The sequence below is a fragment of the Intrasporangium oryzae NRRL B-24470 genome (genome assembly GCF_000576595.1).
In the GTDB taxonomy this organism is placed as follows: Bacteria; Actinomycetota; Actinomycetes; order Actinomycetales; family Dermatophilaceae; genus Intrasporangium_C; species Intrasporangium_C oryzae.
The window spans coordinates 114,060-171,730 of sequence record NZ_AWSA01000001.1; the positions used below are offsets into that span (position 1 = coordinate 114,060).

General features: G+C 71.8%; 49 protein-coding genes and 1 pseudogene (2 of these 50 cut by a window edge). 30 read left to right on the forward strand and 20 right to left on the reverse strand.

Features of this window, described 5'->3' with window-relative positions; genetic code table 11:
• From N865_RS23380 to N865_RS21430, 5 genes are all read left to right on the forward strand, one after another.
• A protein-coding gene (locus tag N865_RS23380; RefSeq protein WP_245603613.1) for a TspO/MBR family protein crosses the window boundary here: on the forward strand, positions 1 to 709 show its end. The gene continues 827 nt to the left of window position 1, outside the view; only the last 709 of its 1,536 coding nucleotides appear in the window; its start codon lies beyond the left edge, outside the window; its stop codon occupies positions 707 to 709.
• Positions 710 to 1,138: 429 nt separating this feature from the next.
• Positions 1,139 to 1,942 carry a DUF4397 domain-containing protein gene (locus tag N865_RS00535; protein WP_034800355.1) on the forward strand — a complete coding sequence of 268 codons (804 nt, stop codon included), beginning with the start codon at positions 1,139 to 1,141 and terminating at the stop codon, positions 1,940 to 1,942.
• 145 nt (positions 1,943 to 2,087) lie between these two features.
• Positions 2,088 to 2,657 carry a class F sortase gene (locus N865_RS22930; protein ID WP_281173456.1) on the forward strand — a complete coding sequence of 190 codons (570 nt, stop codon included), beginning with the start codon at positions 2,088 to 2,090 and terminating at the stop codon, positions 2,655 to 2,657.
• Between the two features lie 23 nt (positions 2,658 to 2,680).
• On the forward strand, positions 2,681 to 3,250 hold the full coding sequence (locus tag N865_RS00545; protein WP_034800361.1) for an RNA polymerase sigma factor: 570 nt from the start codon (positions 2,681 to 2,683) through the stop codon (positions 3,248 to 3,250).
• Positions 3,237 to 4,043 (forward strand): anti-sigma factor, encoded by an 807-nt coding sequence (locus tag N865_RS21430; RefSeq protein WP_051509728.1) that lies wholly within the window; start codon positions 3,237 to 3,239, stop codon positions 4,041 to 4,043. The genes N865_RS00545 and N865_RS21430 overlap by 14 nt, the downstream gene beginning before the upstream one ends.
• A gap of 91 nt (positions 4,044 to 4,134) precedes the next feature.
• Here the strand turns inward: N865_RS21430 and N865_RS00555 are convergent, their stop codons facing one another.
• Positions 4,135 to 4,554: a MarR family winged helix-turn-helix transcriptional regulator gene (locus N865_RS00555; protein ID WP_034800363.1), complete on the reverse strand. Its 420-nt coding sequence runs from the start codon at positions 4,552 to 4,554 to the stop codon at positions 4,135 to 4,137.
• Positions 4,555 to 4,816: 262 nt separating this feature from the next.
• Here N865_RS00555 and N865_RS00560 point away from each other — a divergent pair, with 262 nt between their 5' ends.
• On the forward strand, positions 4,817 to 6,877 hold the full coding sequence (locus N865_RS00560; protein ID WP_034800364.1) for an MMPL family transporter: 2,061 nt from the start codon (positions 4,817 to 4,819) through the stop codon (positions 6,875 to 6,877).
• An 82-nt stretch (positions 6,878 to 6,959) separates the two neighbouring features.
• Positions 6,960 to 7,283 (forward strand): hypothetical protein, encoded by a 324-nt coding sequence (locus tag N865_RS00565; protein ID WP_034800366.1) that lies wholly within the window; start codon positions 6,960 to 6,962, stop codon positions 7,281 to 7,283.
• Positions 7,284 to 7,414: 131 nt separating this feature from the next.
• Here the strand turns inward: N865_RS00565 and N865_RS00570 are convergent, their stop codons facing one another.
• The gene (locus N865_RS00570) at positions 7,415 to 8,953 is read right to left on the reverse strand and encodes an MFS transporter (protein ID WP_034800368.1); all 1,539 of its coding nucleotides are present in this window, start codon (positions 8,951 to 8,953) and stop codon (positions 7,415 to 7,417) included.
• Positions 8,954 to 9,056: 103 nt separating this feature from the next.
• Between N865_RS00570 and N865_RS00575 the strand changes: the two genes are divergently transcribed.
• Positions 9,057 to 9,785 carry a TetR/AcrR family transcriptional regulator gene (locus N865_RS00575; protein ID WP_051509733.1) on the forward strand — a complete coding sequence of 243 codons (729 nt, stop codon included), beginning with the start codon at positions 9,057 to 9,059 and terminating at the stop codon, positions 9,783 to 9,785.
• A gap of 153 nt (positions 9,786 to 9,938) precedes the next feature.
• Here the strand turns inward: N865_RS00575 and N865_RS00580 are convergent, their stop codons facing one another.
• Together N865_RS00580 and N865_RS00585 are read right to left on the reverse strand one after the other, a co-directional pair.
• Positions 9,939 to 10,541 carry a GNAT family N-acetyltransferase gene (locus N865_RS00580; protein WP_051509735.1) on the reverse strand — a complete coding sequence of 201 codons (603 nt, stop codon included), beginning with the start codon at positions 10,539 to 10,541 and terminating at the stop codon, positions 9,939 to 9,941.
• Complete coding sequence (locus N865_RS00585) at positions 10,541 to 11,890, reverse strand: serine hydrolase domain-containing protein (RefSeq protein WP_211244821.1); 1,350 nt, start codon at positions 11,888 to 11,890, stop codon at positions 10,541 to 10,543. Before N865_RS00585 ends, N865_RS00580 begins: the two co-directional genes overlap by 1 nt.
• Before the next feature lie 280 nt (positions 11,891 to 12,170).
• On the opposite strand from N865_RS00585, the gene N865_RS00590 reads away from it, so the two are divergent.
• On the forward strand, positions 12,171 to 14,393 hold the full coding sequence (locus tag N865_RS00590; protein ID WP_034800370.1) for an NADP-dependent isocitrate dehydrogenase: 2,223 nt from the start codon (positions 12,171 to 12,173) through the stop codon (positions 14,391 to 14,393).
• A 64-nt stretch (positions 14,394 to 14,457) separates the two neighbouring features.
• Here the strand turns inward: N865_RS00590 and N865_RS00595 are convergent, their stop codons facing one another.
• The 5 genes from N865_RS00595 to N865_RS00615 all read right to left on the reverse strand — a co-directional run bounded on the left by N865_RS00595 (position 14,458) and on the right by N865_RS00615 (position 20,124).
• Positions 14,458 to 14,907: a hypothetical protein gene (locus N865_RS00595; RefSeq protein WP_034800372.1), complete on the reverse strand. Its 450-nt coding sequence runs from the start codon at positions 14,905 to 14,907 to the stop codon at positions 14,458 to 14,460.
• A 134-nt stretch (positions 14,908 to 15,041) separates the two neighbouring features.
• The gene (locus N865_RS00600) at positions 15,042 to 15,509 is read right to left on the reverse strand and encodes an SCP2 sterol-binding domain-containing protein (protein WP_034800374.1); all 468 of its coding nucleotides are present in this window, start codon (positions 15,507 to 15,509) and stop codon (positions 15,042 to 15,044) included.
• A gap of 80 nt (positions 15,510 to 15,589) precedes the next feature.
• On the reverse strand, positions 15,590 to 16,381 hold the full coding sequence (locus tag N865_RS00605) for a PIG-L deacetylase family protein (RefSeq protein ID WP_034800377.1): 792 nt from the start codon (positions 16,379 to 16,381) through the stop codon (positions 15,590 to 15,592).
• Between the two features lie 114 nt (positions 16,382 to 16,495).
• Entirely contained in the window at positions 16,496 to 19,306 is a 2,811-nt protein-coding gene (topA, locus tag N865_RS00610) for a type I DNA topoisomerase (protein WP_034800380.1), read from the reverse strand.
• A 359-nt stretch (positions 19,307 to 19,665) separates the two neighbouring features.
• Positions 19,666 to 20,124: a GyrI-like domain-containing protein gene (locus N865_RS00615; RefSeq protein ID WP_034800383.1), complete on the reverse strand. Its 459-nt coding sequence runs from the start codon at positions 20,122 to 20,124 to the stop codon at positions 19,666 to 19,668.
• Between the two features lie 325 nt (positions 20,125 to 20,449).
• Here N865_RS00615 and N865_RS00620 point away from each other — a divergent pair, with 325 nt between their 5' ends.
• The 14 genes from N865_RS00620 (at position 20,450) to N865_RS00685 (ending at position 38,904) form a co-directional block, all read left to right on the forward strand.
• Positions 20,450 to 21,241, forward strand: coding sequence for a dioxygenase family protein (locus N865_RS00620; protein ID WP_034800384.1), 792 nt, complete (start codon positions 20,450 to 20,452; stop codon positions 21,239 to 21,241).
• Between the two features lie 173 nt (positions 21,242 to 21,414).
• Positions 21,415 to 22,692 carry a toxic anion resistance protein gene (locus tag N865_RS00625; RefSeq protein ID WP_084327812.1) on the forward strand — a complete coding sequence of 426 codons (1,278 nt, stop codon included), beginning with the start codon at positions 21,415 to 21,417 and terminating at the stop codon, positions 22,690 to 22,692.
• A gap of 53 nt (positions 22,693 to 22,745) precedes the next feature.
• Positions 22,746 to 23,573, forward strand: a complete 828-nt coding sequence (locus tag N865_RS23385) for a hypothetical protein (RefSeq protein WP_245603614.1) — start codon at positions 22,746 to 22,748, stop codon at positions 23,571 to 23,573.
• 2 nt (positions 23,574 to 23,575) lie between these two features.
• Complete coding sequence (locus N865_RS00635) at positions 23,576 to 25,174, forward strand: AAA family ATPase (RefSeq protein ID WP_084327813.1); 1,599 nt, start codon at positions 23,576 to 23,578, stop codon at positions 25,172 to 25,174.
• The gene (locus tag N865_RS00640; protein ID WP_034800386.1) at positions 25,171 to 26,493 is read left to right on the forward strand and encodes an MCP four helix bundle domain-containing protein; all 1,323 of its coding nucleotides are present in this window, start codon (positions 25,171 to 25,173) and stop codon (positions 26,491 to 26,493) included. The genes N865_RS00635 and N865_RS00640 overlap by 4 nt, the downstream gene beginning before the upstream one ends.
• On the forward strand, positions 26,490 to 27,500 hold the full coding sequence (locus tag N865_RS00645) for a glutamate ABC transporter substrate-binding protein (protein ID WP_034800387.1): 1,011 nt from the start codon (positions 26,490 to 26,492) through the stop codon (positions 27,498 to 27,500). Before N865_RS00640 ends, N865_RS00645 begins: the two co-directional genes overlap by 4 nt.
• A gap of 11 nt (positions 27,501 to 27,511) precedes the next feature.
• A complete protein-coding gene (locus N865_RS00650) occupies positions 27,512 to 28,720 on the forward strand; it encodes a hypothetical protein (RefSeq protein WP_034800504.1) in 1,209 nt (402 codons plus the stop codon).
• Positions 28,717 to 31,212, forward strand: a complete 2,496-nt coding sequence (locus tag N865_RS00655; RefSeq protein WP_034800388.1) for a serine/threonine-protein kinase — start codon at positions 28,717 to 28,719, stop codon at positions 31,210 to 31,212. The genes N865_RS00650 and N865_RS00655 overlap by 4 nt, the downstream gene beginning before the upstream one ends.
• Positions 31,213 to 31,517: 305 nt before the next feature.
• Complete coding sequence (locus N865_RS00660; protein WP_245603615.1) at positions 31,518 to 32,621, forward strand: PP2C family protein-serine/threonine phosphatase; 1,104 nt, start codon at positions 31,518 to 31,520, stop codon at positions 32,619 to 32,621.
• A complete protein-coding gene (locus N865_RS00665; protein ID WP_034800389.1) occupies positions 32,614 to 33,909 on the forward strand; it encodes a VWA domain-containing protein in 1,296 nt (431 codons plus the stop codon). The genes N865_RS00660 and N865_RS00665 overlap by 8 nt, the downstream gene beginning before the upstream one ends.
• Positions 33,906 to 34,790, forward strand: a complete 885-nt coding sequence (locus tag N865_RS00670) for an FHA domain-containing protein (protein ID WP_034800392.1) — start codon at positions 33,906 to 33,908, stop codon at positions 34,788 to 34,790. Before N865_RS00665 ends, N865_RS00670 begins: the two co-directional genes overlap by 4 nt.
• A 154-nt stretch (positions 34,791 to 34,944) precedes the next feature.
• Positions 34,945 to 35,511 carry an AAA family ATPase gene (locus N865_RS00675; protein WP_084327815.1) on the forward strand — a complete coding sequence of 189 codons (567 nt, stop codon included), beginning with the start codon at positions 34,945 to 34,947 and terminating at the stop codon, positions 35,509 to 35,511.
• A 1-nt stretch (position 35,512) separates the two neighbouring features.
• Positions 35,513 to 35,947: a redox-sensitive transcriptional activator SoxR gene (gene soxR / locus N865_RS00680; protein ID WP_034800394.1), complete on the forward strand. Its 435-nt coding sequence runs from the start codon at positions 35,513 to 35,515 to the stop codon at positions 35,945 to 35,947.
• 215 nt (positions 35,948 to 36,162) lie between these two features.
• On the forward strand, positions 36,163 to 38,904 hold the full coding sequence (locus N865_RS00685) for a hypothetical protein (protein ID WP_034800397.1): 2,742 nt from the start codon (positions 36,163 to 36,165) through the stop codon (positions 38,902 to 38,904).
• Positions 38,905 to 38,984: 80 nt separating this feature from the next.
• On the opposite strand, the gene N865_RS00690 is transcribed toward N865_RS00685, so the two are convergent.
• From N865_RS00690 to N865_RS00710, 5 genes are all read right to left on the reverse strand, one after another.
• On the reverse strand, positions 38,985 to 41,114 hold the full coding sequence (locus tag N865_RS00690) for an ABC transporter ATP-binding protein (protein ID WP_034800400.1): 2,130 nt from the start codon (positions 41,112 to 41,114) through the stop codon (positions 38,985 to 38,987).
• Positions 41,114 to 42,847 carry an ABC transporter ATP-binding protein gene (locus N865_RS00695; RefSeq protein ID WP_034800403.1) on the reverse strand — a complete coding sequence of 578 codons (1,734 nt, stop codon included), beginning with the start codon at positions 42,845 to 42,847 and terminating at the stop codon, positions 41,114 to 41,116. Before N865_RS00695 ends, N865_RS00690 begins: the two co-directional genes overlap by 1 nt.
• Positions 42,848 to 42,906: 59 nt before the next feature.
• Complete coding sequence (locus N865_RS00700) at positions 42,907 to 43,668, reverse strand: TetR/AcrR family transcriptional regulator (RefSeq protein ID WP_084327816.1); 762 nt, start codon at positions 43,666 to 43,668, stop codon at positions 42,907 to 42,909.
• A 383-nt stretch (positions 43,669 to 44,051) separates the two neighbouring features.
• Positions 44,052 to 45,581 carry a DUF7059 domain-containing protein gene (locus N865_RS00705; RefSeq protein WP_034800405.1) on the reverse strand — a complete coding sequence of 510 codons (1,530 nt, stop codon included), beginning with the start codon at positions 45,579 to 45,581 and terminating at the stop codon, positions 44,052 to 44,054.
• Positions 45,578 to 45,967: an STAS domain-containing protein gene (locus N865_RS00710; protein WP_034800407.1), complete on the reverse strand. Its 390-nt coding sequence runs from the start codon at positions 45,965 to 45,967 to the stop codon at positions 45,578 to 45,580. The genes N865_RS00705 and N865_RS00710 overlap by 4 nt, the downstream gene beginning before the upstream one ends.
• Positions 45,968 to 46,100: 133 nt before the next feature.
• Here N865_RS00710 and N865_RS00720 point away from each other — a divergent pair, with 133 nt between their 5' ends.
• The 7 genes and pseudogenes from N865_RS00720 (at position 46,101) to N865_RS00745 (ending at position 53,406) form a co-directional block, all read left to right on the forward strand.
• On the forward strand, positions 46,101 to 48,476 hold the full coding sequence (locus N865_RS00720; RefSeq protein WP_084327817.1) for a DEAD/DEAH box helicase: 2,376 nt from the start codon (positions 46,101 to 46,103) through the stop codon (positions 48,474 to 48,476).
• A gap of 329 nt (positions 48,477 to 48,805) precedes the next feature.
• The gene (locus tag N865_RS00725; protein WP_034800411.1) at positions 48,806 to 49,840 is read left to right on the forward strand and encodes a sulfate ABC transporter substrate-binding protein; all 1,035 of its coding nucleotides are present in this window, start codon (positions 48,806 to 48,808) and stop codon (positions 49,838 to 49,840) included.
• Positions 49,837 to 50,790 (forward strand): sulfate ABC transporter permease subunit CysT, encoded by a 954-nt coding sequence (gene cysT, locus N865_RS00730; RefSeq protein ID WP_245603616.1) that lies wholly within the window; start codon positions 49,837 to 49,839, stop codon positions 50,788 to 50,790. The genes N865_RS00725 and cysT overlap by 4 nt, the downstream gene beginning before the upstream one ends.
• Complete coding sequence (gene cysW, locus N865_RS00735; RefSeq protein WP_034800413.1) at positions 50,787 to 51,593, forward strand: sulfate ABC transporter permease subunit CysW; 807 nt, start codon at positions 50,787 to 50,789, stop codon at positions 51,591 to 51,593. The genes cysT and cysW overlap by 4 nt, the downstream gene beginning before the upstream one ends.
• Positions 51,590 to 52,243 (forward strand): annotated as a pseudogene (locus N865_RS23860) (sulfate/molybdate ABC transporter ATP-binding protein); the annotation flags it as partial. The gene cysW and the pseudogene N865_RS23860, both read left to right, overlap by 4 nt.
• Before the next feature lie 30 nt (positions 52,244 to 52,273).
• Positions 52,274 to 52,600 (forward strand): TOBE-like domain-containing protein, encoded by a 327-nt coding sequence (locus N865_RS23865; protein ID WP_407636733.1) that lies wholly within the window; start codon positions 52,274 to 52,276, stop codon positions 52,598 to 52,600.
• 341 nt (positions 52,601 to 52,941) lie between these two features.
• Positions 52,942 to 53,406 carry an RrF2 family transcriptional regulator gene (locus tag N865_RS00745; RefSeq protein ID WP_034800417.1) on the forward strand — a complete coding sequence of 155 codons (465 nt, stop codon included), beginning with the start codon at positions 52,942 to 52,944 and terminating at the stop codon, positions 53,404 to 53,406.
• Positions 53,407 to 53,586: 180 nt separating this feature from the next.
• Here N865_RS00745 and N865_RS23675 read toward each other — a convergent pair whose 3' ends face one another.
• From N865_RS23675 to N865_RS00775, 6 genes are all read right to left on the reverse strand, one after another.
• Positions 53,587 to 54,135 carry an Rv3654c family TadE-like protein gene (locus N865_RS23675; RefSeq protein ID WP_084327818.1) on the reverse strand — a complete coding sequence of 183 codons (549 nt, stop codon included), beginning with the start codon at positions 54,133 to 54,135 and terminating at the stop codon, positions 53,587 to 53,589.
• Positions 54,132 to 54,461: a TadE family type IV pilus minor pilin gene (locus N865_RS00755; protein WP_034800419.1), complete on the reverse strand. Its 330-nt coding sequence runs from the start codon at positions 54,459 to 54,461 to the stop codon at positions 54,132 to 54,134. The genes N865_RS23675 and N865_RS00755 overlap by 4 nt, the downstream gene beginning before the upstream one ends.
• 209 nt (positions 54,462 to 54,670) lie before the next feature.
• Positions 54,671 to 54,859, reverse strand: coding sequence for a DUF4244 domain-containing protein (locus N865_RS00760; protein ID WP_034800421.1), 189 nt, complete (start codon positions 54,857 to 54,859; stop codon positions 54,671 to 54,673).
• A gap of 177 nt (positions 54,860 to 55,036) precedes the next feature.
• Positions 55,037 to 55,468: a type II secretion system F family protein gene (locus tag N865_RS22935; RefSeq protein WP_051509745.1), complete on the reverse strand. Its 432-nt coding sequence runs from the start codon at positions 55,466 to 55,468 to the stop codon at positions 55,037 to 55,039.
• Between the two features lie 173 nt (positions 55,469 to 55,641).
• Positions 55,642 to 56,745 (reverse strand): type II secretion system F family protein, encoded by a 1,104-nt coding sequence (locus N865_RS21435; protein ID WP_051509746.1) that lies wholly within the window; start codon positions 56,743 to 56,745, stop codon positions 55,642 to 55,644.
• Positions 56,742 to 57,671, reverse strand: the 3' portion of a protein-coding gene (locus tag N865_RS00775) for a TadA family conjugal transfer-associated ATPase (RefSeq protein ID WP_084327820.1). It continues 489 nt past the right edge of the window; the window shows 930 of its 1,419 coding nt (coding positions 490–1,419); its start codon lies beyond the right edge, outside the window; its stop codon occupies positions 56,742 to 56,744. Before N865_RS00775 ends, N865_RS21435 begins: the two co-directional genes overlap by 4 nt.

Consider the following 57,671-nt stretch of genomic DNA (forward strand, 5'->3'; position numbering starts at 1 on the left):
CGTCCTCGGGACCCGGGTCGAGGAGTCGTCCGGCGGCGCGCTCGCCGCCGACGCGACTCTCATCGCCCCCGCGGGACCGGCCTTCTCGATCTGGACCCCGATCTACCTCGGCCTGCTCGGCTACACGATCTGGCAGGCCCTCCCGTCCAACGCGACCCGCGAGCGGACTCGGGCGACGGGCTGGCTCGCGGCCGCCTCGATGGTCCTCAACGCCGTCTGGCTCCTCGTGACCCAACAGGGCTGGATCTGGCTCAGCGTCGTCGTCATCGCCCTGCTCGCAGCGGTCCTCGGCACTCTCGTCTCGCGTCTCACGCGCGAGCGGGCCTCGGGCGCGTGGGAGCGCGTTCTCGTGGACGTCACCTTCGGCACCTACCTCGGCTGGGTCAGCGTCGCGACGGCTGCCAACGTCACCGCGGCTCTCGTCCAGTCGGGCGTCGACCTCGGCTCGGTCCTCAACCAGGTGGCCGCGGTCCTCGTCGTCGCGGTCGCCGCCCTCATCGGGGTCTTCCTCGCCAGCGGGCTCGGTGGGCGCTGGTCCGTCGCCGGGGCGATGGCGTGGGGACTGGGCTGGATCGCGGTGGGCCGGTTCACGGACGAGCCTCGATCGGTCGTGACCGGTATCGCGGCGGCAGCGGCCGCCGTGGCGGTGCTGGCCGCCGCCGCCCGCTTCCGCAGCAGGGGCGTCGTCTACCACGGTCGCCACTCCTGACACCGAGGCCGCAGGCTCGACGCTGCAGGGGCCCGGATCGCGAGGTCGGGCGGACGCCCGTGTCGACGACGGAGGAGGCAGCGGCCACCCCATCGAGACGTGGCGCGAGGAGCTCACCGAGCTGAGCGGCATACAGCCGAGCCCGGCGACGAGCCCCCTCCTCCTCGGGTGAGCGCAGCGTTCGGTTCCGAACCCAGCGTTCTGACAGCGCGTTCGCGCACGAACGCCGCGTTCGGTCCGGTGTGCCCGGGGGGCGGCGGGGTGGCACGTCGACGCGCGGGAACGGCATCTGCAAAAATTATTCAAGAAAATTGTTCAAGAGTGCATCCCGGGCACCGACTTCGGCGGAAGTAGGGGCAAGGACGGCCTCACGGGACCGTCCAGCACGGCACCAGGCACGACCCCACTCCGTCCCGAAAGGACACTCACATGAAGATTCTCCGCACTTCTGCCGTTCTCGCCCTGGCGCTCGCCCCGGCCGCCTTCGCCCTCCCCGCCCACGCGGCGGGCGAGGCCACGGTCTCCATCCTCCACGGGGTGCCCGGCGCCACGGTCGACGTCTACGCCAACGGCAAGGCGCTGCTCACCAACTTCAAGCCCGGCACCCTGACCGACCCGGTCATGCTCCCCGCCGGCACGTACGACCTCAAGGTCACGGCCGCCGGCGCCGGCGCCGGTGGCGCCGCCGTCATCGAGGCCAAGGGCGTCAAGGTCCCGGCCGATGCCAACATCACCGTGGTCGCCCACCTCGACGCGAACGGCAAGCCCATCCTCACGCCGTACGTCAACGACACCTCCAAGGTCCCGGCCGGCCAGGCACGGGTCACGGTCCGGCACGACGCCGCAGCCCCGGCCGTCGACGTCCGCGCCAACGGCACCCCCGTCTTCAAGAACCTCACCAACCCCAACGAGGCCAAGGGCGTCGTGAAGGCCGGCACGATCAAGGCCGACGTCGTCCTCGCCGGCACCGACACCGTGGCGATCGGCCCGGCCGACCTCACCCTCAAGGAGGGCACCAACACGATCGTCTACGCGTGGGGCAGTGCGGCGGACAAGAACCTCAAGCTCGCCGTCCAGACGATCTCGGGCATGCACTCGGCGCCCGGTGGTGTCCCCGCCGGCGAGGGCACCGGGTCGAACGACGCGGCCCGCTACGTCCTCGTCGCGGGCTCGGCGGCCGTCGCAGGCGGTCTCGTCCTCACCTCGCGTCGCCGGGCGACCGAGCGCGCCTGACATGAGCCCGCACCGCTCTCGAGCGAGGGTGGCGGCCGCGCTGGTCGCCGCCCTCCTCGTGGGCGCGTTCACGGCGTGGGTCACGCGAGCAGAGCCCCCGGCACCAGCCTCCGACACGGTGCCGGCCGGGGCCGTGACCGTACCCATGCCCTCCCCCGACGGCCCGGTTCGGCCATCCCCTTCGTCCGGGCCGTCGGGGGAACCCTCCGGGGTGACGAGCGCCCACGACGCCACGCTCGGGTCCGGCACGGGCCCAGCTGGCGGGGTCGCGAACGCGCCGAGTCGGTTCGAGATCCGTCGGCTGGGGATCGCGATGAGGGTCCTACCGGTCGGGGTCGCCAAGGACGGGCAGATGGCCCTGCCGAGGACGCCCGCCGAGATGGGCTGGTACGAGTACGGGCCGCGTCCGGGCGACAGCAGCGGGGCGACCGTCATGGCGGGCCACCTCGACATGCCCGGCTACGGCACCGGCCCCCTCGGGCGGCTCGACGAGCTGCGCAAGGGCGACGTCATCACGGTCCGCTCGGGCACGACGGTGAGCCGCTACCGGGTCGACGAGGTGCTCGCCCTGAAGAAGGCGACCCTCGACCTCGCGTCCCTCTTCTCGAGGGACGGCCCCGCCCGCCTCCACGTCGTGACGTGCGGTGGCCGCTTCGACCCCGTGGCGCGCAAGTACGACGAGAACATCGTCGTCGTCGCCACTCCGGTCGCTTGAGCACCCATGGATATGGTGTCCTCGTGCACGTGCACGAGGACCCTGACGTGGAGGCGAACGAGCTGGCCGCAGCGCTCGCCGGCGGGTCCGAGGACGCCCTCGCCGAGATCTACCGTCGCTGGTCGGGGCTCGTTCACACGATCGCGCTGCGCTCGCTCGGCGACGCATCCGACGCCGAGGACGTCACGCAGCAGGTCTTCGTCTCGGCCTGGCAGGCCCGTCACACGCTCCGCCCCGACCTCGGGTCGATCCCGGCGTGGCTCGTGGGCATCACCAAGCACCGGGTCGCCGACGTACGGACCCAGCGCTACCGCAACCAGCGCAACCTGCGCGCGGTGGCCCTCGAGACGGCCGCGGCCCCGACGTCGTCCGGCGACGGCGACTGGGCCGAGCGGCTCCTCGTCGTCCACGAGCTCGAACGGATGGGCGACCCGCGCGCCGCCGTGCTCCGGATGGCCTTCATCGAGGACCGGCCGCAGGAGGAGATCGCGGCCGCGCTCGACCTGCCGCTCGGAACGGTCAAGAGCCATGTTCGTCGTGGCCTCATCGAGCTGCGACAGAGACTGAAGGAGGTGGAACGTGTCTCACCCTGACGACGAGGTCCTCGTCGACCTGGCTCTCGGCTCCGACGAGCCGGAGGCGGGGGCGCGTGAGCACCTCGACCACTGCGACGAGTGCCTGCGCGCCGTCGCCGAGCTGCGTCGCGCAGCCTCCCTTGTGGCCACGAGCGACACCGCCCTCGGGCCGTATGCCGGGTGGTCGGCTCCCCCGGCCAACGTCTGGTCCCGCGTCGCGGCCACGGTCTCGGCCGGAGGCGGTGGCGACCCACGGCCGGCGGCGCCTCGGCCCGTCATGGCTGGATCTGGGGCGGCTGAGGCCGGCGGGGCGCATCCCGGGACCGCGCCACAGGTGGTCCGGCTCGAGGACCGCCGCTCTCGCCGACGGGTGTGGCCCTGGGCGGCCGGCATGGCCGCCGCGGGTCTGGTCGTCGGCGTCCTCGCGGGTCGGACGTTCTGGGCATCGCCCGCTTCCACCGATTCATCCACCGGGTCGACCGTCGCCCAGGCCGAGCTCGACACTCTCGACACCAAGCAGCGACTCGGCGAGGCGACTCTCCTGCGCACGGCGGGAGGGGTGGACCTTCGGATCGCGACGTCCAGGCCGCTCGACGCCGGGGACGGCTACCTCGAGGTCTGGCTCATCAACAGCGACGGCAAGCGAATGGTGTCGATCGGCGTGATGGGCGGCGGCGAGATGGGGAGCTTCCCCGTCAGCCAGGCCATGCTCGACCAGGGCTACGTCATCGTCGACATCTCCAAGGAGCACTTCGACAACCGGCCCGAGCACTCCGGTGACAGCCTGGCCCGCGGCAGACTCCCGGCCTGACCTCCGGTGTCGCGAGGCCATGCCGGCGGCTGGACCGCAGCCCGTCCGTGGTTCGTCGCTGGATCGGTCCGTCGGTCCGTCACCGTCGTGGTCAGTCGAGGAGACGCTGCATCGCCTCGATGGCGCCGCGGAGGTAGCGCTCGACGACCTCGCGCTCCTCGTCCGTGAGGGCGAGGTCGATCTCCGCGAGCCCGCGGAACATCGGCATCATGCGGGCGAGGACCTCGGCGCGGCCGGAGTCGGTGATGACGACCTGGGTCCGGCGGCCGTCCCCGGGGTGAGGGCGGCGCTCGGCGTGACCGCGGCTGCAGAGTCGGTCGACGACGCCCGAGGAGGCGGCCGAGGTGACGCCGAGCAGCTTGGCGAGCTCGACCGGACCCATCGGCCCGCGCATGAGGTGTCGGAGCGAGTGCAGCTCGGAGGTGCTGAGGCCGGCCTCGCGCGCGACCGCCGCGGGCACCGACTCGGAGATCTCGACGAGCTCCTGGAGGGCGGCGAGCGACCCGGTCATGCGCCATTCCGGCACGACGGAACGCACCGCGGAGCCAGGGTCCGGCTCGCCGTCGTGAGGGGAGGCCGCGGCCACCCCGTCAGCGCTTCCCACCGAAGCTCGCCGGCGCCGAGCCGAGGCGTTCGTGGGCGGCCGGATCGGTGGGGCGTCCGTCGGTTCTGACGCGGAGCCCTTTGATGCCGTGTGAGAGGTGCTGCTAATGTCACTCACCAACTTAGTAATCCATTGAGTAACTCACTTACCCATCCTATCGGAGGCACGCGTGCGCGCAGTGGCACAGACCATCACCCGGAAATGGATAGCGATCGCGATCGCCCTGTTCGCCGTCTTCGGCGGCATGGGCCTCGCGAGCGCCGTCGGTGAGGCGACCCGGACCCCGGCCGTCACGGACTCCCGCCCGGTGGGGTCCGACAGCGCGGCGGCGCTCGAGCTGCGGGAGAAGCTCCCGCAGGCCGAGGGCTCGACGGCCGTCGTTCTCTTCACGAAGGACGGCGGCCGGCTGTCGGAGGCCGATCTCGGCGCCCTGCAGCAACGTGCAGCGAGCCTCCCGGGCGCGACGCCGATGCCGATCCAGACGTCTCAGGACGGCACGGCCGCCATCGCCGTCGTCCCCGTCAAGGCGAACGACGCGACGACCACGGCACAGCGCGTCGGCGAGATCCGCACCGCCGCCAAGTCGGATCTGCCGGCAGGGGTGACCGCGCAGGTGACCGGCCCGGCCGCCGTCCAGGCCGACCTCGCCGCGGTCTTCCAGGGCGCCAACACCCGCCTGCTCATCGCCACGGCCTCCGTCGTCGCGATCCTGCTCATCCTGACCTACCGCAGCCCGATCCTCTGGGTCATCCCGCTCCTCGTCGTCGGCGCGGCCGACCGCGTCGCCGCCGTCGCGGCCACGCACACGCTCGGGGCCCTCGGAGTCGTCTGGGACGAGTCGACGATCGGCATCCTCTCGGTCCTCGTGTTCGGCGCGGGCACCGACTACGCACTGCTGCTCATCTCGCGCTACCGCGACGAGCTGCGTCGCCACGCGGACCGCCGCGAGGCGATGGTCCTGGCCCTGACCCGGACGGCCGAGGCGGTCCTCTCGAGCGCGGTCACGGTGGTCCTCGGCCTCCTGACGCTCCTGCTCTCCGCCTTCCCCGCGACCCGTGGCCTCGGCCTCGCCTGCGCGGTCGGTGTCGTCGTGGCAGCCTTCTTCGCGCTCATCGTCCTGCCCGCCGCGCTCGTCACCTTCGGACGCTGGGTCTTCTGGCCGCGCATCCCGCGCGAGGGTCAGGCCGCACTCGCCGACAGCCAGTCGCTCTGGCGCAAGGTCGGCGACCGGGTCGCCGCCCACCCGCGCCGCTTCGTCGCCGGGACCCTGGCGATCCTCGCCGTCATGGCGGCCGGCATCCTCGCCATCGACACCGGCCTCTCGCCGTCCGACCAGTTCCTCAAGAAGCCCGAGGCCATCGCCGCGAGCGAGCGCCTCGCCCAGTCCTTCCCGGCAGGCACGGCCGACCCCGCCATCGTGGTGACGACCGCGGACGCCCAGACGGTCCTCGCGAAGGTGCAGGGCGTCGACGGGGTGGCCAGCGCCCGGGTCGCCAACGAGGGCAACGGCGTCGCCGAGGTCAGCGCCGTCCTCAGCGCGTCCCCGGGAAGCTCGGACGCGACCGAGACCGTCAGGGGGATCCGGGAGGCCGTCAGCGCGGTCGGTGGGACCCACGTAGCCGGCACCGAGGCGGAGGCGCTCGACGAGTCCGACGCCTCACGCCGGGACCTGCTCGTCATCGTGCCGCTCGTGCTCGTCCTCGTGCTCCTCTCCCTCATGGTCCTGCTGCGCTCCGTCGTGGCGCCGATCGTCCTTGTGGCAACGGTCCTCGCGACCTACCTCGCCAGCCTCGGCGCCTCGTGGTGGATCTTCTCGAAGGTCTTCGGATTCGAGGCGCTGGCGAGCAACGCGCCGCTCTTCGCCTTCGTCTTCCTCGTCGCCCTGGGCGTCGACTACAACATCTTCCTCGTCAGTCGAGCCGCGGAGGAGTCGCGCACACACGGCACCCACGAGGGAATGCTCCGGGGTCTCGCGGCAACGGGTGGCGTCATCACCAGCGCGGGCATCCTGCTCGCCGCAGTCTTCGCGGTCCTCGGGGTGCTGCCTCTCGTCGTGCTCGCGCAGATCGGCGTCATCATCTGCGTCGGCGTCCTGCTCGACACCCTCGTCGTGCGGACCGTCCTCGTCCCGGCCATCGCGCTCGTGCTGGGCGACCGCTTCTGGTGGCCCCGGACGGTCACCGAGCCGGCTCAGGCCCCGAGGCTTGTCAAAGCCTCGACAAACAGTTGACAAACCGCTCAGTCCGGGGTGCAATTGCTGTGTCGAGATTCGACAAACCCTGGACGCTTGGGAACCTAATGAAGGAGTATCGATGAGGATCTTCCCGATGGTGGCCGCGGCCGCCCTCGCCACCTCCGCAGTTCTGGCCACGGCGGGCTCCGCCTCGGCAGCGCAGGACACGTCCTGCCAGCACGCCGGCATCAAGACGCTCCAGTCCGTCAAGGTCGACAAGGGAGGAAACCTCCTCGCCGCCGTCGCTCGAGACGGTCTCCCGATCTCGACCGCGGTCAGCCTCGGCGTCACGGTGCGCCCCGGCGCCAGCCTGGCCGGCGTCCCGGACCCGCTGCCCCTGTCGCTCATCCTTGCCGACCACCGGGCCGGAGACTCCAGCATCTTCATCTACCCCTGGTGCTGACCGACCCACCGAGAACCCCTGAGGTCAGGACCGGCCTCCCTCTCCTCCCTTGGTCCTGACCGTGCTCGAGCCCCGTGCCGGACCCCCTCCCGGCACGGGGCTCTCGTTGTCGCCCGCGCGGCGGTGTCTCGTCAGACGGCTGCCGCGTCGCGCACCACCTCGTCGGCCGGCGCCGGCGTCCGCGGCAGGAGGATGGCTGCGACGAGGGCGCCGACGACGAGGACCCCCGCGGCGACGAGGTCCGTCACGTGCATGCCCGAGACGTATGCCGCTCGGGCCCCTTCCAGCACCGCCTGCCCGCTTGCGCCACCGAGGTGCTCGGCGACGACCGTGGCCTCTCCGAGCGTCTGGCCGGCGGCCTCCGCCGTGACGGGCGGCAGGCCGACAGGCAGGCGGTCGGCCACGTGAGCGGCATACACCGCGGCGAGGACGCTGCCGAGCACGGCCATGCCGAGGGCACCACCGAGCTCGCTCGCCGTCTCGACGAGGGCCGACACCGAGCCGGCACGTTGTGGCGGCGCCACGCCGAGGGCGTACTCCGTGACGAGCGTCGCCACGGAAACGAGGCCTGCGGCGATCAGGGCCGAGGCGACGAGCGCCGGCAGGATCCCCGAGTCGACGCTCGCCCAACGCATCCCGATGAAGCCCACCGCCGCGACGACGAAGCCCGCCGCCATGACGACCGGCCGCCCGACCCGCTGGGCCGCGACCGCCGACATCGGCGCCGCGGCACCGACGACGACCGAGGGCGCGAGGCTCCACAGGGCTGCGGCGAGTGCGCTGTAGCCGAGGACCGACTGGAGGTACTGGGTCATGAGGATCGCATTGCCCATGACGCCGAACATCGCGATGACCTGGACCGCGACGGAGCCGCCGAAGCCCCGGCGACGAAAGAGCGACAGGTCGACCATCGGTGAGCGCACCCGACCCTGGCGGCGGACGAAGGCCACCCCCGCGCACACCCCGACAGCGGAATACACCGTGACCGAGGTCGACCAGCCGTGCGTCGCGACCTGCTTGAGCGCGTGGACGACCGGCAGGATCGCGAGGAGCGACAGGGCCGAGCTGAGCAGGTCGACCCGCGCCTGCGGTGACCTCGACTCCGGCAGGAGCAGCGGGCCCACGACGAGGAGGGCCACCATGACCGGCACGTTGACGAGGAACACCGATCCCCACCAGAAGTGCTCGAGCAGGATGCCGGAGATGACGGGGCCGATCCCGACGCCGGCGGCGAGCACCGCGGACCAGATTCCGATCGCGCGGGCCCGCTCCTCGGGGTCGGCGAAGAGCTCGCGGATCGTCGCCAGCGTGCTCGGCATGATCGTCGCGCCGCCGACACCGAGCAGCGCCCGGGCGGCGATGAGCGCCTCCGCGCTCGGGGCGTAGGCGGCGAGCACGGACGCTGCGCCGAAGGCCAGGGCGCCGAGCAGGAGCAGCCGCCGGCGGCCGACACGGTCGGCGAGGTTGCCCATCGTGAGGAGCAGGCCGGCCAGGACGAACCCGTAGATGTCGAAGATCCAGAGCAGCTGGGCCGCCGTCGGCTCGAGTGCCTGGGCGATGTGGGGCACGGCGAAGAAGAGCACGGAGACGTCCATGGAGACGATGAGGAGCGGCAGGCAGAGCACGGCGAGCGCCGTCCACTCGCGCCGTCCGGCGGGTGAGGTGGTCATCGAAGGTCCTTCCTGTAACTGCGTATGTCGCATAGTGTGTATGTCGCACACCGAAGGTACGCCGTTACTGCGTAGAGGACAAGCAGTTGAGTAGGCTGAATCCGTGACGGACCTGCCGCGATACCTCCAGCTGCTCTGGGGCCGTGAGCCGGCGGGCCGCCGCGGGCCGCGCCCCGGACGCACGATCCACGAGATCGGCGCCGCAGCCGTCGCCATCGCCGACGAGAACGGGCTCGAGGCCGTGTCGATGAAGAGCGTGGCCACCGCCGTCGGGTTCACGACGATGTCGCTCTACCGCTACGTCGACAGCAAGGACGAGCTGTATGCCGTCATGCTCGACGTCGCCTACGGCCCGCCTGACCTGCGGTTCCGCCCCGAGTCGGCCTGGCGCGAGCGGCTGACCGCGTGGGCACGGCGGATCACCGAGCGGCGACTGGCCCACCCGTGGATCGTCGAGGTTCCCCTGGCGGCCCCGCCGCTCAGCCCGAGCATGATCGCGTGGATGGAGTGCGGCCTCGCCGCCCTCGATGACACCCCTTTGACGAGCCAGCAGCGACTCTCGGCCATGCTGGCCATCGACGGCTGGGGCCAGAACCACGTCCGTCAGACGATCCAGATGGGCCTGTCAGGGGAGATCGACCCCGACAGCCCCCAGGGCGCCTACCTGCAGCTCATCGGCCAGCTCGTCGAGGCGGACCGGTTCCCGCACCTGGCGAGCGCCGGGCCGGAGGCACTCGACGGCGACGAGGCGGCGTTCTTCGAGGAGGAGTTCGCCTACGGCCTGGGGCTGCTCCTCGACGGAATCGCCGCCCTCATCGCCCGCCAGTCCTGACCGGACACCCAGCGCACCCCACCCGTCCTCTCCCCGCTCCCCGCCACGTGAACGCAGCGTTCGTTCACGAACACCGTGTTGCAGCACGGCGTTCGTGAACGAACGCTGCGTTCACGTGGCGGGGGGGAAGCGCTGGGGGGGTGGGCGGGGCGCTCAGGTCTGCAGGGTCCACTCGTCGCGCAGGATCGACCAGTCGTTGAGGTCGAGCCACACGCCGCCCTCCCCGAGGAAGGCCTGCCGTTTCGTCCCCTCAAGGCGCATGCCGATCTTGGCGAGGACCCGGTTGGACGCGACGTTGTCGGCGAACGCGTCCGCCCGGACACGCCGCAGGCCGAGCTCCCGGAACGCCAGCGCGAGCAGCTCGCTCGCGGCCTCGGACGCGAAGCCTCTGCCGTGCACGTCGGGGTGGAAGGCATAACCGATGACGCCCTCCCACTCGTCGGTGGGCAGGCTCGTGATGCTCTGCGACCGCTCCAGGGCCAGCATCACGTCGCCGACGAGCCGGCCGGTGGCGCCGTCCTCGACAGCGATCCCGAGGACCGGCCGGTCCGCCTCGAGCGTGGCCCGGGCGATGCGGTCCCCCACCCTGGCGACGACCTCGTCCCGCGAGAGCGCGTCGCGGCTGAGGAACGTGGACACGTCGGGCCGGCCCCGGTAGGCATGGATCGCGTCGACGTCGTCGAGCGTCGCCGGGCGCAACCGGAGGCGTTCGGTGCGGCGGGGCCACCGCAGGGCGGCCAACACCGGCTCGGGCATCAGCGCCAGCCCGCCTCGTCCACGCCGCCCGGGATGTCCGCCGACGGGTCGTAGGGCGTGCGCGTGAACCGGAACGAGGCGAGGTCGAGGTGCGAGACGGTCCCGTCGGGCCGACGCACGAGACGCAGCGGCTCCCCCGTGTAGTAGCCGTCGAGACCGACCCACTCGTCGCGCCCAGCGACCGCGAACCTCGAGCCACGCCCCTGCCCCGGCTCACCGAGGACGAGGTGCTCGCCGACGACCTTGGCGACGGTGACCGACGGACCCCAGTGCCACATGCCCACGACGTCGAGGACGTCGGCATCGCCCTGGGCGTGCCACGGCTCGACCGGCCGGGGCTCGCGCTCGACGAAGGCCTTGAGCAGCTCGGGCGCGACCAGGCCCATGCCGCTCGTCGCGTTCGCCATGACGACCACCCCGTCGCCGGTGCTCGTGTCGACCCGCAGCCCCGCGAGGAAGCCGGGCATCGAACCGCCGTGACCGGCATACCGCGTGCCGTCGATGTTCCAGACCTGCCAACCGAGCCCGTGCGCAACCGTCCACGGCAGTCCCGGATTGTCGTTGACGACGTGCGGCTCGTACATCTCGGCGAGGGTGTCCTTCGCGAGCACGTCGCCCGTGTCGCCGCCCGCGAACACGGCCCAGCGGGCCAGGTCCTCGATCGTCGTCCAGAGCTGGCCGGCGGGCGCCATCGCGCCGGCGTCATGCTCCGGCTCGGGCAGCAGGACATCGGCGAAAGGGTGGACGGCGAGGCCCTGCCCGGCCTTCCCGGAGGGGCGCGTCGTCGTGCGGAGCATGCCGAGCGGCTCCAGCAGGTCGCGCCGGATCACGTCGAACCAGTCCGCGCCGTGCGCCCGAGCCACGAGCTCGCCGAGCGCGCCGAACCCGACGTTGGAGTAGTGGAACCGGCGCCCGGCCCGGAACCGCTGGACCACCTGCGATGCCGCGAGGGACTCCCAGTCGCCTCCGGGCGTCCGCTCCCACCACGGGCCGTTCGTCTCGGCCTGCACGCCGGCGTCGTGAGAGAGCAGCTGCGCGATCGTCGCGCCGCCGAGCCGTGATCCCGGCACGTGCGCCTCGAAGCGGTCGTTCAGGTCGAGGCGCCCCGCATCGCGCAGCCGCAGGACCGCGACGGCGACGAAGGTCTTGGTGATCGAGCCCATCCGGTACTGCGTGTCCGTGTCGGAGCGGCCCCCGTCCGCGCGCCCGTCGACCGTCCCGATGGCGTCGCTCCAGGCCAGGGCGCCGTCGCGCACGATGCCGGCCGCGACGGACGGCAGGCGCCCACGGCGCTGCTCCGCCGCGAGGAAGTGGGACAGGTGGCGCGCGGTCAGCGGGTCGATGTTCACGCCGGACACCCTAGGACCCGTCCCGTATGCCGCTCTCCGCCCACCCAGCCCTCTCCCCCTGCCTACCGAACACCGCGTTCGGTGCCGAAAGCAGTGGTATACCGGCGCGTTCGAGACCGAACACCGCGTTCGGTGCTGCGGGGTGGGGGTGGGTCCGAGGCCCGGCGTGGGTGGAGGATGGACGACGGGCCCCGCGCCCTCGCCGCATCCGATATCTTGATGTCAAGATTTATCGCTGGGGTCCTCGCACGGAGGACCGGACGACCCGAACGGAGCACACGTGGACTCGACCATCATCTACACCCACACGGACGAGGCACCGGCGCTCGCCACCGCCTCGCTGCTGCCGATCGTGTCGGCCTTCGCGAAGCAGGGCGGCGTCGAGGTGGAGACCCGCGACATCTCCCTCGCGGGCCGCATCCTCGCGAGCTTCCCGGACTCCCTCCGGCCCGAGCAGCGCGTCGACGACGCCCTCGCCGAGCTGGGCCAGCTGGCCAAGACGCCCGAGGCCAACATCATCAAGCTGCCGAACATCTCCGCCTCGATCCCGCAGCTCAAGGCGGCGATCGCCGAGCTCCAGGCCGCCGGCTACGCGCTGCCCGACTACCCCGACAACCCGAGCACCGACGAGGAGAAGGCCGCCCGCGCCGCCTACGACAAGGTCAAGGGCTCGGCCGTCAACCCCGTCCTGCGCGAGGGCAACTCCGACCGCCGCGCCCCGGCCTCGGTCAAGAGCTACGCGCGCAAGCACCCCCACTCGATGGGCGCGTGGAGCCCGGACTGCAAGACGAACGTCGCGACGATGGACGCCGACGACTTCCGCCACAACGAGAAGTCGACCGTCATCGCCTCCGACACGACGCTTCGGGTCGAGCACATCGCACCTGACGGCACGACGACCGTCCTCAAGGAGTCGATCCCCGTCCTCGCCGGCGAGATCGTCGACGCGACGGTCATGCGGGTCGCCGCCCTCCGCGAGTTCCTCGCCACGCAGGTCGCGCGCGCCAAGGACGAGGGCGTCCTGCTCTCCGTCCACCTCAAGGCGACGATGATGAAGGTCTCCGACCCGATCATCTTCGGCCACGCCGTCCGCGCCTTCTTCCCCGACGTCTTCGAGACGTATGCCGCCGAGCTGGCTGCCGCGGGCGCGAGCCCCAACGACGGGCTGGGGGCCGTGCTCGGCGCGATCCAGTCGCTCCCGGCCGACCAGCGCGAGGCGATCGAGGCCGCGATCAGGAAGGGCTTCGAGGAGGGTCCGGCCATCGCCATGGTCGACTCCGCCAAGGGCATCACCAACCTCCACGTCCCGAGCGACGTCATCGTCGACGCGTCGATGCCCGCGATGATCCGCACGTCGGGCCACATGTGGAACGCCGAGGGAAACGAGCAGGACACGCTGGCCGTCCTTCCCGACAGCTCGTACGCCGGGATCTACCAGGTCGTCATCGACGACTGCCGCGCCCACGGCGCCTTCGACCCGGCGACGATGGGGTCGGTCCCCAACGTCGGCCTCATGGCCCAGGCCGCCGAGGAGTACGGCAGCCACGACAAGACCTTCGAGATCCCGGCCGACGGCATCGTGCGCGTCGCCGACGCCGCGGGCACCACGCTCCTCGAGCACGAGGTCGCGGCGGGCGACATCTGGCGCGCCTGCCAGACGAAGGACGTCCCGGTCCGCGACTGGGTCAAGCTGGCCGTCACGCGCGCGCGCGCGACCGGGGCCCCCGCGGTCTTCTGGCTCGACCAGGACCGCGCGCACGACGCCAACATCATCGCCAAGGTCCGCGAGTACCTCACGGAGCACGACACCGACGGCCTGACGATCGAGATCATGAAGCCGACCGACGCGATCGCCTACTCGCTCGGGCGCATCCGCACGGGCGAGGACACGATCTCGGTGACGGGCAACGTCCTGCGCGACTACCTCACCGACCTCTTCCCGATCCTCGAGCTCGGCACCTCGGCGAAGATGCTCTCCGTCGTCCCGCTCATCAACGGCGGTGGCCTCTTCGAGACCGGCGCGGGCGGTTCGGCCCCGAAGCACGTCCAGCAGCTCGTCCAGGAGAACTACCTCCGCTGGGACAGCCTCGGCGAGTTCCTCGCCCTGGCCGTCAGCTTCGAGCACCTCGCGGGGGTCACGGGCAACGCGCGCGCCAAGGTCCTCGGTGAGACTCTCGACCGCGCGACCGGCACGCTCCTCGAGCAGAACAAGGGCCCGGCCCGCAAGGTCGGCCAGATCGACAACCGCGGCAGCCACGTGTGGCTCGCCCTCTACTGGGCGCAGGAGCTCGCGAAGCAGGGCGACGACGCCGAACTCGCGGCGACGTTCGCGCCCGTCGCGAAGGTACTCGCGGACCGCATCGAGACGATCAGCCAGGAGCTGGTCGACGCCCAGGGGCACCCGGTCGACATCGGCGGCTACTACCGCCCCGACGCCGACAAGGTCGCCTCGGTGATGCGTCCGTCGGCGACGTTCAACGACATCATCGCGACGCTGGCCTGAGGGCCACCGCTCGGAAAGAGGGGCCCCGCCGCGCGGCGGGGCCCCTCTTCGCGTCCGCGGCGGCCTAGATCTCGGCGGGCTTGGCGACGGCGAGCCCGACGAGCAGTCCCAGCAGGGCGACCTCGGCCACCGTGATGGCGGCCGCCCACGTCCCCATCGAGAGATCACTCAGGGCCGCGTAGTCGAAGACGCCGGGCCCCAGCAGGCCCACGCCGAAGACGACGAACAGCGCCAGGACGACCACCTGGACGATCGCGCCGATGACCCACACCATGCGCCGACCGACGACGGCGAGCGCCCACGACCCGGCGAGGTAGGCGATGGCGAGGAAGAGGTACGCCCCGTACGTCGTCGTGTCGGTGGCACCCGGGGCCGACTCGGCACTGCGGACGAGGAAGAAGAGGATCCCGTAGAGGACGCCGATGATCCCGGCAAGAACGACCGCGGCGTAGCGCAGGGCCATGAGGTTCTCGGCGTGGTGGATGACGGAGGTCTCGTGGTCGGTCTGCTTCATGGCGCTCTCCCTGGGTCGTCGTCCGACCTCCATCGGAGCAGTACCCGGCGCAGCCGACCAGAGTCGTAGGTCCCGTGCCCCGGGCGAGAGGAGGGTATGCCGCTGGGCCGGCCCAGCGGCATACCGGCGGTCCGTCAGGCCTTGGCGACGTCGAAGAACGAGCCGACGTTGGCCGCGAGTCCGAGGTCGCCCTGGGCCTTGATCTTGCCCGTCAAGAACATCATGACCGGGTTGCCGGTCTTGGTGATCACCTTGGCGAAGTCGACCGGCCCCATGGTCAGGGTGAGCGTCGAGTCGCCGTCATGGCCCCGGTGGACCGTGCAGGCGCCGTCGGCGATCCGGACCGTCCACTGGTCGGAGCCGCCGTCGGGGCGTCCGGTGATGTCCCAGTGCGTCGTCGCGGTGGTCGAACCGGCGCGCTCGGGGCGGAAGAGCTCGGGCATCCGCGTGAAGATCGCGCTGACCACCGCCTCGCGAGCGCCGCTCGCCATGAGTGCCGTGATGTCCTTGTCGGACAGGGCCTTGAGCGCGGCGAGGAACTCCGCCGGCTCGGTCGCGGCGAGCGTCTCGGGGGTGGCGGACATGAGGTCGAGCTGGGTCATCGGACGGTCCTCCGCGTGGCTGGGTCGGGCAGGAAGAGGTTACCGTCAGTAACCTGACGGCTCCCAGACCATAGTGGACCTCACACGTCGAGGAACCAGGCTGTGACCATCCCCTCAGGCCGGCCCGGCTCGATGTAGAACTCCCAGCCGAACGACTCCCTGAACGCGTCCTCGGGGATGGCGAGCATCACGCCGACGTCGGACGTCTGGCTCGCGTGGGCCGAGAGGGCCGCCCGCTTGACGGCGATGTAGTCGCGCAGGTCGCAGGCCCAGTGCAGCTCGGCCTCGGGCGTGCCCATCGGGTTGCCGTCGTCCATCGGCGCGTCGGGGTCCCAGGCGTCCTCGGCCCCGGCAGCCCGGGCGCCCTCCCACATGCGGCGCATCGCGTCGCGGTTCATCGAGCCCTCGAGGTAGCGCGGCGTCCCGGCCAGCTCGGCCGCCCGCTTGGTCACCTCGTGCACCTTGACGTGGTCGGGGTGGCCGTAGCCGCCGTGCCAGTCGTAGCCGACCACGACGTCGGCCGCCTCTTCGCGCAGGATCGCGGCCAGGCGCCGGGCGGCCTCGTCGGCGTCGGCGCGGAAGAAGCTCTGCTCGTGGTCGTTCTGGGCCCAGCCGGTCATCCCGGAGTCGGCGTACCCGAGCCACTCGACCCGGTGAGTGCCGATCGCCGCGTTGGACGCCGCCGCCTCCTTGCGCCGCCGCTCGACGACCGTCTCGCCCTCGGCGAGGTCGGCCGCCGGCTCGCCGTGGTCGCCGTTGGTCGCGATGACGAGGACGACCCGATGTCCCTCACGGACCGCGCGTGCCATCGACCCGGCGGACTGCGAGGCCTCGTCGTCGGGGTGGGCATGGACGAAGACCACGGTTGCCATGGGGACACCCTCTCATCGCGAGCCGACACTCGACCGAGCCGGTCCCCGCGGACGCAGCCCGGCGGCATACCCCTGCAGGAGGCGTATGCCGTCGGGCCGCGCGGGAGCGGCCCGCTAGGCCTTCTTCGTGGCGCGCTTGGCGGTCGTCCGCTTCGCCGCCGTCTTGGCGGCGGTCTTGGTGGTCGCCTTCTTCGCGGTCTTCTTCACGGCGCGCTTGCGCGTCGTCGGGCCCTTGGCACGCTTCTCGGCGAGCAGCTCGAAGCCGCGCTCGGGCGTGATCGAGCCGGGGTCGTCGTCCTTGCGCAGGGTCGCGTTGGTCTCCCCGTCGGTGACGTACGGCCCGAACCGACCGTCCTTGACGACGACCGGCTTGCCGCTGACCGGGTCGGCGCCGAGCTCCTTGAGCGGCGGCGCGGCGGCGGCCCGTCCGCGCTGCTTCGGCTGCGCGTAGATCGCGAGCGCCTCGTCGAGCGTGATGTCGAAGAGCTGCTGCTCGGTCTGGAGGGAACGCGAGTCGGTCCCCTTCTTGAGGTAGGGGCCGTAGCGGCCGTTCTGGGCCGTGATCTCGATGCCCTCGCCGTCGACGCCGACGACGCGGGGCAGGCTGAGCAGCTTGAGGGCCGTCTCGAGGTCGAGGCTCGCGAGGTCCATGTCCTTGAAGAGCGACGCGGTCCGCGGCTTGGCCTTGGCGGCCTTCGCGGTCTTGCGCGCCCTGGGCTTGGCGTCGGTCTCGCTCGTCTCGCCAGCACCCTCGTCCTCGATGACCTCGGTGACGTAGGGGCCGTAGCGGCCGGCCCGCGCGACGATCTCGCGGCCCGTCTCGGGGTCGCGGCCGAGGACGCGGCCGTCGTCGGCGGCGACCTCGAGGAGCTCGCGCGCCTTGGCCGGGGTCATCTCGTCGGGGGCGACGTCGTCGGTGATCGTCGCCCGTCGGGGTGTGCCCGTGGCGCCCTCGGCGACCTCACCGGTCGCGAGGTCGACCCCGGCGGGCACGACCTCCTCGACGTAGGGGCCGTAGCGGCCGACGCGGACGACCATGCCTTCGCCGAGCGGGATCGTCGAGATCTCCTTGGCGTCGATCTCCCCGAGGTCGTCGACGAGGCCGCGCAGGCCCTCGCCCGTCGTCGCCTCGTCGCCGAAGTAGAAGCGCTTGAGCCACGCGACGCGACCTTCCTCGCCGCCGGCGATCCGGTCGAGGTCCTCCTCCATCGACGCGGTGAACTCGTAGTCGACGAGCTCCCCGAAGTGCTCCTCGAGCAGGCGCGTCACCGCGAAGGCGAGCCACGTCGGGACGAGCGCCTGACCCTTGGTGAAGACGTAGCCGCGGTCCTGGATCGTTCCGATCGTCGCGGCATACGTCGACGGACGCCCGATGCCGCGCTCCTCCATCGCCTTGACGAGCGTCGCCTCGGTGTAGCGCGCCGGCGGGGTCGTCTCGTGGCCCTCGGCCTCGGCGCGCGTCACCTCGAGCTCGACGCCCTGCGAGAGCTTGGGCAGGCGGCGCTCCTCCTCGGCCGCCTCGGCGCGCGCGACCGCCTCGTCGTCGCGGCCCTCCTCGTAGGCGGCGAGGAAGCCCTTGAAGGTGATGACGGTGCCGCTCGCGCTGAACTCGACGGACTGCGCGCCCTCGACCGCCGTGTCGACGGCGAGCCGGACCGTGGCCGTCGAGCCGCGGGCGTCAGCCATCTGCGACGCGACGGTCCGCTTCCAGATCAGCTCGTAGAGCGCGAACTCCTCGCCGCGCAGCTGACCCGCGACCTGCGCAGGGCTCCGGAAGCGGTCACCCGCGGGGCGGATCGCCTCGTGGGCCTCCTGGGCGTTCTTGACCTTCTTCTCGTAGCGGCGCGGGCTGTCCGGGACGTACTCGGCGCCGTACATGTCCCGGGCCTGGCTGCGCGCGGCGGTCAGCGCGGCGTCCGACAGCGTCGTGCTGTCGGTACGCATGTAGGTGATGTAGCCGTTCTCGTAGAGCCGCTGCGCCACCCGCATCGCGTTCTTGCTGCTGAGGCGCAGCTTGCGGGAGGCCTCCTGCTGGAGGGTCGAGGTCGTGAAGGGCGCCGACGGGCGACGCGTGTAGGGCTTCTCCTGGACGTCGGTGACGCGGGCGTTCGTCGCTGCCACGGCGTCGGCGATGCGGCGGGCCAGCGCCTCGTCGAGGTGGACGACGCCCTTGCCTGCCGACGTGACGAGGCGTCCGTCGTCGGCGAAGTCGCGGCCACTGGCGACGCGGGAGCCGTCGACGGAGCTGAGGCGGGCGGTGAACTGCTGGGCCGGGCCGCCGGGTGTGAAGTCGCCCTCGACGTCCCAGTAGGACGCCTTGACGAACGCCATCCGCTCGCGCTCCCGCTCGACGACCATGCGGGTCGCGACCGACTGGACGCGGCCGGCCGACAGGCCCTGGCGGACCTTGCGCCACAGGACCGGGCTCACCTCGTAGCCGTAGAGCCGGTCGAGGATGCGACGCGTCTCCTGGGCGTCGACGAGGCGGGTGTCGAGCTCGCGGGTGTCGTTGACGGCGCGCTGGATCGCCTCGCGGGTGATCTCGTGGAAGACCATCCGCTTGACGGGCACGCGCGGCTTGAGCGCCTCGAGGAGGTGCCAGGCGATGGCCTCGCCCTCGCGGTCCTCATCGGTGGCGAGGTAGAGCTCGCTGGCGTCCTTGAGGAGGCGCTTGAGCTCGGCGACCTTCTTCTTCTTGTCCGGGTCGACGACGTAGTAGGGCGCGAAGTCGTTGTCGACGTCGACGGCGAACTTGCCGTACGGGCCCTTCTTCATGTCGGCCGGCAGCTCGGACGGGTTGGGCAGGTCGCGGATGTGTCCGACCGATGCCTCGACCTCGAAGTCACCGCCGAGGTAACCGGCGATCGTCTTCGCCTTGGCGGGCGACTCGACGATGACGAGCTTGCGGCCCTTGCCTGCAGCCATGGAGCACCTTCAACTTCCCGGTCTCACGTGCAGCGGATTCGTCGCTGCCTCGACGTGGACGCGGACCGACCGTAACAGGTGGGTCACGTTCCGTCGCCTTCCGTCCCGGATGCCGCCCTCCCCGCTGCGGGCCCACAGGACCTCCGCCCCGGCGGACTTTGTTGTGGCTCTCGGGCCGGATTTGCCGCAGGACCTTCGCCCCGGCGGACTTTGTTGTGGCTCTCGGGCCGGATTTGCCGCAGGACCTCCGCCCCGGCGGACTTGTTGTGGTTCCCGGGCCGGATTGGCCACAGGACCTTCGCCCCGGCGGACTTGTTGTGGTTCGTGGCCCGTCGAGGTGTGGGTGGTGTCGCGCGGGGTCAGGCGGTCGGGACCATGACCAGGGTGCGCCACGTCGCCGGGTCGGGCTCGCGCTGCGGGTCGCTGAGGTAGCACTCCCACATCTCGTCACCCGGGGTCAGCTCGTGCTCGACCATCCACTGCTCGACCTCGGCATAGGTGTCGGCCAGCTTCTCGTACGGCCCGATATGGACGGCCTCGACCACCGTGCCTCCGGGCAGTGTGCCGGCGGTGACACCCTCAGCGTCGGTGATCGGGGACGAGACCGGGAAGCCGGCCTCGACGTCGACGGTCTCGCCGGGCATGCCGTGGTACAGGCCGAAGGGCGGCCCGACCGGGGCCACCCGCTGGGCGCGCATCACGCCCATCGTCATGCCGTAGGCGCGCGCGAAGAAGTCCTTGAGCTCGTCCATGGGCACCCGCTCGCGCACGACGGCGGTGTGCTGGAGCTTCGCATCGATGATCTGGATGTCGGTCATGCCGTCACGCTCACACGCAGCAGTCACATCGGGGCAGGGCCGAAGGACCCGGAAGCCGCGCGGAGCGGGAGGGCGCGCGGCCAGCAGCCGCGGGCGGGGGACGGCGGGAGCGGCATCGGCGGCGGCACCGTTCCCGCGGACCGCGCGGGCACGGCATACGGCCGCCGACGCTCTCGCCGCGAGCGTTGATCCGCGTTCGCGGCCCGGCATACGGGCTCGAATGCGGCTCGGCGCCGGGACACGGGCGGGGAGTGCGGGAATGGGGCTGGTGAACGCGACGTTGGACCTGATAGTTTAGAGTTCAACAAATTGGAGGATCCTGCCGATGTCGACGCCCGTGATCTACCTCAGCCACGGCGCACCGCCGCTCGCCGACGACGAGCGCTGGACCGCCGAGCTCGCCGACTGGTCGGCCGGCATCGCCAAGCCCAAGGACGTCCTCATCGTCTCGGCGCACTGGGAGGACGCGCCGACGACGCTCGGCACGACGACCGGGGCCCCCCTCGTCTACGACTTCTGGGGGTTCCCCCAGCGGTACTACGAGGTGACCTACGACGCCCCCAACGCGCCCACCCTGGCCGACGACGTGACCAAGCTGCTCACGGCAGCCGGCCAGACCTCGTCGACCCCAGTCCACCGCGACGAGTCGCGCGGGCTCGACCACGGTGCCTACGTCCCGCTCAAGGAGATGTTCCCTGACGCGGACGTCCCGGTCCTCCAGATGTCCATGCCGACGCTCGACCCGCGCGGCCTCTTCGAGATCGGCCGCCGGCTCGCCCCGCTCCGCGACCAGGGCACGATGATCGTCGGCTCGGGCTTCACGACCCACAACCTGCGCTGGTTCAACCCGGCAGCCGGGCCCGACGGCGTCCCGCCCCAGGCGAGCGCTGAGTTCGACCACTGGGCGCAGGAGGCGATGAAGGCCCAGGACGTCGACAGCCTGCTCGACTTCCTCGACAAGGCGCCGGCCGCCCGGGTCGCGCACCCGCGGACCGAGCACTTCGCGCCGCTGTTCGTCACCCTCGGCGCGGCCTACGAGTCCGGCGGCCTCGACAACCGTTCGGTCATCGAGGGCTTCTGGTTCGGGCTGTCCAAGCGCAGCTGGCAGTTCGGCTGAGCACGCCCGCCTTGTCCCCGTCTGCGGGAACCCTTCGAAAGCCCGAGCCGTCGGACGGACACGGCACGTAGAGTGGCCGTACGCCCGGCGAGCGGTATGCCGCCCACCTGGCTTCGGGACTTCGGCCGCGTCCCCGACGTGGCCGGGCACGTAGGGGAAGGACCCGTTCGACGATGACTGACCAGCCCGCCATCACTCCCGGCGCCGCGGCCACTGCTGGCGCCGCGGCCGCACAGGTGAGCCCGCTCGAGCCGCCGCCCGGCGACGCGTTCATCCTCACCGCTGCTGCCCCGCCCGCCCCCGTCGCCGAGACGGCAGCACCGAAGATGGCACCGGCCGTCCCACAGGGGGCGCTCCCGGGGCTCGACGCCAAGGTCGACACCTACCTGACCTCGCTCCTCACGGTCGAGCCGCGCTCCCCCGAGTGGGAGACCAGGGCCGCCGATGTGCGGACCATGGGCAACGACGAGATCCGCTTCGCCGCCGAGAGCTCCAACCGGATGCTCCAGATGCCGGTCAAGGCCCTCAACGAGGGTTCGCTGTCGCAGGGCTCCAAGGTCGGCCAGACCCTCATCGACCTTCGGCGCACCGTGGAGGAGCTCGACCCGGCGCAGGCGACCGGCCCGAAGAAGTTCCTCGGGATGATCCCGTTCGGCGACCGGGTCACCGACTACTTCCAGAAGTACCAGTCGTCGCAGTCGCACCTCAACGCGATCCTCCACGCACTCCGGTCCGGACAGGACGAGCTCCAGAAGGACAACGTCGCCCTCAACCTCGAGAAGAAGGCGCTGTGGGAGTCGATGGGCCGACTCAACCAGTACGTATACGTCGCCGAGCGCCTCGACGCCCGGCTCGCCGCCCAGATCGCGACCGTCGAGGCGACCGACCCCGAGAAGGCCAAGTCGCTGCGCGAGGACGTCCTCTTCTACGTCCGCCAGAAGCACCAGGACCTGCTCACGCAGCTCGCCGTGTCGATCCAGAACTACCTCGCCATCGACATCGTCATCAAGAACAACATCGAGCTCGTCAAGGGCGTCGACCGGGCCACGACGACGACCGTGTCGGCGCTGCGCACCGCGGTCATCGTGGCCCAGGCGCTCAACAACCAGCAGCTCGTCCTCGACCAGATCAGCGCCCTCAACACGACGACGTCCGGGCTGATCGAGCGCACGTCCGAGCTGCTCAAGACCAACTCGGCCCGGATCCAGGAGCAGTCCGCCGCCTCGACGCTGAGCATGGCCTCGCTGCAGAAGGCCTTCGCGAACATCTACGCCACGATGGACGCGATCGACACCTTCAAGGTCAAGGCCCTCGACAACATGGCCGCGACGATCGGCACCCTCGAGACCGAGGTCGCCAAGTCCCGGAGCTACCTCGACCGGGTCCAGGCACACGATGCCCGGCAGGCCTCCGCACCCGGCGCTCTCGACCTCGGCCAGGGGCCACGCTGACCGAGAGTCTCATCGGGGGTCGGCCGGCTGCACCAGGCAAGGAGAAGAGGGACGTGGGGATCAGGTCGTGGTTCGGGCTGGACAAGCCCGAGGCGCCCGAGCCGGTGCGCCCCGGACCGCCGACGACCGAGGAGCTGCTCGGCGCGCTCGACGCCGTCGAGCGGCAGGCCCGTGACGGGAAGGTGCCCGGGGTCGTGCTGTCGCGCCTGCTCCGGGTGACCCGTATCGTCCGCGAGACCGTCCCCCGGCTCGCGACCCTCGGGCTCGGGAGCGAGCAGGGCTACAGCGTCATGGCGACGGCGACCGACTACCTCCCCGTCGCCATCGGCAACTACCTGCGCCTCCCCCGCGACTGGGCCGACAGCCGGCCGATCGCCGACGGCAAGAGCTCGGTCATGCTCCTCGTCGACCAGCTCGACCTCCTCGGCGGGGTGATGGACAAGGTCTACGACGCTGTATGCCGGGCCGACGCGGAGGCGATCGTCGTCCACGGCGCGTTCCTCGAGCAGAAGTTCGGCCACGCGTCCTCCGGCGGCTCCCTCGGCCTCGAGGGCCCCGACCCGACACCGCGCGGGATGCCGGGCCCCAACCCCGACCCGCTGCCGGTTCCCACCCCGAGCCCGACGCCGGCCGTGCCGCCCACCGTGCCGCCCACCGTGCCGCCCACCGTGCCGCCCACCGTGCCGCCGACCGCCCCTTCCGACACCTCACCCTCCGCCCTCTCCTCCCCCCTCTCCTCCTCCGTCGAGGGCCCGCCTGACCTCGGGTCGGGCGAGGTGCCCGGGGTCGCGCCCGTGCCGCACGGAGGAAGCACCGGCGCCACCCATCCGCGCTCCCTCGCCACGCCCGCAGAGCCGGGCCCGCTCGCCCCGCCGGAGTGACCATGACCCCGCCTGCCACCCCGTCGTCCCGCCTCGGCGAGAGCATCACCGAGCTCGCCGAGCTCGCCGCCGAGGCCGGACTCGACCCGGCCACCGCCCGCGACGAGGGACTGCGGGTCGCCGCCGCGCTCGCCGAGGCCGTCCCGGGCGCACCCGAGGGGTGGGCCGAGGTCGCACACCCGGGCCTGCGCGACCTCGCCGCGATCAACGCCGCCTTCTTCGACGCCGCCTCACGCGGCCGGCGCTGGCGGGCCAGCCCGACGGACCTGCTCGAGAGCCTCGTCGCCTCGCGCAGCTCCCTCGCCGACGAGTACGCACGCGCCCTCACCGAGGTCGCCTCCGCCGCCGTCATGCTCGGCACGGCGCCGATCTGGGTCATCGCCAACGCGACGGCCGCGAGCGCCACCTACCTCGGCGCCGCCCGCGCCGGGGCGGTCCCCGCTCCCCCGTTCGGGGCCGTGCCGACCCTCCCGGGGAGCCAGGACTTCTTCGGGAGCCAGCCCAGCGGCATACCCCTCGGCGTGAACCCCCCTCCAGCGCAAGGCGCCCCGACGTCGGGAGGTGTCGCGACCGACACGGCCCAAGCTCCCCCGAGCATCGCGACCGAGGTCGCGACCGAGCCGGAGAAGACGGTCGAGGAGCTGCTCGCCGAGCTCGACGACATGATCGGTCTCGACCGCGTCAAGCGCGAGATCCACCGCCAGGTGGCGCTGCTCAGCGTCGAGAAGCTCCGCACCGAAGCCGGGCTCAAGGCGCCCAAGATGAGCCGCCACCTCGTCTTCGTCGGCAACCCCGGCACGGGCAAGACGACCGTCGCGCGGCTCGTCGGCTCGATCTACCGGGCGCTCGGGCTGCTGCCGAAGGGCCAGCTCGTCGAGGTCGACCGGAGCGAGCTCGTCGCCGGGTACGTCGGCCAGACGGCGATGAAGACGGCCGAGGTGTGCGCGAAGGCCGTCGGGGGCGTCCTCTTCATCGACGAGGCCTACGCGCTCACGGGCGACCAGTACGCCCACGAAGCGGTCAACACCCTCGTCAAGGAGATGGAGGACCACCGTCAGGACCTCGTCGTCATCGTCGCCGGCTACCCCGAGCCGATGGTCACGTTCATCACCCAGAACCCCGGGCTCGCGAGCCGGTTCACCACGACGATCGAGTTCGACGACTACACCGACGACGAGCTCCTCGCCATCCTCGACTCCATCGCCTCGGGCTCCGACTACGAGCTGACCGACGAGGCGCAGCGCCGGGTCCGGATGATCCTCGAGGCCACCCCGCGCACTCCCGCCTTCGGCAACGGCCGGTTCGCCCGCAACCTCTTCGAGCACGCGGTCGGCCGGCACGCGTGGCGGCTGCGCGATGCCAAGGAACCAACGCGCGACGAGCTACGTCTTCTCACTGCCGACGACATGGTCGAGCACCCGGACGACGACACCGACACGACCGACGACAACGGCAGCACCGGGACGGTTGGCACCGACAACGGCACCACCCGGTCGGTTGACGACAACACCACCGACACCACCGACACGACCGATCAGGACCACCGGGCCGGCGACACCGAGGCGGACGAGACGAGCGAGACCAGCGAGGACCCCGCATGACGAGCGCACCGACGACGAACATCCCCGTCTCGATCCCGGCCGGGCGCCCGACGCCGCCCACGCCCTCGACGCCGCGCACGATCAGCGGCAGCGTCCCCGGAGCGCGCTCCATCGCCAACCGTCTCCTGCACGGGACACCGGGCCGGATGCGCCTCCTCGCCCTCGTCGCCGTCATCGCCGCCCTCGCCCTCGGTGGCGTGTGCGCCAACGCCCTTGTCGGCTCGCGCGCCGCCGTCGAGCGCGCCGCCAACAACACGGCCCAGGTGGTGCGGGCCCAGTCGATCCACGTCGAGCTCCTTCGCGCCGACGCCCTCGCCACCAACGCCTTCCTCGTCGGCGGCCTCGAGTCCCCCGAGAACCGCGCCAAGTACGACGCCTCGATGGCGAGCGTCGCGACGACGATCGCCGAGGCCGCGGCAGCCCAGCCCGCCGACGGCACCGCCCTCGGCGCCCTGTCCGCCGACGTCCAGACGTATGCCGCCCTCGTCGAGCAGGCCCGCTCCAACAACCGCCAGGGGCTGCCCGTCGGGGCGCAGTACCTCAAGCAGGCGAGCGCCGGCCTGCGGTCGGACGCCATCCCGATCGTGACCCAGATCGTCGCGAGCAACGAGCAGCGAGCCAAGGACGAGTTCGCCCGCGCCGGCTCGACGACCCTGCTCCTCGTGGGGCTCGTGTCGCTCCTCGTCCTCGCCGGGGTCGCCGTGTGGCTCGCACGCCGGACCCACCGCTACCTCAACGTGTCGCTGACGGGAGCCATCGTGCTGCTCGTCGTCGCGTTCTTCGTCGCGTGGTCGACAATCAGCGGCGTCGGCGCCTCGACCGCGCAGGTCCAGTCCGGGAACTACGACCGGGCCGTCCAGCTCGCGACGGTCCGCACCGCCGCGAACGACGCCCGCTCCAACGAGAGCCTGACGCTCATCGCCCGGGGCTCGGGCACCGCCTTCGAGAAGGCGTGGAAGGCCAACGACACGACGGTGACCGACAAGGTCCGAGCACTCGGCGACGACGCGCTCACGACGGCGTGGACGGCATACGGCTCGATCCACCAGAGGATCCGCCAGCTCGACGACTCGGGGAAGTGGGACGACGCCGTGGCGCTCTCGACGGACTCGAGCACGAACGGCGCCGGTGGGGCGTTCGAGTCGTTCGACAAGACCGTCACCCAGGAGCGCGACGTCGCGAGCCGCGACGCCGTCTCCGAGCTCCAGGGACTCGGCGGTCCGGCCCTGCTCCTCGCCATCGCGATCGGGCTCGCCTCGCTCGCCGCATCGTGGCTCATCGTCCGAGGCATGGGCCAGCGGATCGAGGAGTACAAGTGACCACCCAGCGTCGGACGCCCCGGGGCCGCATCGTCGCCCTCCTCGCCGGCACCGCCGTCGCCACCCTCGCGGCGTGCACCGGGGTGACGTACGCCGACACTCCCCTCCCCGCCACGCCGGCTCCCACACCGACGCCGAGCGCGCCGGCCGCGACGCCGGTCGTGTGCTCCAACGCGACGCAGTCCTACTCCCCGCTGGCAAGCATCCCCTCCTCCGGCTCGATCACCGACCCCTCGGTCCGCGCGATCCTGCGCCGGGGCTACCTCGTCGTCGGGGCCTCGGCCGACACCTACCTCTTCGGGGCGCGTGACCCGTTCACGGGGCAGATCAGCGGCTTCGACATCGACATCGCCAAGGCCGTCGCCAAGAGCCTCTTCGGCGACGAGAACAAGATCCAGCTGCGGGTCATCACGGCGGCCGACCGCATCCCCGTGCTCACGGGGAAGGACGCGACGGGCAAGGAGGTGCCGCGGGTCGACATGGTCGTGCGCAACATGTCGATGACCTGCGACCGCTGGAAGCAGATCGCCTTCTCCGCCGAGTACTACCGGTCGGGCCAGAAGGTCCTCGTCGCCAAGGGCACTCCCAACGCTGCCTCGGTGACGCTCTCCGACCTCAAGGGCAAGCGCGTCTGCGCGCCGACGGGGACGTCCTCCCTCGACAAGCTGCGCACGGTGCAGGGCCCGATCCCCGTCACGGCCGCCAACCACACCGGCTGCCTCGTCCTCTTCCAGCAGGGCAAGGCCGACGCGATCACCGGCGACGACACGGTCCTCGCGGGCCTCGCCGCCCAGGATCCCTACACCGTGGTCAGCAAGGCCCCGGCGATCACCGTCGAGCCCTACGGCGTCGGCCTCAACAAGGACGACGTCTACCTCGCCCGCTACATCAACACGCTCCTCGCCGAGATGAAGGCCGACGGCCGGTGGAAGCAGATCTACAACCGGTGGCTCGCCGGGCCGCTGGGTCCCGCCCCCGCCCCGCCCACGCCCGTCTACGGGCGGTGATGGTCACGCCGATGAAGGCTCCCTCCGACGACACCGGGCTGGTCGCCCCGACCCCGCCCGGGGGCCTCGGGGTGCCCGTCCAGGCCGGTGAGGCGCAGACCTACCTCGACGCCCTGCGGATCTGGGTGGCCCAGCGTCGCGCCGACCTCGACGAGGTCGACGCGGCCGTGCTCCGGCTGCCCGACTCCGAGCAGGGCGCGATCACGACCGACCTCACCGTCGCCCTGACCTTCTGGAAGGCTGTGAGCGACCGGCTCATGCTCCTCCAGACGACCTTCGACGGCGGGCGCGTGGGGCCGAAGGAGGCCGAGCGCCTCTCGATGCTCATCCACGGCCGTCTCGACTCGACGACGTCGGAGGAGCTGTCCCTGCCCTCGAGCGGCTCCCTGGCGGTGAGCCTCCCCGAGGCGTGCCGACTGCTCGACTCGCTGACGCGGACTCTCCAGGCCCGTGCATCCTTGGCCCCGGGAGCCGCCGAGGCGTCCCAGCGGATCACCGTCGCCCGGGCTGGGCTCGAACGCATCCGCGACCAGATACCCCTCGTGCCGGCCGGGCCCGAGCGCGACGCCGCGAGCGACAAGCTCGCCCGGCTCGACCGGCGCCTCGCCGACCTCGTCGACCGCGCCCGTCGCGGCGCCGACGTCGGCGGCATCATCGGCCCGGTCGAGATCGACGTCTCGGTCCTCGAACGCGACCTCATCGTCGCCGCGGCCGAACGGGCCTCGGCCGCCAAGGACCGCGTCCGGACCGAGCAGCAGGTCGAGGAGCTCGCCGCTCGCGCCGCGGCGATCCGCGCCCTCGAGAAGGCCTGCCTCGCCGCGGTCACGCCCGCCCCGCACCTCGCCATCCCCAACGTCCGCGCGCTGGGACCGGTCCCCCAGACGCCGGCCGAGCTCACGGCATACCGTCAGCGCCTCGAGCGCGTCTCCCGGGCCCTCGACCTCGCCCACGAGACGTATGCCGCCGGGCTCGCCGAGCGCGACGAGATCGTCGGGCTCGTGGGGGCCGTCGCCGCCATGGCCGCGAGCCGCACGCTGAGCCCCGAGGCGAGCGACGACCTCGGCGCGCTGCGCACGCGGCTCGACGAGGCCCTCACGGCGACCCCGATGCCGCTCGCCCGGGCCCGGGCGCTCGCGGCCGCCTACCAGGCCTACGTCGACGCGGCGACGCGCGGGCCGTCCAGCACCACCTCGACCCGAGCAGGAAGGGCCCGTCCATGACCAGGTGCACCCAACCCGGCTGCAGCGGCACGATCGTCGACGGCTACTGCGACGTCTGCGGCATGGCCGCGACCTCGACCCCGGCGCCCGTCGCCGCGGTCGGCGCCGTGGGTGTGGCCGGAGGCGGCGCGGGGGCCTCCTCGCCTGCCTCCGCGGCGACCCATGCGTCGTCCCCCGCCTCCTCTCCGACGGCCCTTCCCCGGGCCGCGACGGCCGGCGGGGCCGTCATCCCCGAGGGCGGCCCCTGCGGGCAGCCCGGCTGCTCGGGGAGGATCGACGCCGGCTACTGCGACGTGTGCGGGACGCCGGCGAGCCAGGGCAGCGCCCCCGTCGTCGTCTCGGGCGCACCCCGTCCGACGAGCACCGCGGGTCCCGACGGGTCCTCCCCCGTCGCCGGGATCGGTCCCGAGCTCTCCACCCGCTCGGCCGCCTCGAGCTCGATCGCGTCGGCAGCCCTCGGCTCCAGGCGTGCCCGCGAGACCGGGTCGGTCGCGACCCGTCGGCTCGGCGGCTCCCAGCGGCTACGGGCCGCCCGGCTCGGCGGCGGCATCACGACGGTCAAGCCGGCCCCCGAGATCGACGCCTCGAAGGCCCTCCTCGCGAGCCCGAGCGTCCCCGAGAACAAGCGCTTCTGCCCCAAGTGCGGCGAGCCCGTCGGGCGGGGGCGCGACGGCAAGCCGGGACGGACGACCGGGTTCTGCGCGAAGTGCCGCCACCCGTTCTCGTTCGACCCCAAGCTCAAGGCGGGCGATCTCGTCGCCGGCCAGTACGAGGTGGCCGGGTGCCTTGCGCACGGCGGCCTCGGCTGGGTCTACCTCGCCCGGGACAAGAACGTCTCCGACCGATGGGTCGTGCTGAAGGGCCTGCTCAACTCGGCCGACCCCGACGCCCTCGCCGCGGCCATCGCCGAGCAGCGCTTCCTCGCCCAGGTCTCGCACCCGAGCATCGTCGAGATCTACAACTTCGTCACCCACGACGACGCCGGCTACATCGTCATGGAGTACGTCGGCGGGACCTCGCTCAAGTCGATCCTCAAGCAGCGCATGCAGCACGCGGGGAAGTACGACCCCCTGCCCGTCGACCAGGCGCTCGCCTACATCCTCGAGATCCTCCCGGCGTTCCAGTACCTCCACGACCTTGGCCTCGTCTACTGCGACTTCAAGCCCGACAACATCATCCAGGTCGGCGACGAGGTCAAGCTGATCGACCTCGGCGGCGTGCGCCGCGCCGACGACGAGGACTCCGCGATCTTCGGGACGGTCGGCTACCAGGCACCCGAGGTGGCCGACCTCGGCACGTCGATCGCCTCCGACATCTACACGATCGGTCGCACCCTCGTCGTGCTCACGATGGAGTTCCGCGGCTACCAGTCCACCTACCTCAACACCCTGCCCGCCCAGGGGTCGAGCCCCGTGTTCGAACGGTACGACTCGTTCTACCGGCTCGTCGCCAAGGCGTGCGCACCCAACCGCGACGACCGCTTCGTGTCCGCCGACGAGATGCGCTCCCAGATGGTCGGCGTCCTCCGCGAGGTCGTCGCGATCGACCGTGGTTCCGGTGCGGCGACGACGACCGTCAGCTCGCTCCTCTTCGACGTGCCCACCCCGGGCATCGACGACGACGACTGGCACAACCTCCCTGCCCTGCGTCGGGACCCGCACGACCCGCAGACCGGCTGGCTCCACACCGTGACCGGGACGCCGTCCGAACGGCTCGCGATCCTCCAGAAGGCCCCGGCGAGCTCTGCCGAGGTCCTGCTCGACATCGCCCGGACCTCCCTCGACGCGGGGAAGCGCGATCTCGCCGAGTCGGCGGCGGCCAAGCTGCTCGCCGCCGACCCGTGGGAGTGGCGGGCCGTCTGGATCCAGGGCCTCGCCGCCCTCGAACGCGGGGACGCCCGCGCGGCCCAGGCGTTCTTCAACGCCGTGTACGGGCAGGTACCGGGCGAGCTCGCCCCCAAGCTCGCCCTCGCCCACGCCTGCGAGAAGGCCGGTGACGACGCCGTCGCCGAGAACCTCTACGTCGCGTGCGCCCGGACCGATGCGACCTACGTGCCCATGGCCTCCTTCGGGCTGGCGCGGATCCGGGCCGCGCGCAAGGACATCGACGGGGCGGTCGCGGCATACCGGCTCGTCCCCCCGTCGTCGAGTGCCTACCGCACCGCGCGGGCCGGGCTCGCCGAGCTGCTCACGCGGGCCAACCGGGGCCTTCCCGACCTCGCCGAGGCGCTGCGGACCCTCGACGACACGTCCCTGTCGGCGCGTCGCCGTGCCGAGGTCACGACCGACATCTACCGTGAGGCGCTCGCGACCGTCGAGAAGTCCGGGGCCAAGCCCGACCTTCGCCTCGGCGAGCACGGCGCCACGACGACCGGCCTGCGCGTCGGTCTCGAGTCGTCGCTGCGCGAGCTGGCCAGATGGACCCCCGACCTCGACGCCCGCGTGGCACTCGTCGACGAGGCGAACACGATCCGACCCTGGAGCCTGTGGTGACCGACCTGCCCCCGATCCCGTCAGGGACCGTGCCCGTCGGCACAACCGGCGACAGCGACCCCGCGGATCCGACTGTGGACCCGGCGGACCCAGCTGGGGGCCCGGCGGCGGACCCCGCCGCCGGGCGCGACTGCCCGGTGTGCGGGACTGCGAGCGTTCCCGGGTCGAGCTTCTGCGAGGCCTGCGGGGCGGACCTCGGCGGCCCGCACCCCCGCACCGGGGGGCTGCCGCCGTCCGCGTGGGCGTCACCCGCCGACGTGGAGGCGGACACGCCTCCCGCTGCAGGCGCCGGGTCCGATGACGCGGTGCTCTCCCCGGCGACCCCCCAGACGGCCCCCGTCGGCGAGGAGTCCCCCCTCGACGTCGGCTGGACCGGTGCGGTGCCCTCCGAGCGAACCGAGCCGATGCCCGACGACCTCACGTGCACGGCCTGCGGGCAGGGCCGGATCGTCGACGGCTACTGCGACCACTGCGGGACGCCCCCGCCCGACCCCCGCAACCACTTCTCGGACGCGCCGGCCGCGTGGGTGGGCGGCGTCTGCGACATCGGCAAGCGGCATACGCGCAACGAGGACGCCATGGCCCTCAGCGCCACGGCGGCGCCCGGCTCCCGAGCGGTGCTCGTCGTCTGCGACGGCGTCTCGATGGCGACCGACTCGCACATCGCCTCGCTCGCGGCGGCCACGGCGGCGCGCGGTGTCCTCGACCAGCCCTTCCCCAAGGGGGTGGGGACCCCCGACGCGTGGGCGGCCGGCGCAGGTCGCGCGCTCACGACGGCGGTCAAGGAGGCCAACGCGGCCGTGGCCGCGACGGTCCGCGACGACGTGCCCAACCCGCCTTCGTGCACCTTCGCGGCAGCCGTCGTCGAGGACGGCGTCATCGTCGCCGGCAACGTCGGCGACAGCCGCGTCTACTGGCTGCCCGACGCCGCCCACGACGCGGCGCGGCAGCTCGGCCGGGACGACTCGTACGCGCAGGAGCAGATGAGCGCCGGGGTGTCGCGGGTCGACGCCGAGAACGGCAAGCTCGCGCACTCGATCACCCGCTGGCTCGGCACGGACGCTCCCGACGACCTCACGCCGCACCTGACGACGGTGCGGACGACGCCGGAGACGCCCGGCTGGCTCATGGTCTGCTCCGACGGCCTGTGGAACTACTGCTCCGAGGCCGAGGCGCTGCGGACCCTGCTCCAGGATGCCGTCGGGCGGGTCGGCGACTCCCCGGTCGCGCTCGCCCAGACGCTCGTCGACTTCGCGAACGATCAGGGTGGACGCGACAACATCACGGTTGCCCTCGCGCGACTCGCTGGGCAAGGATCGAAGACATCAGGTGCATCACGAGCATCGGGTGAAACGAGTGGCTCGGCCGCGACGGCCGGGCCGGAGGAAGGGGATCCGGTCCATGGCTGACTTCACCGCAGAGGTGTTCCAGAACGAGTTCCTGCCCGACGGTGGGACGGATGTCCACGCCATCGTCCGGGTGACCTCGTCCGGTGCTTCGGCAGGCGCGGCCGCGACCGCGGCCGGTGCCGGAGGACCTGAGTCCTCCGCCGAGGTCATCCTCATCGACACCTCCGGCTCGATGGGACGCCGAGGTGTCGCCGCGGCCGGGGTCGCCGCCAAGGCCGCTCTCAACGAGATCGTCGACGGGACGCTCTTCGCCGTCGTCGCCGGCAACGGCACCGCGCAGATCGTCTACCCGTACAGCCACCAGGGTGCCCTCGTGCCGATGTCCTCGCACACTCGCGGCGAGGCGATCCGGGCGGTCGAGCAGCTGCGGGCCAACGGCGGCACAGCGATGGGCACGTGGCTGACGCTCGCCCGGCGGATCTTCGAGACGGTGCCGCACGTGACGAAGCGGCACGCGATCCTGCTCACCGACGGCGTCAACGAGGGTGAGACCCCGGCGTCGCTCCAGGCCGCGGTCCAGAGCTGCATCGGCGTCTTCCAGTGCGACTGCCGCGGCGTCGGCGACCAGTGGCGCGTCGAGGAGGTCCGCGGGATCGCCTCGGCCCTGCTCGGCACGGTCGACCTCATCCCGGCACCCGAGGAGATGGCGGCCGAGTTCGAGTCGATGATGCGGGCCTCGATGGCGCGCGGCGTCGCCAACGTCGAGCTCCGCGTCTGGGTGCCGCAGGGCGCCGAGCTTCTCTTCGTGAAGCAGGTCTCCCCCACCCTCGAGGACCTGACGGGTCGCCGCACCCCGGTCAACCCCTTGACCGGCGCCTACCCCACGGGGGCATGGTCGGACGAGAGCCGCGACTACCACGTGGCGGTCCGCCTTCCGGCCCGCACCCTCGGGCAGGAGCAGCTCGCCGCCCGCGTCCAGATCTCGCTCGGTTCCGACCCGGTCGCCCAGGCGCTCGTCAAGGCGAAGTGGAGCAACGACGACTCCCTGACGACGCGCATCGACCCCGCCGTTGCGGCCTACACCGGCCAGGCCGAGCTCGCCCAGGTCATCCAGGAGGGCCTCGCCGCCAAGGCCGCCGGGCAGGACGAGGTCGCCACCTCCAAGCTCGGGCGGGCCGTCCACCTCGCAGCCGTGACCGGCAACGAGGAGATGACGACCCGACTGCGCAAGGTCGTCGAGATCGACGATGCCGACACGGGGACGGTGCGCCTCAAGAAGGGCGCCTCCAAGATCGACGAGATGTCCCTCGACACGGCCTCGACGAAGACGAGCCGGGTGCGCCGATGAGTGCGGTCTGCCCCAACGGCCACACGTCCGAGGCCGAGGACTACTGCGACACGTGCGGCTCGCCCATCGACCTCGCCGCCCAACCTGCCCCCCAACCTGCGGCCCGACCTGCTGCCCAACCTGCGGCGCAACCTGCTGCTGCGCCTGGGCCGACCCCGCCCTCCGCCTCCGGCTCGTCGCTCGACCTCGGGCCGGCCGGTCCTTCGGTGGCCGCCGGATCGGCAGGGGCACCTGGGGCCGCCGCAGCCGCGCCCGCGGTTCTCGAGTGCCCCAACTGCCACACCGAAAACGCCGAGGGCGCCCTGTTCTGCGAGGCCTGCGGCTACGACTTCACGACCGGCGCGATGCCCCGCGACCCCAACGCCCCTGCCGCTGGGGCTCGGGCCGGCGCTGCGACGGGTGCCGCAACCGGCGCTGCGGCGGGCCCCGCATCCGGCGCTCCAGCCGGCCCACCCGCCGCCACGGACTTCGAGTGGCTCGCCGAGGTCTGGATCGACCCCGACTGGTACCAGACCCAGGAGCCGGAAGACCCCTGTCCCTCGCCCGGCCTGCCGACCATCGTGCCGCTGCGCCACACCTCCGTCCTCCTCGGGCGTGTGTCGGTCAGCCGCAACACCCATCCAGAGATCGACCTCTCGTCCGACCCCGGCGTGAGCCGACGGCACGCGCAGCTGACGACGGACGGGACGCGGTGGTTCGTCGAGGACCTCGGCAGCTCCAACGGCACCTTCGTCGGCCCCGCCGCCGGCCCCCTGCCGGCTCAGCCGATCGTCGTCGGCCCCAAGACCGAGCTCGAGGTCGACGACCGGCTCTATGTCGGGGCGTGGACACGCATCGTCGTCCGCAAGGCGACGACCGACGAGGTCGAGGCCTACGCCTGACACCTCCGGCCACGCCGTCCCGGCCCCACCCGGGCGAGCGAGTCACTACCCTCCCGGCCCAACGGCATACGCCGGCAAAGGTGAACGCAACTTCAAGTTGAAAGGTGGGCAGCAGCACTCCCCGTGAAGGCCGTCCGGCCCCTAAGGTGGCCGTGTGACCGAAGGGCTGCCCCTCCCCGCGGCCGTCGACATCCCGCAGATCATCGTCGTGACCGGTGTCATGGCGGCCGGGAAGTCGACGGTCTCGCAGCTGCTCGCGGAGCGTTTCACGCGGGCCGTGCACCTGCGCGGCGACGAGTTCCGGCGCGTCGTCGTGCGCGGACGTGCGGACATGTCGCCACACGGTGACCCTGAGGCCGAGCGGCAGCTCGCGCTGCGTCACACGATCGCGGCCCACTCGGCCAACCTGTACGCCGCCGCCGGCTTCACCGTCGTGGTGCAGGACCTCTTCGTCGGGACGAGCCTGCAGCCCTTCCTCGACCAGCTGACGGCCCGGCCGCTCAGCCTGATCATGCTCGCGCCGGATGTCGCCGTCGTCATGCAGCGCGAGTCCGAGCGGGTCAAGGTCGGCTACGGCGACATCTGGTCGATCCGCGACTTCGACCACAAGGTCCGGAGCGAGACGCCGCGCATCGGGCTCTGGCTCGACAGCTCCAAGCAGACCCCCGACGAGACCGTCGACGAGCTGGTCCGGCGGCTGCCCGAGGCGAGGATCGCCTGACGTGACCGCGTCGCTCACCATCGGAGACGTCGCCCATCGCACCGGCACCGCCACGTCGGCGCTGCGCTACTGGGAGGACCTCGGGCTCATCCACTCCGAGCGGACCGTCGGCAACCAGCGCCGTTACGAGCGCGCGACGATCCGGCGCGTCTCCTTCATCCGGGCGGCCCAACGCGTCGGGCTCACGCTCGACGAGATCGCCGGCGCCCTCGCGACGCTCCCCGAGCGGCGCACCCCGACCGCCCGGGACTGGGCACGCCTCTCGAAGGCGTGGCGCGGCCGGCTCGACGAGCAGATCCGCCGCATCGAGCGGCTGCGCGACCAGCTCGACTCCTGCATTGGCTGCGGCTGCCTCAGCCTGACGACGTGCGCCCTCAACAACCCCCAGGACGTGCTCGCCGAGCGCGGCCCCGGTCCGGTCCTGCTCGAGCCCTGACGGGCCATTCCGTATGCCGCCGGGCCGACCGACGCTGCGATGCGCCGTCCCGCGTGGCGGGCACCACGCAATCGGCGCATTTCGGGTGTGACGGATGCTTCCCAGGACGATCATGGGGTTACGTCCTGCGTGTTCGTCCGCTGCGGGGATGGGGGAATCCGATGGTCCATGGCTCACGTCTTCGGCGAGAGCTGCAGGTCTCTCGCGTCAGCTGGGTGGCCCAGGCTGCGTTGGCTGCTCTGCTCCTGCTGCTCACGGCCGGCGGCACCGCCCAAGCGGCCAGTCCTAACCCCGAGTGCGCGGTGGCTGCCCTGCTGATCCAGCAGGGCAAGCCACAGCAGGCGGAGGGCAAGATCAGAGCGGCCTCGCTGATCGGAGAGTGCGCCGCCGAGCTGGCCTCTGCCCGCGACCAGACGACGCTCGCGGCGAACCTCGCCGAGAAGGCCCGAGCGGAGCTGGCGGTCAAGCGCTGGGCTGACGCATCAACATGGGCAGCCTCGGCTCTGACCCTTGACGCGAACAACGAGCTCGCCAAGACAGTTGCTGCGTCCGCGAAACGGGCGGCCACCGCCGAGGCAGCACAGCAGGCCGACCTCGCGGCACAAGGCAAGTCCCAGCTGCAGAAGCTTCTCGACCAGTGGAACACGTTCTACGAGGAGCAGCTCTCGCCGCTCGCCTCATTGTTCCTGCCGTTCCTCGCGATCCTGGCGGCCCTTCTGGTCGCCGCACGACTTCTCGTGCTCCTGGTGCCAGCGTGGCAAGAGGCCGACGACCGATCCGAGCAGGTGTGGCGCCACTGGATCGTCATCGCCGGAGCCGCGAGCCTGGTGATTGGAGCCGCCTTGGTATCCGTGGGAGCCTCCGACGTAGTCACCGCGCCGCTGTCGTCGGGAACGGCGCTCGTCCTGCTTGCGCTCGTCGTTGCCGCTGGGGTCGGTGCCTACCTGCTCGGCGAGCTTGCCTATCGACGAGGAGAAGGGGCGTCGGGCCGAAGCGAGCAGGACGAGCGGTCTTGGCCCACGCCCATCTCACTCACCGCTGCCGGCATCGGCCTCTTCGCTGTGGGCGCCGTGGCCTTGTTGGCGCGGCTCTCAGGAGGCGACACATTCCCTCCCTGGATGGACGCGTGGGGAGTCATCATCCTCGGGGTTGTCGTCGCGGCGCTGGGGGTGGTGCTGACCGCGTGGTGGCTGGCCACCCGGATCCGTCTCGAGGTCAAGTTCAATGCTTCCAGCGGCACCGAGCGGGCGACGCGTGCCGGTGCGGTGGTCGCCTACCTCAACGAGCTCGGCGGCGAGAAGCCGAAAGGACTCGAGGTCCCCGGAGGCAGCGACGTCACCGCCCTCGACGGTGCCTTCGCGACCATGCCGGAGAACGCCGCACTCAGGGTCCTGAAGTCGTTCATCACGGCGCTCGCCGGATTCACGCCTTGGGTGGCGACGATCCAGGACCAAGATGGCTCACTCGCGATCCTGGTCCGTCGCAATGGGCGCTCGGAGGACTCCGCGGTGATCGACCCGGTCAGGCTGCTTCCGCAGGGTATCTGGACCGAGTCTTCCGGGCAGCAGACCGGTGCCGTTGACGACGGCAAGGCAGAGACCGACAAGACCGCGGCTGACCAGGCGCAGGCGGCTCTTCAGTTCGCCGCGGCCCACATCCTCACGACCATGGCCGAACACCATCCGAGCATCCGGATCGGTCTCGCCGGTGCCAGCAGCTGGCGGAGCATCGGCCTGCAGTACATCGCCGCATCCGGAGCGGTTCCCGAAGAGCGCAAGCAGGAGGTCCTCGCCCTCGCCGTGGACGAGGACCCAGGCAACCTGGCCGCATTGTTGGCCTTCCGGCATGCTCTGGATCGCCGGTCTCAGGACTACGACACGCTCGTTGCGTACCGTGACTGGCTGAGGACGTTCGAGCGCAGGCTGGGCCCGATCGACAACGATGCGAAGGCCGCGTTGCGGCTGCGGGTGCGGTACACGCGAGCCAGCATCGCCCTCAATGCGGTCTACGCGTCACCGTCCGCGAAGCTCGACGTGACATCGGGTGCACTGCCACGGCCGCTCTGCCTCGACATGGCCCTGGCGAAGAATGCGCTCAGGCTGATGGACCACGCCTCGGCCGCCGGCAGCAGCTCCCCAGAGCTCAGGCACTTCTGTGCCCAGTTCTCCGCCGACGTCGAGGGGGCTCGATACCTCACCGGGCTCAGCGACGTGAGTCCTGAGCCGGGCGGCCCGTATGGCATGTACAACCTCGCGTGCGGCTTCGCCTCCCGCAACGACATACCGTGGCCGGGAGCACAGCGGCGTTCCTTCGCGGACGACGATGCCAAGGCGGTTTCGCTCCTCCGAAGTGCGGGCACTCTCAGCACGCTCAAGACCTGGATGCCGAACGATCCTCAGCTCGCACGGTTCCGCGAACGGACGGCATACCAGAACGAGTTCCTCGCCGATCCGCGCACCGACTTCTTCGAGCTGTCGCCGGTCAAGCCGTACGCGAGCGACCTCAAGGCGTCCGGGTTCGGACAGGTGTCGCTCATCAGCCGAGCCCAGCCTTCCGAGCTGGCCTTGGGCACAGCCACCGCAAGTCCGACGGTCCGCCGCCAGATCGTGGAGCTTGCATCGCTTCACACGAGCCTGACCGACTACCGCGTCGTGGACCTCGAAGAGCTGGCCTTGGAGATGATCCAGCTGCTCAGCGGCCAGGCAGCCGGGGACGCTGGTGCCGACCCGACCGAGGCGCCTCTGAGCGGGTGGGAGGTCGAGATAGTCGACCAGCTTCTTCAGCGAGGGATCGCGACCACATTCGCGGTGGGTGCCCTGGGCCCTCAGCTGGCACCGCTGGCCACGGAAATGGCCGAGAGGATCCTCACGACATGCAAGCCCGGCGAGGGACAGACGGCAGAAACCGCGGCGAACGTGCTGGCTGCGCACGTCGCCGCGTGGTCGCTCACCGTCTGAGGTGGGCCGAGGGACCGGAACGAACCCCGGTCCTGGTGGCGAATGCACCAGGACCGGGGTTCGGTCCGGCCGGTCGACCCTTACCGGGTCTGGCCGTCGTCCGGAAGAGCCGCGTCGGGGGCCGGGGCGCTCGGCGTCCCCGCCGGAGCTGCGCCACCGCCACCGCCGGGTGCACCCGCGCCCGCCATCGCCGGTATGCCGCTCGGCGGGCCTGCGAGCCCGGCCGCGTCGTCGAGGTCGGCCGCAGCACCCGCGAACTGAGCGGCATACAGCGTCGCGTAGGCGCCCTGGGCCGCGAGCAGCTCGGCGTGCGTGCCCTGCTCGACGATGCGGCCGTTCTCCATGACGAGGATGAGGTCGGCGTCGCGGATCGTCGAGAGGCGGTGCGCGATGACGAAGCTCGTCCGGTCGGAGCGCAGCGCTGCCATGGCGTGCTGCACGAGCAGCTCGGTGCGGGTATCGACCGAGCTCGTCGCCTCGTCGAGGATGAGCAGGGCCGGGTCGGACAGGAAGGCCCTCGCGATCGTGAGCAGCTGCTTCTCGCCGGCGGAGATGTTCGACGCCTCGTCGTCCAGGACGGTGTCGTAGCCGTCGGGCAACGAGTGGACGAAGCGGTCGACGTAGGTCGCCCTCGCGGCCTCGATGACCTCCTCGTCCGTCGCGCCGGGGCGACCGTAGGCGATGTTGTCGCGGATCGTGCCCCCGAAGAGCCACGTGTCCTGCAGCACCATGCCGATATGCGACCGCAGGCCGTGCCGTGACAGGTCGCGGATGTCCACGCCGTCCAGGGTGATCCGACCGGCGTCGAGCTCGTAGAACCGCATGATGAGGTTGACGAGCGTCGTCTTGCCGGCACCGGTCGGCCCGACGATCGCGACGGTCTGACCCGGCCGCACCGTGAGGTTGAGGTCCTCGATGAGCGGCTGGTCCGGGACGTACGAGAACGACACGTGCTCGAAGGCGACCTTGCCGTGCGGGTCGTCGATGACCACGGCGGAGGTGGTCTCGGCCTCCTGCTCGTCGGCGTCGAGGACCTCGAAGACACGCTCGGCCGAGGCGACGCCCGACTGGAGCACGTTGGCCATCGACGCGACCTGCGTCAGCGGCTGCGTGAACTGGCGGGAGTACTGAATGAACGCCTGCACGTCACCGAGGCTCATCGAGCCGGACGCGACGCGGAGACCACCGACGACGGCAATGACGACGTAGTTGAGGTTCCCGATGAACATCATCGTCGGCATGATGATGCCGCTGATGAACTGCGCCCCGAACGACGCCCCGAAGAGCTCGTCGTTCTTCACCCGGAAGTTCGCCTCGGTCTCCTTCTGGCGGCCGTAGACCTTGACGAGGCCGTGCCCGGTGAAGGTCTCCTCGATGATGCCGTTGAGCTCACCGGTGTTGCGCCACTGCTGGATGAACAGCTTCTGCGAGCGCTTCGCGATGGCGCTCGTCACCACGATCGAGACCGGGATCGTCACGAGCGCGATGAGGGCGAGCGTCCAGGAGATCCAGAACATCATCACCATCACGGCGACGACGGTGAGCAGGGCGTTGAGCAGCTGCGAGAGCGTCTGCTGGAGCGACATGCCCACGTTGTCGATGTCGTTGGTGACGCGGCTCAGGATCTCGCCACGGGGCTGCTTGTCGAAGTACGGCAGCGGGAGGCGGTTGAGCTTGGCCTCGACCTCCTCGCGCAGGGCGTACATCGTCTTCTGGAGGACTCCCTGGAGGATCCAGCCCTGCATCCACATGAGCAACGACGCGACGACGAAGAGCGCCACGACGAGGAGGAGCACGCTGCGCAGCGCCTCGAAGTCGATGCCCTGCCCAGGGATGAAGTCGATGTTCGACAACAGGTCGGCCTGAGTGCTCTTGCCCTGGGCGCGGAGGGCCGCGATCGCCTGCTCCTTCGTGACCCCGGCAGGGATCTTCGAGCCGATGAAGCCGGCGAAGATGATGTCGGTCGCCCGGCCGAGGATCTTCGGCCCGACCGAGGTGAGGATGACGCTCACGACGGACAGGGCCACGACGAGGATCACGCGCGCGCGGTGCGGCCGGAGGCGCCCGAGCAGTCGCTTGGCCGACGGGCCGAAGTTGAGCGACTTCTCCCCGGGCTGGCCGATCTGCATGTGCGGCGGACCGCCTCGACGCACCGGGCCCCGCCGCGCCTCGGCCGCCTTCTCCTCCGCGGTCTTGACTCCCTCGGCCATCAGGCCGCCTCCTCCGCACTGCGCTGGGACTCGACGATCTCCCGGTAGGTCTCACAGGAGTCGAGGAGCTGGTCATGGGTGCCCTGGCCGACGATGTGGCCGTCGTCGAGCACGATGATGTGGTCGGCGTCGACGATCGTCGACACGCGTTGGGCCACGACGAGCACCGTGCTGTTGGCCGTCACCGGTCGCAGCGCCCGCCGGAGCCGGGCGTCCGTCGACAGGTCGAGGGCCGAGAAGGAGTCGTCGAAGAGGTAGATGGCCGGGCGCTTGACGATCGCACGGGCGATGGCGAGCCGCTGGCGCTGGCCGCCGGAGACGTTCGTGCCGCCCTGCGCGATGTGGCCGTCGAGCCCGCCGTCCATCTCACGGACGAAGTCCTCGGCCTGGGCGATCCGCAGAGCGTCCCAGAGCTCCTCGTCCGTGGCGTCGGGGTTTCCGTAGCGCAGGTTCGTCGCCACCGTTCCGGTGAAGAGGTACGGCTTCTGCGGCACGAGGCCGATCGTCCCCCACAGCTCGTCGAGCTCGAGGTCGCGCACGTCGACCCCGCCGACGCGGACCTTGCCGCTCGAGACGTCGAAGAGCCGTGGGATGAGCCCGAGGAGCGTCGTCTTGCCCGAACCGGTCGAGCCGATGATCGCCGTCATCCGGCCCGGGCGGGCCTGGAACGTGACGTCCTGGAGGACCGACCGCTCGGCACCGGGGTAGTGGAAGTCGACGTCGATGAACTCGACGCCCGCTCCGTGGTCGTGGAGCGGGATGGGCTGGACCGACTCGACGACGGTCGACGAGGTGTCGAGGACCTCCTCGATACGTCCGGCGGACACTGCGGCACGCGGGATCATCGTGGCCATGAAGGTCGCCATCATGACGCCCATGAGGATCTGGAGCAGGTAGGCGAGGAACGCGGTGAGCGAGCCCACCTCCATCTCGCCCGAGTCGATCCGGAAGGCGCCGAACCACAGCACGGCGACCGACGACAGGTTGAAGATGACCATGACGATCGGGAAGACGAGGGCCATGAGACGCCCGACCCGCAGGCCGGCGTCGGTCAGGTCGGCGTTGGCCCCGGCGAAGCGCCTCTCCTCGAGGTCCTCGCGGACGAAGGCCCGCACGACCCGGATCCCGGTGATCTGCTCGCGCAGGACCCGGTTGACGTTGTCGAGCGACTTCTGCATCCGTCCGAACTGCGGGACCATCCGCCAGATGACGAGGCCGACGCACAGGCCGAGGAGCGGCACGGCGACCGCGACGAGCCAGGCGAGGCCGACGTCCTCGCGCAGGGCCATGAAGACGCCGCCGACCATCATGATCGGGGTGGAGACGAGCATCGCGAAGCCCATGAAGGTGACCATCTGGACCTGGGTCACGTCGTTGGTGTTGCGGGAGATGAGCGTCGGCGCCCCGAACCGCGTCACCTCCTGGGCGGAGAAGTCGACGACGTTCTGGAAGATGTTGGCGCGAAGGTCACGGCCCATGCCCATCGCGACGCGCGCGGCGAAGTAGGTGGCTCCGACGGCGGCCGCGATCTGGATGATGCTGACACCGAGCATGAGCGCGCCGTGCCTCAGGATGAAGCCCGTGTCACCGACGGCGACGCCCTCGTCGATGATCTGGCCGTTCAGGGTCGGCAGGTAGAGCGAGGCGATCGTGGCGACGAGCTGAAGCAGGACGATCACCACGATCTCGCCTTGGTACGGCCGCAGATGGCTGCGGAGCAGGCGGATGAGCATCGGTGGCCTTTCGACAGATATCGGACGAGCTGACGGTAGGGACTCACGTGGGGTGAGGGTCAAACGGTTTGTTCGACGCGGTCGGGTTCGAGGCGGTCGGGTTCGAGGCGGTCGGGTTCGAGGCGGTCGGGTTCGAGGCGGTCGGGTTCGAGGCGGTCGGGCCGTCGGCTCGGCTCCGTGCCCGTCTCCCGGCGCCGGCGTACCCCGTCGAGGATCGTGTCGACGATCTCCTCGGCGGTGAGCAGGCGCCCGTCGGTGATGCCGGGGTGGCTGGCCGAGAAGGTGAGCAGCCGCAGCCGCTGGAAGAGGTCGCCGACGGGGATCGTGATCTCGTCGGTGTCGGGCACGAGAAGGCGCCGCAGCGGCTCGACCGCCTGTTCGTGGACGGGCACACACGCGACGGACGGCGGGTCCGAGCGCCGATGCCGACCGGAGGCGATGCACTCGGTGTGGTCGCCGTCAGCCGGCGGCTGGGTCAGCCCCAGTGCACCCATGAGGACGAACAGGCTCGTGAAGCGCTGCTGGAGGATGCGGGTGTAGTCGACGAGCCGGTCGCGCAGGGGCTGGTCGGGGTCGATCTTCATGAACTCGATCCGGACCGGCGCGGGGCAGAACGCCGCCCGCACGGCATCGCTCGCGAGGGCCTCCTTCGTCGGGTATGCGCGGTAGATCGTGCCCTCGGCCACGCCGGCCGCGCGGGCGATCTCGCTCGTCGTTGGCACCCGGCCGTGCTTGCGCGCGAGCTCGAGGTAGACGGCTGCGAGCGCGTCACGTCGGTCGTCGGGAGTCATGGGCGCCGCGCGCCCGGACCGTGCTGCCACGCCTACCAGCATGAATGAGTGAGGGCTCACTCACAACCGTGCACGTCAGATGCCGTATGCCGCTGGGTCCCTCGGCGCGACGCTCACTCGCGCTGCCGCGGGCCCTCCCCGGCCCCGGCCCTCCCGGACCGACCCGGCCCTCCCCCGACCCTCCCGCGACCCCGGCCCTCCCGCGACCCCGGCCCTCCCCCGGCCCCGGCCCCGGCCCCGGCCCTCCCGGACCGACTCCAACATCCCGGCTGAACGCGGTGTTCGGTGTCGAACTCAGCGGTGTACCGCTGAGTTCGACACCGAACGCCGCGTTCGATCGGCAGGGAGAGCGGCAGGGACAGCGGCAGGGACAGCGGCAGGGAGCCGCAGGGAGAGCGGAAGGGAGAGGGTGCTCAGACGAGGAGGCCGTCGGCGACGAGCTCGCGCACGGCCGGCACGACCTCGGCCCGAACCGCGTCCGCGTCGACGTCGAGCACGGTGGCGATGGCGTCGAGCGCCGCGCCCGCCGTCAGCTCGCCGTCGGCGACGCCGAGGTAGGCGGCGAGCACCGTACCGGCGCGGACCACCCGGCCGAGGCCCCCGCCCTGACGGATGACGATCACGCTCGGGTCCCCGGCTCCGGGTGGGCCGTGACGCTCCTCGGTCACGTCGGGCGCGCACGACCAGGCGATGTCGAGCAGGTCGTCGTCGGAGTGCTCCGCGAGCCACGTGCGCGCGCGGAGGCCGGCATCGATCGTCGGTCCCATGGCGGGCGCCACTGGTCCGGACCACTCGACGAGGTCGTGCCAGGGCGCACGGTCGGTGAGCGGCCGCTGGAGGGTCACGACCCCGAACCCGACCGACTCGACACCGCGGGCGGCGAAGTCACGCAGCCAGGCGGCATACATCCGGTCGTGGGCCGGGCTGCCGGGGACGGTGCCCCCGTCGCGCGACCACAGCTCGGCATACTCGGCGGGGTCCTGCTGCTCACGCTGGATGACCCACGCGTCGAGGGCGACGCCGTCCTCGGCCGGATCGCCCAGCCAGTCCGCCCAGACATCCCGCCAGGTTCGACCGGCGGGGATCTCCCAGTTGCCGAGGAACTGGGCGATCCCACCCAGCTCGAGGACGCTTCCGACCTCGCGGACGAGCGACCGGACGACCGCGTCTCCGGCCCGGCCCCCGTCCCGGTACTCGTAGAGCGGCAGGTCGTCGGTCCGGGGCGTGATGACGAAGGGCGGGTTGCTGACGACGAGCCCGAACCGCTCGCCTGCCACGGGGGTGAGCATGTCGCCGAGGCGCAGGTCGAGGTCGATGCCGGCGAGCGCGGCGTTGAGGGCGGCATACGCGAGCGCCCGTCGCGAGATGTCGGTGGCGACGATCGTCCGGGAGTGGCCCGCCAGGTGGAGCGCTTGAACGCCGCAGCCGGTGCCGAGGTCGAGCGCCCGGTCGACGGGCCGCCGGACCGTCCACGACGCGAGCGTCGTCGAGGCGCCACCGATGCCGAGGACGTGGTCGGGACGCAGGGGCGCCCGGGTCGCGATCTCGGAGAGGTCGGAGGCGACCCACCAGTCGTGCGCGTCGTCGGCATATGGGCGCAGGTCGCACGTCGCGCGGAGCGAGCCCGAGGGATCACCGGCGGCGGGGGCCGGGGCGATCAGGCCGAGGGCGCGCGCCCCCTCGAGGCCCAGCGTCGGCAGGGCAGCCGCCACCGAGGCCGACGGGACCGGCTCGCCGAGCGTCAGGAGTCGGACCAATGTCGCGCACGCGTCGGCGGCGCCGTCGGTCACGAGCCGGGCCGGCAGGGACTGCTCGCGGTGGAGGGCCGCCGAGGCGACCGGCCCGAGGCGCTCGGCCACGCCGTCGACCGTGAAGCGGGCCGCCTCGAGGTCGTCGCGGAGGCGGGCGAGCAGGACCGGGTCGACGACGGGCGCGTCGGTCACGGCCTGCGGTCGCCCGGCGTGACCGTGGGCGGCCGCGAGGCCTCGGCCTCGGCAGCGGCGAGGGCGGACTCGACGTCGGGGTGGATCTCGAAGACCTTGTCCAGGCCGGTGATCGAGAAGACCTTGAGGACACGCTCCTCGGTCCCGACGAGGCGAAGCGCACCCCCGCGAGTGCGGGCGAGCTTGAGGCGGCCGACCAGGACACCGAGCCCGGTCGAGTCGAGGAAGGTGACGTTGGTCAGGTCGACGACGAGGTCGGTCCGGCCTGCCTGGATCTGTTCGTCGAGCTTCTCGCGCACCAGCGGTGCGGTGTAGACGTCGATCTCGCCGCCGAGGTGGACCACGGTCCTATCGCCGTGGTCGACTCGCGTGATCGAGAGATCCACCGGTTCCCCTTCCCTGTTGTGGCTGGGTCACGCCGGCGAATGGGTCCTTCGTGACACCGCCAGCCCGCCTGACCGCGGAGTAACATGCCCCGCTCGCTCGCTACCGTACCCCGACGACATACGGTTGCTCCACATGAAACGGCCCGCCTCGACGACTGAGCACCGGCCCGGAAAGTCCCGGCCGGAGCGCGGCGGCGTGCGCCCTGAGAGCGTTCCCACGACGGGGCTCGATCCGGCGGGCCTGCTCGGGCGCCTCGCCGGCGACGAGCCGGGTCGTCTCCTCCACGTCCACGAGGTCCCCGCCCGGACCGCCCGGCTCGCGGAGTGGCCTGAGTGGGTGGACCCGACCCTGCTGGGCGCCCTCGTCGGCTCGGGTATCGCCGCGCCGTGGAGCCACCAGGTCGAGGTCGCCGAGGCGGCACGCCTGGGGCGGCATGTCGTCGTCGCGACGGGGACGGCCTCGGGCAAGAGCCTCGGCTACCTCCTGCCCGTGCTCTCCGACCTCATCGAGGGAGCCGCCGCCCCGAACGGCCGCGGCACCACCGCCCTCTACGTCTCGCCGACGAAGGCGCTGGCGGCCGACCAGCTCGCCCGGGTCACCGGGCTCGCGCTGCCCGGCGTACGGCCCGCGACATATGACGGCGACACGCCGAGCGACGAGCGGCGCTGGATCCGCGACCACGCGAACCTCGTCCTGACCAACCCGGACCTGCTCCACCACTCGCTCCTGCCGGGGCACGACCGCTGGGCCTCGTTTCTCCGGGCCCTGCGCTACGTCGTCATCGACGAGTGCCACGTCTACAAGGGGGTCTTCGGGTCGCACCAGGCCGCCGTCCTGCGCCGGCTGCGGCGCGTCGCGGCGCGCTACCGCGCCACGCCGACCTTCGTCTTCGCCTCGGCCACCGTCGCGGAGCCCGAGGAGCACGCCTCCCGCCTGCTCGGTATGCCGGTCAGCGCGGTCACCCTCGACGGCTCGCCTCGCGGGGCGATGACGTTCGCCCTCTGGGAGCCGCCGCTGTCGACGGACGAGCAGGGGGCATCGAAGCGGGTCAGCACCCTGACCGAGGTGGGAAGCCTGCTTGCCGGCTGCGTGCGCGAGGACGTCCAGACGGTCGCGTTCGCCCGCTCGCGTGCGGCGGTCGAGGTCGTCGCCACGATCGCCCGCGAGCGGGTGTCGGTGAGCGACGAGGGGCGGATCGCGGCATACCGGGGCGGCTACCTGCCCGAGGAGCGGCGGGAGCTCGAGCGCGGCCTGCGGGGGCGCGACATCCTCGGGCTCGCCGCGACGAACGCCCTCGAGCTCGGAGTCGACGTGAGCGGCCTCGACGCCGTCCTGCTCGCCGGCTGGCCGGGGACCCGGGCGTCGCTGTGGCAGCAGGCCGGACGGGCGGGCCGCTCCGGTGGGCGGTCGCTCGCGGTCCTCGTCGCGGCCGACGACCCGCTCGACACCTACGTCGTGCACCACCCGGAGACGGTCTTCGGCCGAGGGGTCGAGGCGACGGTCGTCGACCCGGACAACCCCTACGTCCTCGCGCCGCACCTCGCCGCGGCGGCCGCCGAGCTGCCGATGACCGAGGCCGACGTCGAGGTCTTCGGCCCGCAGACCCTCCCGCTCCTCGATGCGCTCGTCGCCCGCGGCATCCTCAAGAAGCGGCCCCGAGGCTGGTTCTGGGGCCGCGACGACCGGCCCGCAGACCATCTCTCGCTCCGTGGCGCCGGGGAGCCGGTCCGCATCGTCGAGACGCGGACCGGTCGGGTCATCGGGACGGTCGACGACGCGTCAGCACACGCGCAGGTCCACACCGGGGCGGTCCACCTCCACCAAGGACAGTCGTGGGTCATCACCGAGCTCGACCTCGACGACCACGCGGCGTTCGCCGTGCGCGGCGATCCGGGCTGGACGACACAGGCCCGATCGACGAGCGAGTTCGAGATCGTCCACGAGCTCGAGCACGAGGACTGGGGGCCGTTGCGCTGCTCCTTCGGCCACGTGACCGTCCGCAACCAGGTCGTGTCGTTCCTCCGCCGCCTGCCGGGTGGCGAGGTCCTCGGAGAGCACCCGCTCGACCTGCCGCCGCGCTCGCTCGCCACCAAGGCGGTGTGGTGGACGCTCCCCGTCGAGGTCCTCGAGGCTGTCGGCGTCGACGAGGCCGCCATCCCCGGCGCTGCGCACGCCGCCGAGCACGCTGCGATCGGAATGCTGCCGCTCTTCGCGACGGCTGACCGTTGGGACATCGGAGGGGTCTCGACGGCTCTGCACCCCGACACCGGCCTGCCGACGATCCTCATCTACGACGGCCATCCGGGCGGCGCGGGCTTCGCCGAGCGTGGCTTCCGGCAGATCCGGACCTGGCTCGGGGCGACCCGCGACGCGATCGAGTCCTGCGAGTGCCCGAGCGGGTGTCCCTCGTGCATCCAGTCGCCGAAGTGCGGCAACGGCAACGAGCCGCTGGACAAGCGTGGCGCCCTCGCCCTTCTCGACCTCACCCTGCGACACGCCGGCGCCTGAGCCCTCGCCGCGCCGCGGCCTGACTCCCCAGAGCGACCACAGCAGGTCCGCCCCGGCGAAGAAGCTCCGGCCCGCACCCCCGTAGCGACCACAGCAGGTCCGCCCCGGCGAAGAAGCTGCGGCCCGCACCCCCGGAGCGACCACAGCAGGTGCGCCCCGGCGAAGAAGCTCCGGCCGGCGAGGGGGACGAATCGGGCTTCCACACTGTGAGAAATAATCTCACGTTATTTGACCAGTAACGCCAGACTATCGAAAGATCCTACTCATCCGATAGGAGAGACCCACTCTCCGCACCCGAGCGCAGCCGCGCCAGAACCTCAGGAGCCCGAATGAGCCCCCGCCTCGCCATCGCCGCCGCAACCCTCAGCGCCGCCCTGGGCCTGTCGGCGTGCGCGGGCGGCTCGAGCGACGTCGTCGACCAGCCCGGCGCGACCAACGCCGCCGCCGGAGTCCAGACGAGCACCGTCAACCTCTATGCGTATGCCGTCCCGAAGGTCGCCTTCGACGTCCTCATCCCGGCCTTCCAGAAGACGCCGGCAGGCGCAGGGGTCCAGTTCCAGCAGAGTTACGGCGCCTCGGGCGACCAGAGCCGCAAGGTGGCCGCCGGCGCTCCTGCCGACTTCGTCAACTTCTCGGTCGAGCCTGACGTGACGCGCCTCGTCGACGCCGGCCTCGTCGACGCGAGCTGGAACGCCAACGCCCACAAGGGGATCCCCTTCGGCTCGGTGGTGACAATCGTGGTGCGCAAGGGCAACCCCAAGGGCATCAAGACGTGGGACGACCTGCTCAAGCCCGGCGTCGAGGTCGTAACGCCCAACCCGTTCTCCTCCGGCTCGGCGAAGTGGAACCTCCTCGCGCCGTATGCCGTGAAGAGCGGGGGCGGCGCGAACAAGCAGGCCGGGCTCGACTACATCAGCAAGCTCGTCATCGAGCACGTCAAGATCCAGCCGAAGTCCGGTCGCGAGGCCACCGAGGCCTTCCTCCAGGGCAGCGGCGACGCGCTCCTCAGCTACGAGAACGAGGCTCTCTTCATCGAGAAGAAGGGAGACCCGGTCGAGCACGTCACCCCCTCGGAGACCTTCAAGATCGAGAACCCGGCCGCGGTCCTCAAGGGCAGCCCCAACGTCGCCAAGGCCAAGGCGTTCAACGACTACCTCTACACGCCCGAGGCGCAGAAGCTCATCGCCGAAGCAGGCTTCCGCCCCGTCGACGTGGCCGTCGCCAAGGAGTTCGCCGCACGCTTCCCCGTCCCGGCGAAGCTCTGGACCATCGACGACCTCGGCGGCTGGAAGACCGTCGACAGCAGCCTCTTCAAGAAGGACGTCGGCGCCATCGCCGTCATCTATGACAAGGCCACCAAGTGACCATCCACACGGACCTGGGCAGGAGCGCCGCCGCCGCGGCGCTCCTGCACCCGCGTACCGGCGGCTCGGACGGCGCCGAAACCACCGCCGCCGGACCGGACCCGGTCGGCAGCGACCGACCCGACCACCGCGACGGCTCGAGCGCGTCGACGAGCCGGCTCGGCGGCATACGGTCGCTCGGCGTTGGTGTCGTGACGCTCTGGCTCAGTGTCATCGTGCTGCTCCCGCTCGCGGCGCTGACGGTCGCGGCGTTCGGCGACGGCTGGGCCGGCTTCTGGGAGGCCGTCACCGCCCCTGCGGCGCTCGCCGCGCTGTGGGTGACCGTCGTGGTCTCTGCCGGGGTCGCGCTCCTCAACGCCGTCATGGGCACGGTCATCGCCTGGGTCCTCGTGCGTGACTCGTTCCCGGGGCAGCGGTTCGTCAACGCGATCATCGACCTCCCGTTCGCCCTGCCGACGATCGTGGCGAGCATCGTCCTGCTCTCGCTCTACGGCCCGAACAGCCCCATCGGGGTGCACCTCAACGCGACCCGCTGGGGCCTCATCGTCGCGCTCGCCTTCGTGACGCTCCCCTTCGTCGTCCGGTCGGTCCAGCCCGTGCTCATCGAGGCCGACCGCGAGGTCGAGGAGGCGGCGGCCTCGCTCGGCGCCTCGAACCTGACGACCTTCCGGCGGATCATCCTGCCGACGCTGGCTCCGGCCATCCTCAGCGGGACGGGCCTTGCCTTCGCGCGCGCCATCGGCGAGTACGGCTCGGTCGTGCTCATCGGCGGCAACATCCCGCGAGAGACGCAGGTCGCCTCGCAGTACATCCAGCAGCAGATCGAGATCGACAGCCCGCAGGCGGCCGCCGCCGTCTCCGTCGCGCTGCTCGCCATCGCCTTCGCGACGCTCCTGCTCCTGCGCGTCGTCGCGAGCCGGAGCCAGCGACGAGAGGAGCGCGCCCCATGAATACCTCCGCCACGACCCGCATCGGCCTGCGAACGATCGCCCTCGGCTACCTCCTCGTCCTCATCGGGCTGCCCATCGGCGTCATCCTCTACCGGACGTTCGAGCCGGGGCTCGCGACGTTCTACGCCTCGATCAGCACGCCCGCCGCGATCTCCGCCCTCAACCTGTCGCTCCTCATCGTCGGGATCGTCGTCCCGATCAACGTCGTCTTCGGCGTCTTCACGGCGATCGCGCTCGTGCGGTGGCGGTTCCCCGGCCGCGGGGTCCTCCAGGCGGTCGTCGACCTGCCCTTCGCCGTCTCCCCCGTCGTCGTCGGCGTCGCGCTCATCATGCTCTGGGGGGCGGGTGGCTGGTTCGGGGCGATCGAGGGGACCGGCTTCCGGGTCATCTTCGGCCTGCCCGGCATGGTCATCGCGACGATCTTCGTGACGCTGCCCTTCGTCGTCCGCGAGGTGGAGCCGGTCCTCCACGAGATCGGCGAGGACCAGGAACAGGCCGCCTCGACGCTCGGTGCGAGCCGCTGGCAGACGTTCTGGCGGATCACCCTGCCGGCCATCCGGTGGGGCCTCACCTACGGCGTCGTCCTCACCGTCGCCCGCGCGCTCGGCGAGTTCGGCGCCGTGATCATGGTGTCGTCGGGCTTCCCCGGCGTCTCGCAGACGCTGACCCTCCTCGTCCACGCGCGCTACATCGACGACCACAACACCTACGGCGCGTATGCCGCCGCCACCCTCCTCATGGGCATCGCACTCCTCGTGCTCCTGCTCATGACCGTGCTCGACCGCAAGAGGAGCGACCGATGATCACCGTGTCCAACGCGAGGAAGCAGTACGGGACGTTCACCGCGCTCGACGACGTGTCCGTCGAGATCCCCCGCGGCTCCCTCACCGCGCTCCTCGGCCCGAGCGGATCGGGCAAGTCGACGCTGCTCCGTTCGATCGCCGGACTCGAGGGGCTCGACTCGGGGGTGGTCACCATCGCCGGCCGCGACGTGACGAAGGAGCCGCCCCAGCGCCGCGGGATCGGCTTCGTCTTCCAGCACTACGCAGCCTTCAAGCACATGACGGTCCGCGACAACGTCGCCTTCGGCCTCTCGATCCGCAAGCGGCCCAAGGCCGAGATCGCCCGCAAGGTCGACGACCTCCTCGAGATCGTCGGGCTCGAGGGGTTCCAGCACCGCTACCCCGCCCAGCTCTCCGGCGGCCAGCGACAGCGCATGGCCCTCGCCCGGGCGCTCGCCGTCGACCCCGAGGTGCTCCTTCTCGACGAGCCGTTCGGTGCCCTCGACGCCAAGGTCCGCGCCGACCTGCGCACGTGGCTGCGCCGCCTCCACGACGAGGTCCACGTGACGACGGTCCTCGTCACGCACGACCAGGAGGAGGCGCTCGACGTCTCCGACCGGATCGCCGTGCTCAACCGGGGTCGGATCGAGCAGGTCGGGGATCCGGTGACGCTCTACGACCGGCCGGCCAACGACTTCGTCATGGGGTTCCTCGGGTCGGTCGCGACGCTCGGCGACCAGCTCGTGCGCCCGCACGACATCGTCCTGACGCGGGACCGCGCCGTCGCACTCGCCGAGGACGCCAAGGTGCCGGGGTCGCCCGGTGTCATCGAGGCCGTCGTCGAACGGGTCGTGCGCCTCGGCTTCGAGGTCCGGGTGGAGCTGCGCGCCGACTCCGGCGAGCGCTTCGCCGCCCAGATCACGCGGCGGGACGCGTTCGATCTCGAGCTCCACACGGGCGAGACGGTCTTCGCGCGGGCGGCGCACCGGTCGAGCGTCATCGAGATCGACCCGGCCCTCGCGATCTGAGCGCCGAACACGGCGTTCCTGCCCGAATGGGAACCGGACGCGCCGGTGCCCCCGCGCGTTCGGCACCGCGCGACTCGTCCGGTCCCACCGCGTGGCCCGGGTCACACTGCGCCGGGTGGGCGGCATAACGTATGCCGCGAGCCCGGGTCCGCGACGACGCCCCGTCAGGGGTCGGCTCGGACGCCCGGGCGCCGGGGCGGTGAGGGGACGACACCTCGCCGCCCCGGACCTCATGACGCCGGCCGGACGACCTCCAGGTGCCCGGCCCGAGGTGCGGGTTCTCGAGGTGACGGTTCTCGGGGCTCCGGCTCCTCGCGTGCGCAGTGCGGCAGACTTCATCCGTGGACATCTCCGCGCGCGTCGACTATGCCGTCAGGGCGATGCTGATCCTTGCTGACGCGGATGCTCGCGGTGCCGGCCCGATCAGCATCGACACGCTCGCGAGCGAGCAGGATCTCCCGCGGAAGTTCCTGGAGGCCATCTTCGCCGATCTGCGCCGAGCCGACCTGGTCGTCAGCAGGCGCGGCGCCCGGGGCGGCTACGTGCTCAGCCGGGCTCGGACCGAGATCAGCGTCGGCGACGTCTTCCGGGCCGTCGACGGGCCCCTCGCGGAGGTGAGGGGACTGCGCCCCCACGAGACCGAGTACCACGGGGTCGCCTCGCACCTGCCGAGCCTGTGGGTGGCGGTCCGGGCGAGCCTCCGCGAGGTGCTCGACGACACCTCGATCGAAGACCTGCGCACCGGGAACCTGCCTGACCGCGTGCGCCGGCTCGTCGCCGCCCCCGACGCCTGGCGCAACCGCTGAGCCGACGCAGGCTCCGGACCTGACCGGCCCTGACCGGCCCTGAGGGAGCAGGTGGGCTCGCACCAGCTTTCCCGTCATGGGATCGGCGGGCCCGCTCGTGCCGGCCGGGGCGGGGCATCACCCTCTCGCCCCGGCCACGCAGTCGAGTCCGGCCCAGAAACCCCCTGAGGCCTCGTCGCATCACCTCGCTCGCCCAGGGGTCGCGGGGCCTGCGGCCGCACGGGCCACCGCTTGACCGGCGCCACCGCGGACCCGGACGGCGACCACGACCTCGATGTCGGTCCCGTGAACCGTGCATCGCCTGAGAACCGCTCCGTTGGCCCGAGCGACCGAGTCGGCGCGGGCGCAACCGCCGGTGCGAGGGCCGGAGCCCGTCAGCCAAGGGCGCACTGCCTCGGCGCCGGCAAGGGCCGCGAGGTCCGCAGCGAGCCGCGCCCGGTGGCTGGCCTCGACGGCGGCCGCGACGGACAGCCCGGCCGCCGTGAGCACGACCAGGAGCGCGACCGCGCCGATCGCGAGCACCGACCCGGACCCTCGGTCCCGAGATCGCTGCGGCGCGGCACGCCCCGGCCAGGACTTCGGACCGCGAGGTCCACCGGGCGCGCCGAGGGATGGCAGAGCCGCGCCATCGTGGCCCTGACGGCACCGCCCGCCCGGATCCGGCACACTCGGGCGGCCCGTCCACCGGGCGCGAAGGCGGCCTGGGTGCCCGGGCGACACCGTCGTCATGGCGGGCTCGGGATCTCGACGGGGGTGATCGCCGACGCCGAGACCGTCCACCCGGGCACGATGCCCCACTCTCCGGAGCGGGCCCGCACGACGACATGGACCTCGTCCCCAGCTGTCACGAGGTCGATCTCCGCTCCGGCCGGGGCCGCGGTCAGTGCCAACCGGCGAGCCTCCTCGACCGGGTCTCCGCGTGCCGCCGCCCGGCCCGCCAGCCGAGCGGCATCGACACAGCGGATCTGGTCCACCCCGGCCATGAGTCCGGCGGCGCAGACGACGAGGACGAGCGTGACGGCCGGGAGGGCGACGGCGAGCTCGGCCGTCACCATCCCGCCGTCACGCCGCCCCGCCTCCGGGACTGCGCGGCCACGTGCGGGCTCCCACGTTCGGCCCGGGCCGCACCCGCCAGGCTCCCTCCGCGGGGCGTCAGCTCTCCGAGAACGTTTCCTTCCGCCCCGCGGCCCGGGCCACCTCCAAGGGCCTGGTTTGCGCCTGCATTCCGTCCGTCTGTTCCGGGTCGGTGGTGGCACGGTCTGCGTCACCCGGCGATCCCGAGCGCACTCTGCACGATGCCCTCGAGCGCGCCGCGAACGGCGTCGGACTTGACCACCCCGAGGAGCACGAGAGCGAAGGTGCAGGCCGCCATGATCCCGACGGCATACTCGGCCGTTGTCATGCCGGCGTCGCCCCGAGGGCGTCGGCTCATTGCTGTGAGGAGTCGATTCATCTGAGTTCCCTTCTCTTGCAGTTCATCCCGCCGGAGGTACCGGTGGGAGGTTGGAGATCCGGTGTCCACGTGAGTGACCCCGAGAGGGCGTTCCCCGCCGCCGCCCTTCGACCCGCGCCCTTCGGCCCGCGCCCTTCGACCCGTGCCCTTCGACCCGTGCCCTTCGACCCGTGCCCTTCAACCTGCGCCGAGCAGCTGGCCGCCGAGCGCGACCACGAGCGGCACCACGGTGGTCAGGCAGAACGCCGGAAGCAGGACGAGACCGAGTGGCGCAACGAGGCGGACACCGATCTTCGCGGCGACGACCTCGAGGCGTTCGAGCTCGGACCGGCGCAGGTCGTCGGCGGCGGTGAGCAGGAGGGGTCCGGGAGGCACTCCGGCGTGGTGCGCGATCGCGACAGCCCGCGCCGCAGGCGCCCAGGCGCGGTCGACCGAGCCCCAGGCCTCTCCTTCCGGCGCGCCCCACTGGAGGGCCGCGGCGACCTGGCGGAGATCACGGGCAACCCGCTCGGGTGAGCGCTCGGCCACCGTGGTCAGCACCTGCCAGGTGGGCAGACCCGAGCGGTACCCGAGGGCGAGCAGGACGAGCGCCGTCGCCACCTGGTCCATTCCCAGCCGCCCCACTCCGTGCCGGTCGCCACGACCCGCGCCCGCCTGCTCCGCACCGCCGCGGTCACGCCCAGGCGGTCGGAGGGACGCCGCCTGCTTGCGCCCTCCGTCATCCGATCGCGGCTGGACGATCACGGCAGCCGAAACCAGGATCGCGGTCATGGTGGCGGCGTTCACGGGGTCACCGCCCTGCGAATCATGCGCCGGCACCAGAGCCGCCCGACGACCATGAGCAGGACGCCGCATGTCGCGCTCGCGGTCGCGACGGGGCGGCCGCCGTAGAGCTCCGCCGGCCCGACACCGCAGGCCAGGCCGAAAAGGGGGCCGGTGAGCGGCAGTACCGTCAGAACCGCCACCGTCGCCTTCGGGCCGGCGACCGCGACGGCCACCTTCCGCTGCCTGGTCCGTGCCTCACGCAGCCCGGCAGCCGCTCGCTCCACCGCGACAGCCAGCGGGACCCCGGTGTCCTCGGACAGGCGCCAGGCCGCGGCCACGAACGTGAGCTCCCTCGAGCCGGTGCGGTCGGCGTAGTCCGCCCACACGGCCGCCACCGAACTGCCCTGGCGCGCCGCCTCGGCCAGCTCCGCCCCGAGCCGCCGCGTCGTCTGCGGCGCGCGGACCCGGTCTCGCACCCGCACGGCCGTGCCGCCGAGTGACCCGGCCCGCACCGTCCCGCTCGGAGCCGGTGCCACCCCGGGACGGCGATCCGGACCGAGAAGTGCCAGCTCGCGATCCACCCGGTCCACGGCTTGCCTGCCCTGACCACCGGTCCGGACGGCATCCAGGGGCCCCACGACATCGCGGGCCGCTACGGTCTCTCGGGCCCCCACGGTCTCGCGGCCCGCAACGGTCTCGAGGGTCTCAACGGTCTCGCGGGCATCGATCACACCGACCCCATCACCACTCTCGGGGGCATCGACGGCGTCGAGGGCTGCGACGGCGAGGCTGATCGCGGTGAGCTGCGGAAGGCCGGCGACCAGTGCCGGTGCTGTCGCGTCAAGAAGGGCCAGAGCGGCTGCGATCACGTCGTCGGGCTTCTGCCGCATCCGCCATCGGCGATAGACCTCGACAGGGTCCTGGTGCCAGATGCTTCGTGGGGAGAGGCTGCCGGTCCCCAGGGCTCCTCGCGAACCAGAGCTCACCGGCCCGTCGCCCGGCAGCGACTCCGGGTTGAGACGGGCCGCCCCGAGAACGGTGACCGCTCTCCCGATGCGATCGTGAACGGGCCACACCAAAACGGCCACGACCAGGAGCAGGGCGACGACGGCCGGCCTCATGAGAGCTCCGCCCACGTCGGGGCACCTGCACGGTCCGGAACGATCGCCGGCCGAGGACCACCCTCGACGCCGAGGGCGCTCCGACAGTCAAGAGTGCGCGCAAGGGCTGGAGCTCCCGCGGATCCGGTGTAGTCGACGGGGAGGTCGAGACGCGCAGCGAGCGCCGGCCACGCGGCTTCGCGGGTCCAGGCATGGCCAGGGCCGTCCCACGCCAAGGCCGGCACGATGCTCAGCCCGGTCTCGCGCCGGAACACTGCCGCGATCGCCGCCACGTGGCGAGTGCCAGTCCCAACGCCGTCGCCTGCCTCGCTCGAGGCGTCGCCGGGGAAGCGCGCGCCCGAACCCTGTTCGCGACCGAGTGCCCTGCCGCCCCGCGATGCGTCTGACAGGGGCGCCCCCGGCGGGAGGTCGCTGCCCGGCTGGTCCGTGCCTCCGCGGCGAGCCACATGGATGACGAGGTCGACGGCCGCGGCCAGCTGGGCCCGGACCCCGTCGGGCCCGAGCCCGGCAAGCGCGCCCAGGGCCTCGAACCGGGCGATGACATCCTCAGGCGCATTCGCGTGGACCGTGCCGCAGCCGCCCTCGTGGCCGGTGTTGAGCGCGGCGAGGAGCTCACGCACCTCGGCGCCGCGCACCTCGCCGACGACGATCCGGTCGGGACGCATCCGCAAGGCCTGACGGACGAGTGTCTCGAGGGTGACCTCGCCGGCCCCCTCGACGTTGGCCGGGCGCGCCTCGAGCCGCACGACGTGCGGGTGCTCCACGTGGAGCTCACGGACGTCCTCGACCACAAGGATCCGTTCGGCGGGGTCGACGCCGCCGAGCAACGCCGCCAGCAAGGTCGTCTTGCCTGCCCCGGTGCCACCGGACACGACGAACGACAGCCTCCTCCGGACGATCCGCTCGAGGACGTCCTGCCACGCGCG

What these genes read in the sequence shown, in the direction of transcription:
- N865_RS00760 (WP_034800421.1), bottom strand. Translation starts at nt 54,859, where the DNA reads ATGAATCGACTCCTCACAGCAATGAGCCGACGCCCTCGGGGCGACGCC.
- N865_RS00635 (WP_084327813.1), top strand. Translation starts at nt 23,576, where the DNA reads ATGACCCCGCCTGCCACCCCGTCGTCCCGCCTCGGCGAGAGCATCACC.
- N865_RS00620 (WP_034800384.1), top strand. Translation starts at nt 20,450, where the DNA reads ATGTCGACGCCCGTGATCTACCTCAGCCACGGCGCACCGCCGCTCGCC.
- N865_RS00650 (WP_034800504.1), top strand. Translation starts at nt 27,512, where the DNA reads ATGAAGGCTCCCTCCGACGACACCGGGCTGGTCGCCCCGACCCCGCCC.
- N865_RS00555 (WP_034800363.1), bottom strand. Translation starts at nt 4,554, where the DNA reads ATGACCGGGTCGCTCGCCGCCCTCCAGGAGCTCGTCGAGATCTCCGAG.
- topA (WP_034800380.1), bottom strand. Translation starts at nt 19,306, where the DNA reads ATGGCTGCAGGCAAGGGCCGCAAGCTCGTCATCGTCGAGTCGCCCGCC.
- N865_RS00565 (WP_034800366.1), top strand. Translation starts at nt 6,960, where the DNA reads ATGAGGATCTTCCCGATGGTGGCCGCGGCCGCCCTCGCCACCTCCGCA.
- N865_RS00625 (WP_084327812.1), top strand. Translation starts at nt 21,415, where the DNA reads ATGACTGACCAGCCCGCCATCACTCCCGGCGCCGCGGCCACTGCTGGC.
- N865_RS00605 (WP_034800377.1), bottom strand. Translation starts at nt 16,381, where the DNA reads ATGGCAACCGTGGTCTTCGTCCATGCCCACCCCGACGACGAGGCCTCG.
- N865_RS00615 (WP_034800383.1), bottom strand. Translation starts at nt 20,124, where the DNA reads ATGACCGACATCCAGATCATCGATGCGAAGCTCCAGCACACCGCCGTC.
- N865_RS00720 (WP_084327817.1), top strand. Translation starts at nt 46,101, where the DNA reads ATGAAACGGCCCGCCTCGACGACTGAGCACCGGCCCGGAAAGTCCCGG.
- N865_RS22935 (WP_051509745.1), bottom strand. Translation starts at nt 55,468, where the DNA reads ATGGACCAGGTGGCGACGGCGCTCGTCCTGCTCGCCCTCGGGTACCGC.
- N865_RS00580 (WP_051509735.1), bottom strand. Translation starts at nt 10,541, where the DNA reads ATGCCCGAGCCGGTGTTGGCCGCCCTGCGGTGGCCCCGCCGCACCGAA.
- N865_RS00665 (WP_034800389.1), top strand. Translation starts at nt 32,614, where the DNA reads ATGGCTGACTTCACCGCAGAGGTGTTCCAGAACGAGTTCCTGCCCGAC.
- N865_RS23675 (WP_084327818.1), bottom strand. Translation starts at nt 54,135, where the DNA reads ATGACGACGGTGTCGCCCGGGCACCCAGGCCGCCTTCGCGCCCGGTGG.
- N865_RS00640 (WP_034800386.1), top strand. Translation starts at nt 25,171, where the DNA reads ATGACGAGCGCACCGACGACGAACATCCCCGTCTCGATCCCGGCCGGG.
- N865_RS21435 (WP_051509746.1), bottom strand. Translation starts at nt 56,745, where the DNA reads ATGAGGCCGGCCGTCGTCGCCCTGCTCCTGGTCGTGGCCGTTTTGGTG.
- N865_RS00670 (WP_034800392.1), top strand. Translation starts at nt 33,906, where the DNA reads ATGAGTGCGGTCTGCCCCAACGGCCACACGTCCGAGGCCGAGGACTAC.
- N865_RS00600 (WP_034800374.1), bottom strand. Translation starts at nt 15,509, where the DNA reads ATGACCCAGCTCGACCTCATGTCCGCCACCCCCGAGACGCTCGCCGCG.
- N865_RS00695 (WP_034800403.1), bottom strand. Translation starts at nt 42,847, where the DNA reads ATGCTCATCCGCCTGCTCCGCAGCCATCTGCGGCCGTACCAAGGCGAG.
- N865_RS00755 (WP_034800419.1), bottom strand. Translation starts at nt 54,461, where the DNA reads ATGGTGACGGCCGAGCTCGCCGTCGCCCTCCCGGCCGTCACGCTCGTC.
- N865_RS22930 (WP_281173456.1), top strand. Translation starts at nt 2,088, where the DNA reads ATGCCCTCCCCCGACGGCCCGGTTCGGCCATCCCCTTCGTCCGGGCCG.
- N865_RS00535 (WP_034800355.1), top strand. Translation starts at nt 1,139, where the DNA reads ATGAAGATTCTCCGCACTTCTGCCGTTCTCGCCCTGGCGCTCGCCCCG.
- N865_RS00595 (WP_034800372.1), bottom strand. Translation starts at nt 14,907, where the DNA reads ATGAAGCAGACCGACCACGAGACCTCCGTCATCCACCACGCCGAGAAC.
- N865_RS00690 (WP_034800400.1), bottom strand. Translation starts at nt 41,114, where the DNA reads ATGGCCGAGGGAGTCAAGACCGCGGAGGAGAAGGCGGCCGAGGCGCGG.
- N865_RS00725 (WP_034800411.1), top strand. Translation starts at nt 48,806, where the DNA reads ATGAGCCCCCGCCTCGCCATCGCCGCCGCAACCCTCAGCGCCGCCCTG.
- N865_RS00655 (WP_034800388.1), top strand. Translation starts at nt 28,717, where the DNA reads ATGACCAGGTGCACCCAACCCGGCTGCAGCGGCACGATCGTCGACGGC.
- N865_RS00570 (WP_034800368.1), bottom strand. Translation starts at nt 8,953, where the DNA reads ATGACCACCTCACCCGCCGGACGGCGCGAGTGGACGGCGCTCGCCGTG.
- N865_RS23865 (WP_407636733.1), top strand. Translation starts at nt 52,274, where the DNA reads ATGGGGTTCCTCGGGTCGGTCGCGACGCTCGGCGACCAGCTCGTGCGC.
- cysW (WP_034800413.1), top strand. Translation starts at nt 50,787, where the DNA reads ATGAATACCTCCGCCACGACCCGCATCGGCCTGCGAACGATCGCCCTC.